Genomic DNA, 56,561 nt, shown 5'->3' with positions numbered 1-56,561 from the left:
CTGCACCTGCCAGGATACCACCGATCGATAAGCTTGCATCGAGTAATCCATATAATGTCGCTCCACCATGTAAGATGGATTTCGTATACACAGACAAGAAGCCAACGCTAGAATGGAATACAAGCTGCCCAATAAGCATCATGGCAAATAACCCGAGTAGTAACGGCTGCTGTCGTGCATAAGCAAATCCCGACAGAAGATCATGCCACGCAGAAGTGTGAGAAGGGTTATGAATTACCCTAGTTTCCGATGGCTTTGTAATTCCTACTGCTACAGCAGCAAGGTTAAATGAGAATAACACGACCAGCAATGCTAGCAAGGGAGAGCCTAATCCAGTTAATACACCGCCTAACAAAGCACCTGTCAGCCCGCCTGAAACCCCCGCGGCACCGTTAGCAGAGAAGATGTGAGGAAGCTGCTCCTTCGAAAACAGCTCTGCAATGAAGGCCTGTATTGCAGGTCGGAATAACGAGCCTGTAGCTTGAAGTACCATGTGAGTTACGAAAATAATCCACGGTAGAAACCCGTTACTTGCTGATAAGAGTATAGTACAGGACATAACTAGAGAAGCCGTTGCCATTGCAATAAAGGCCAGGCGCTTTCGGTTCCATCGATCAACGAGCACTCCGAATACAAAATTTAGGAACACTCCGGGTAGGAACCCTAACCCCACGAGCATACCAGTGTAGGTAGCATCCTCTGTTATATCGTACAAAATCCAAGAAATACTAATAAAATACATTGTCCTGGCTAATTCTGCGAAAAAATAAGCACTTATTACCTTCCGTTTAGCATTCATCCGTTATGCTTCCTTTAGTACAAAGGACCATCCATTCATCAATGGTAAAACTCTGGATTTGATGGTTTACTTCCCTTATAGAGAAGTAATCTTTGATGAAACTCTCTGCCGACATCATGTAGTGATGTACGTTATTTTGTTGCTCCTTATCATCTAATGTACGCCGTACCCAGCTTTGAAAATCCATTTCTTTCTTACGAATAGAATCCTTAATCATTTGAAGCCCGTGGTCTTTCAAGTAGGATTGCCATTCTGAGACTGGTAACGCACGGACATGGCTTGCGTCTCGCATGCTTTCGAATGTATTGTAATAATAATTCAACTGTTTCTCCTCTGGAGCAATATTATCAATCATCACAAATACCCCATTATACTTCAGTACTCTAGCTGCCTCTTTAATGAATTGAGCTGGATTAGGAAAATGGTGTGGAGCAATTCGGCAAGTAATCATATCGAAGCAATTGTCTAAGAAGGGTAACTGTTCCGCATCGGCTATTACGTATTCTAGATTGTTAATACCTGATAAATGTCGTGCACTATGTTCAAGCATTTCTTTCGTTAAATCCGTTACGTACACCTGCTGTACGTGAGGTGCGATCGTTTTTGCTACATGACCTCCACCAGTAGCAATATCGAGTGCTTTCCATGTCGGCTGAGGGGTAGTCCACCTTAGAATTAACGGTAAATCCTCCCCTTTAGAGTGTGTGTGACTCGTTACATAGGAGTCAGCATATTTCCCAAAAGTGTGCTGTACTCGTTTTTTCGCTTCATCGTTATTCATACAGATTGCCTCCTTCCTTCTATCTTTATCGTATTCGAATGTGAGCGATAAGTATAATATATATTTTGAATCAGAAGTGATAAGGAAATATGATTACCAAATAAAAAAACTGGTTCCATTCTGGAACCAGTGTAAGCTTAGTTTTGAAATTTATGATACCAAAGTACTCCTGTTTTAATAACACGAGGGAGGATTCCCTTTAATGGATAATAGAAGGTTAAGCCGAAACCATCTTGTTTTCCTAGGGAGCCAAGAGTTCCTTTTACACTTATTTTAGAAGGTTTTTTTGGATCTTTTCCTCGGAGAATATGCAGCAGGACATCTGCAATTTGCTTCCCTTGTTGCTCTGCAAGCTGGGCGCTTGGAGGAAGCGATAAGCTTGCGCAATCTCCGCTTACATATATGTTTGGGTACTCAGGAATTTGATGATAGTCATTTACAACGATACGTCCTGCCTGATCCTTTTCTACAGGAAGCTTGTCTACAACCTTACTTGGCTTAATACCGGCAGTCCAAATAGTTACATCACTAAGCAGGCACATCCCTGCATTACATACGATATCTGGCTCTACGTAATCCACCTTGGATTCGAAAACAAGCTCCACGTCATGTTCATTAAACCACTCTGCAGCATGACCTTGAATTGATTCAGGAAAGTTGCGTAATATACTTTCACCTCGGTCCAATAAGCGAATATTAATATCTGGTCGACTCTCCCGTAGCTCAGAAGCCATTTCCACACCACTTAATCCACCACCTACGATAGTAGCGGTGCCATAATTTTTCATGTTATTTACGGCTTCGTAAGTTTGACGAGTTTTCTTAATGGTAGAAATTTTGTAAGTGTAATCACTCGCTCCATCTATTCCATGGAAATTATCTTCGGATCCTAGGCCGACAATAAGATAGTCATAATAAACTTTTTCAGTATGTCTTAAAAAGATAGCTTGCTGTTCCAGATTAATTTGAAGGATTTCATCTGCTATCTGGTGTAAACGTTCATGAGTCGGAAAATCACTGCGTATATCTTTTTCCGCAATTGTTCCAGCAGCAAGTGCGTAGAATTCCGTTTTCATGGAATGGTATGGATTCCGGTCGATGAGGGTAATGGAAGTATCCTGATCAATATGTGGCAGCATTTGTTGTGCAATCTTTAATCCGCCGTATCCACCACCTAAAATGACGATGCGATTCAAAGTAATCACCCCTTATATATGTATAATCCCCATATTATTTTACCATCTAAATCGTTGTATGAAAGCGAAATCATAAAATTTCAAAAAAAGTCGGATAAAAAAGCTCTCAACATTAAATTCCCCTTTTCGAGAAACAATAAAACTCATGAGAGGAGGGAAGTGAAAATGAACAATAACAAAAAAGGTACTGGCTATGAAGCGGTAGATGAACAGAAATTCCAAAAGGAAGCACCTACCTATAACCACGCAAAAAAGTATGGAGAAGATGCGACGAAAGAAGAAGTAGAGCAGGGAGAAACGCCAGAAGTTACCCGTGCGGTCAACGTATATGACCCTTTATAGTAACATGATGTACTAGTATCAGATGGAAAAAGGGAGGAACGGCACGAAATCTCCTTTTGTACATCACATTTCAGTCTCATCCAAGTAAAGATGATAAAATGGGAGTACAGATGCAATCTGTGCTCTCTTTTATCTTTACAAGCAAGGGTTTAGGACATACTCAGCGTCAGATCCTTCTCCTCCTATCTTATATAGGTTTTTATGTATAGCTTTTCTTTTTATTCAAGACAATGATTCGGTATAATAAAAAAAGGAGTGGGAGGGAAGAAGATGAAATTAGACGATTATCGATTATTACATACATTGCAAAAAGAAGGTACCATTCGGGCAGCAGCGAGGGCACAGTACGTTTCCCAGCCAGCTGTTACACAACGCCTTCACTATATCGAAAGCTATTTTAATACGAAAATTTTCATTCGCACCTCCAAACAGCTATTACTCACGTCTACAGGAGAAAAAATATTGCAACATGCAGCGGATGTATTGCGTAAGGAAGAAGAGATTCACCAAACCATTGCTCAAGCAAATGGAGAGGTAGCGGGAACGTTAAGAATTGGTGCTTCTACTCTTGTTAGTCAGCGTTTCTTGCCGGAATCATTAGAGCGCTTTACCACGCTATATCCAAACGTTACTATTGATTTGGTTACGGGTATTAGTGCCGACATTAAACAATCAAATGAACCCTTTCATATTAGACTCGTCAGGGGGGACAAGATGGTGGACAAGGTCCATGACTATCTGTTCAGTGATGAGCTTTTACTTTTTGACACCAAGCCTTTTCAAGACCACCATGTGAAGGAGCGGCCGTTAATAGAATTTAAAAGTGATCCTGATTTCACTTCTCAGGTGGAAGAATGGTTTTATCATCACCCTGCCCTTATTCCTCAAAAAACGATAAAGGTAGACCAATTCGAAACATGTAAACAATTTATGAAGCGAGGACTTGGTATGGCTGTCCTTCCTAAAAGTGTTTCCCTTCCAGAGCTTCAGGATTTGCCTCATTTACCTTTAATAAGAAGCGGGAAGCCCGTCGTCAGAGATACGTGGGCATGTTATGTGGAAGAAGCTAAGCAACTACCACAGGTAGCAGCGTTTCTACAAATATTACATGAGATGACATTTGCTTAACCACTTATATTTGAATGGATAAATAGAAATCGATTCCAACTATTAGAGCAAGGGGAGTAGCGGCCTTTGAGGCTGATGAATCATCAACACGGTCATGAACCTGGTTCATCAGGCTGAATATAGCTCATTCAGTCCGCAAGACCTTGGAGATTAAATGGCCAGGGTCTGTTAACTGGCGGAGAGGAGACATCACTATGGTATATGGAATTTTTATTGCAGCAGCGTTCGTCGTAATCATGGGAGCTATCTATTTAAATCGTTTTGGAGATGTCATTAGCAGGAAATCAGCATTAAGTGGAGCTGCAGTTGGAACCTTCCTCATTGCGGGTGCCACTTCCCTTCCTGAGCTGACAACAAGTTTTACAGCTGTGTACATTGATAATACTGATATTGCTGTAGGTAACATGCTTGGGAGTAACGTATTCAATCTTTTGATCATTGCTTCTATGGACGTGGTATATAGAAGAAAGAAGCTATTTCAGCATGCTAGCGCTCGTGATAATGTCCCGACAGCGTTAATTGGTTTATTATTTACGCTTATTATCATTATAGCTCTTATCAATCCAGGTTCCATTGAATTATTCAATGTAGGGGTAGAAATGGTTCTTATTTTTGTCATGTATGCAGTCTATATAAAGCTTTCTAACTCTAGTGAGGAGGAGAAAGAAGAAGAGCAGGTAGACAAAGATTACAACCTTAAAACAGCCATTTACGGGTTTATTGGAGCGTCAGTCGTTGTGTTTGTCGCGGGTAGTGCACTCTCTATTTCAGGAGATCGCCTCGCAACGATAACAGGGATGAATTCAAGCTTTGTTGGTAGTTTTCTTATTGCTGCAGCAACATCTTTGCCAGAATTTGTAGCAGTGCTGGCAGCAATAAAGATGGCGAACTACAATATGGCAATTGGTTCGATTCTGGGTAGTAACCTTTTCAATTTGCAGATTCTGTTTTTAACAGATGTCATGTATCAAGACAGCGCCATTCTAAAGGCAGTTCATACAAGCAACATGTACATTGCCATTCTTTGTGTATTTATGATTGTCGTGGTTATGTTTAATTTATTAAGAACGAAGGGCACAGGTAATACGTGGATGTATGCAGCGCCGTCTTTACTTGTGACGCTGGTGTACTTTGTAGTGTCCTATACCATTTTTTAATTAGTAGTAACCTATTTATAAGTGCATCCATCCCATGAAAATACGCTCCAAGTCCTGGAAGCATTTGTTCCTGAAATAGACTGTACAGGAAAGGGTAATGGTGTGAACAGGTGACCTCGGTATTGTGCCGGGGTCTTTGTTGTAAGCTTTGATAAAGATAAATATTGATATTAGATTGTTCCATCTTCTATGTAACTTGAGAAAGATGGTATCAGGCATTTTTAAACAGTTCCCATTAAAAAGTATCATTTTATATAAGCATGTGAAATTACAATAGGAGAGGGACTCCGACCTAACCAATTAAGTATAGGGAAGGTCATAAGCTAGGTGGAGTATTCCCTCTCTATTCATCATAACAGAACGTATGTTCTTTTTCTATAACAATGTAAGCTTTTTCAATATTATATTCTATAACTACTTTTATACCTTCACAATAGCTGTATTTGTTATGCAGGTGTTAGTCGTTCGAATATGACATAGTTGCCTAAATAGGCAGATTGAATACGAAAACCAGCAGAAAGCCACGCTTTGGCTTGAGCATGTGAGCTGTCGTTAGACCACCAAGTGGATTGGCGGTATGCTGACAAGGGCAAGGTAGTACCCAGAATAGCTTGTATTTCTGTGAAGGAAAGGTACACCTTATCGTCTCCATGGCCTTCTAAGTAATCATATAGAGGACCATATTTTCCTCTTGTTTTTACGACCATGGAGGATGGCATATCGGGAATGACAAAGCGCTCCGAACTATATAAGGGTATATTCCACTCTGGTAGAAAACGCTTAGCGAGAAATGTAGTCCAGTTACGGTCCTCTGCTGTTTGAGCAAACAATAAGGTAATAGATCCTCCTTTGAAGAAAGCTTGAAGCATTTTGTAATTTATTCTGCAAAGTTCAAGGTTATTCATAATATAGGAACGTTCCAGAACAATACTGCCGAATCCATTATTAAACAAATGGCTAAGATGAGAACACTTTCCTACATAATTAATCCGTTCGTTCACCAGAAGAAGATATATACCATTCTCCTCATACGTGGGAATAGAAAAGGAACAAAAAGGACCTCCTGCAAATGGATAGTTTACTCGTTCTTCTTCCTCCTGAAAAGGGTTCTCTGGGATGTACTCCAGCACTCTTCCAGAAGCAGTTTTGTCTGGTTCTATCATCGATACGAATTCAAATGGCAATTTTTCAATAGTGTACACGATTTAATCCTCCTCTTTTCTCCATACATAAATTCGATTACATTACTAAAAATATAGTAAGGAGGCGATTACTTTGGCTGAAAGAATTGTAGCAGTCCGTAAAAATGGTCAAGGAAGTATTATTAAGATGAAGCTGTCAAATGGTGATATTGTCGATTATAAAGAAGCGCAACAAATGGCATTGGATGGCTTATTAGAACATGTGGACATCAATCGAGGAAAAGATGGGGATATGCACCTGAGAAGCACCCCGGATAGTGATGAATCCAACAACTTATCCAACATGCCATTGTTTTAACGTCTACCCTGGAGTTGTAACTCTAGGGTTTTTTTAAGCATAATTTTCTGACTATTTGTGTATAGTAAAAGTATAACTCATTTTCATCTGGAACGACATCATGAGAGGGGAGAACGTGATGCGCAAACTGTCCATTGCGTTGTTGCTCATATTTGGTCTTTTCTTATTTGGTACATTGGTTTATGGACTTATTGCAAAGAGCTCTGATTCAAAAAGTGAAGGTAATGGAAGTACTCCTGCTTCTGTTGGTAAGATTGTAGAAATGTCTGTATGCTAGCTAGCTGAAACCCACTCTAGTACCGCCAATGGGTTTTACTATATTCATCCTCCTACTTACTCTGTTCCTGCTATAGGGACAGAGATTTTTTTGTGTTTCTGACTATGATACCCTTTAAAAATAAATGATAAGTGGGTGAAGGTACATGGAAGGATGGAGTTCCGTGGTGGAGATTCAGGAAGAATAAAGAGGCGGATGAACACGCAGCAAGGGAAAGAGATAGGGAAGCTTATATTAGTGTATCTTTTTATAATAGGGATTTTCTTATTTGCTAGTTATATACTTTTTAATCAAAATCGTTTAAGAGGGGATTTAGTTACCATTTAATGGGGGGGGTAACTAAAAGTTATTCAATACGATTGGCTACTAAAGGTAGAGAACATATACTATATAAATGATTCGAGTTATACACCGTCTATTATAATGCTATCCATTATCCAATTAGAGTTTTCCATGATAACGCTCTTTTTTTCAGCTTTTATAGTAGTAATGGTTTTGTCACAATTGATAGTGCTAAGAAGAGTATGATAACGAAAAAGAATATATGGGCATTATTAATGATCATTTGTATATCAATGGCTGTTTGCATTTACTCATCCATATCATATATAGAGAAAATAAAACCAATAGAAGAAAGGCTCAAGAAGATAGAAGGGAACAATGTCGGATAAAACAATTTGGAAAGTATGCTATCATAATAAACGTATGAATGCATTCATAAAAATGAAGCCAGCCTTTCCATAATGCTGGCTTTTTGCATATACTAGTAGGGCAGACGATTTGTTAAACCTATTTTAAGATATGTATAAAAACATTTCACATCAGGGAAAATTATGCTTTAATCCCTATAAAGGGGTTTTTTGGTGAGGAGGAACGATAATGGTCTCTTTTATTCAGTATTTAGGAGAACAGTTTGATTTGGAACTATTAGAGCTTGCCCAATGGGGAGATCCTGATGAACTTCGCCATCCCAAAGAGCTAGATCCACTCCAGGCAGTTGCCTTGTATGAATTCATGAAGATGGACTGGAAAAAAGATGATGTTGAAATATGGATGTGGATTCAGGAGAAATGGCATGACTACAATTATACATTCGTACCATCAAGCCTATCCATTATATATGGTAGTACGTATTTTAATTGCTTGCAGACAGGCAGTGGGCTCTCGGTATGGATGGAGCTGTTTGAGGAACTGGTGCTTCGTGTTTTAAAGAAAAAATTAAAATATGATGTTCAATAAGAAAAGACCTGCATCCCTTCAGGAAACAGGCCCAACTACTAATATGTGACATCAGCCAACAAAATTCAATACATATAGTATAGCATGTTCTGGAAATAGAGAGTATAGGACGATGGTAGCCATTTTTTAAGGAATTGTAAAGATGTGCTTTCTTTTGTCCTATACTCTTTCCTGTTTTGCCCTAAACATCCCATTATCACGGGTTTGATTACTATCTCTTGTTCACTCGAATCCCCTTTACACTTTCTTCATATTCAATTTGTCTGTTCCATTTAAAGGAATGGGCATAGCTATCATCCTCAAAATATATCCCCTTCGTACACCATTTTCAATTATTTTCATTAGTCCTCTTCTCTAACACTCACTCTATCTAGGAATAAAGAATCATGAACATAATGTAATGAATAGATTTATGACTATTATAAATTGTCCAACGTAATGCGATTCTTCCCCTTCTTTTTAAAATTTACCATAAGTTAACATATCTTGTGCCTCCGCTATGATAATATAATGTTCGATAACTGTGACAATTGTCCTATTCTCTGTGAAAAAAGGAGGTTGTTTTTACTATTTCTGTGTGGGAGCACACTCACAATAGGGATGATTAACATTTATTACTAATAGTACCAATATAAACGGGGCTAGTGGAGGATAAGGGAGTGATGAGTATGCCAAAGTTAATTGCTTTGGACGATGGGCATGGAAAGAATACCCCCGGTAAGCGAACACCTTATATATCTGAACTGGGAAGGTCTATCCAAGAAAATGAATTTAATAGTGCTGTTGTAAATTACTTGAGAATAGAGCTAGAAAGATGTGGATTTAAGACTCTTCTTGTTGCACCAACAAGTGCCGACACCCCATTAAAAGAGAGAACAGATAAGGCAAACGCAGCAGGTGCTGACGCCTATATTTCCGTGCATTATAATGCATTTGATGGTTCCTTTGGAGGGGCCAATCCAACTGGGAATGAGATTTATGTATATATTGGTCATACAAATAAAGAGGCTGGTAAGCTGGCTGCAGCAATCGGTAAATATTTAAAGCAAGGGACTAATCAGAATTGGCGTGGTATTAATGAGGCCAATTTTCATGTGCTGCGAGAGACAAACATGATTGCGATTTTGAGTGAGAATGGGTTTATGGATGATAAAAGAGAAGCCTTGCTCATGATTGATCCTAAATTTCAAAAAGAAGTAGCAGTAGAGCATGCGAAGGGGATATGTGACTACTTTGGAATGAAGTATATTCCGGAGAAGAAAGAGGAAGAGGAGGAAGAAGAGATGCTGAAATATGCAGTAGTTATTAATTCCTATTTAGACTACCCTTCTGCTGAAACTCTTGCCAATCGTTTGCAGGCTCCTATTTATACAAGGTTTGTAGCTGAAAAAGGAAAAGTCGCAGAGCAATTGTTTATCGTAGGCGGAGATAAACAAGGTCTGAAAGCTGACATATTTACCGTTTTAGCAGGGGACGATCGTTTTTCCACAGCAGAAAAAGTAAAACAGTATTTAGATAATAGGTCATAAGATAAATAGAAAGAATCAAACGTGTGTTTGATTCTTTCCATCCTCTACATATTAAGGTATTTCAATCGCTATCTTACCAAGTTGATGACCTTGTGCTAAGTAGGTCATTCCTTCTTTCGCTGCAGATAATGGGAATACCCTATTGATTATCGGACGTATTTGGTGCTTGTCCACAAATGCCAGCATCTCCTGGAATTCTTCATGGGATCCCATGGTGGTACCGAGAAGGTTGAATTGTCCATAGAAGAACTTACGGATATCCATTGTTATTTCATCACCTGCAGATGCTCCAAATGTTACAATAGTGCCACCCTTCTTCAACTGGTCGAGAGATTTATTAAAGGTAGCTGCTCCCACTGTTTCAACTACTTTGTCCACTTTCTCTCCATTTAATTGTTCTTCCCAGTTACCACTGCTATCAATAGCTACATCTGCTCCTAAGTCTAATGCTTGGTTGCGTTTCTCCTCTGAACGAGAGGTTACAATAACTCTTGCACCGATAGCCTTCGCAAAGAGCATAAGATAGGTTACAGCACCACCACCCACTCCAGGGAGGAGAATAGTGTCATTTTCAGACGCTTCTGCACGTGTGAAAAGGGCACGATAAGCTGTTAAGGCAGCCAATGGTAAGACCCCAGCCTCAGCCCATGTGAGATGCTTTGGCTTCAGCTCCACACTTTCAGCAGGGACGTTGATATATTCAGCCATTGTTCCATGTCCAGGCAGACCTACAAGTTGAAAGGAGGGAGGGGGGGCAGCGCTTTTCTTCTGCCAGCCAAGTGCTGCATTAATAACTACTTCATCTCCTTTTGATAGATGATGAACATTTTTTCCTACTGCTTCCACTATGCCTGCACCATCTGAGCCGATAATGAGGGGAGGATCTTCTTCCTTATGTCGGTCTAACACAAATAGATCACGATGATTCAAACCAGCGTAACGAATGTGTACCTTTACCTCGTCATCCATTACTGCAATATCTTCCATGTCTGTATAGCTTGTTCCTTCTAGTCCTTTGATTGCTTCGTGTACAAATGCTTTCATAAAAGCACTCCTCTCCTTTTGGATGATGCTTTCATTGTAATGGTTAAAGGACAGTTTTGTCATGTGGAGAGGGAAGGAGCCAATGAAAATCATCTCGATTATTTAGTATTTCTACTGAGCTATTGGTACTATCATTCACTTACGATGGCTTTGTAGTTGCTATACTGTAAAGTGTCCTCATCTGAAAGACTTGCATTTGAGATAAGAAGGGACTGTTCCGGGTCTGGAAAAGGATCGCTCTTCTCTTTACTATGGATAAGCCTTCCTAGGAAAAAGTAGGGCTTAATCTGACATGGGGTTGATTCATCTCCTATTATACTAATGAAAATTATAACCCCACGTATCATATGTGGGGCATGGTTATAATACTTTCTCCAAGAAGGATTGAGCTCTTTCGGATTCAGGGTGATGAAAAAATGTGTAAGGTGTGGTTTCTTCCACTACTGCCCCTTTGTCCAGAAAGATTATGCGGTCTGCTACCTCCCTTGCAAACCCCATCTCATGCGTAACGATAACCATTGTCATCCCTGATTCAGCCAACTTCTTCATTACATCGAGCACCTCTTTAACCATTTCTGGATCTAACGCTGAAGTTGGTTCGTCAAACAGCATGATTTCTGGCTCCATAGCCAACGCCCTTGCAATTGCTACCCTTTGCTTTTGCCCTCCTGATAAGGAATTGGGAAAGGCTGCTGCTTTATCAGCGAGACCAACAGATTCAAGCAATGACATAGCATGATGGCTTGCATCTTTACTAGGCTTCTTCTTTGTCTCTATAGGAGCAAAGGTGATGTTATCCAGTACAGTTAAATGAGGGAATAGATGGAAATGTTGAAACACCATCCCTGTTTTCTCTCTTATGTCGCTAAGGGTGCTGTCAGTTAAGGTGAGCCCGTCTACTTGTATTATCCCTTTTGTGGCTTTTTCCAGACCATTGAGACAACGTAGAAAGGTAGATTTACCCGAACCGGAGGGTCCAATTACAGCAACGACATCTCCTTTACCAACCTCAGTTGTGATGTTTGCTAACACTTCTTGCTTTTCAAATGATTTCGATAATCCTTGAACGTTAATCACTGTATCTCAACCTTTTCTCTAGTCTCGAACCGAAAGTTTCTAGTATCCGTACCATCAGAAAGTAGATGATGAGAGCGATAGTCAATGCTCCAAAATAGTTAAAGGTATCAGAGGCGACAATTTGAGATCGTCTCATAATATCATGCGCTCCAATTACGGAAATGACAGCAGATTCCTTCAATAGCATTATATATTCGTTCATGAGAGCGGGGAGTATATGCTTGATAGCTTGAGGCAGAATGATTTTCCTCATGGACCTCCAATAGGAGACATTTAGTGCTTGAGCAGCTTCAAATTGCCCTTTATCAACGGATTGTATTCCAGCTCTAATAATTTCAGAAACATATGCCCCTGAGTTTAAGGAAAATGCGATAATTCCAGCCATTAGTTTTGGTATTTCCCACCCTGTTACTTCCGGGATGACAAAATAAATATATACTAGCTGTAAAATAAGTGGTGTACCTCTGAAAAACGCAGTATAAGCATCTGCGAACCGTTTTAACCATACGAACTTTCCTATTTTAGCAAGCGCCAGTAAGACGCCGATAAAAAAACCTAAAATGCCGGAAGCAACAACAAATTGTAAGGTTACGAGGATTCCCTCTAATATAAATGGGATGGATGGTAGTAGTTCAAGCATAGTTGTTCAGCTCCCTATTGTGTTGATTCTTCCCCGAACCATTTGTTGATGAGTTCGTCCATTTTTCCGCTTTCTTTCATCTTCTGAAGTTCCTTGTTAAATTGCTCAACGAGTTTATTGTCCTTAGGAAAGGCTGCGGCAGATCCTCGTTCTTCACTGCTATTAATAGTGAAACTTGTTAAATCCTCGTTTTTTTCCAAATATCCTTTCGCGACAGTGTTTTCGATTATAGCAGCATCAATTCGGCCTGATTTTAATTCCTGAAATAATTGAGGAATTTGATCTAGCTGGGAAATATCTAAACCTTTGAGGTTGCTTTGAAGCTCTTGAGCTCTTTCTTCCTGAATGGAGCCTAGCTGTACGCCCACCGATTTATTTTGTAAGTCTTCTAAGCTAGTAATGTTATCTTCCTCTTTAGTAATTAAAAAGTCCTTTGCAACATAATAGGTTTCAGAGAAATCTACCTTTTCCTTTCTTGCTTCTGTAGGTGTCATTCCTGACATAACAAAATCCACCTTGTTACTATTTAAGGCTGCGATTAAGCCGTTAAAGTCCATGTCTTCTATTTCTAACTCGTATCCTAAATTATCCGCTATGTGCTTAGCAATATCGATATCAAAGCCTACTATTTCTTGTCCTGATGTAGTATCGATGAATTCATACGGTTTATAGTCAGCGGATGTCCCCATAACAATTGTTTTGGATGAGGAACCTTCTTGAGTACCAGCTTGCGAACTTCCGCAAGCAGAGAGAATCATAAAGGTTAGAATGGTAAGAATGATGGATGCTTTTTTCATTGTGTGTTCCTCCTGATTTTTGTATTAATATTCAATATGTATGCATATTAACACACTTAACGCTTGTATTAAATGAATTTTTATAAAATAATATACGAAAATTTGTATAAAAATAAACTTGTAACGGCTTTCATTGTTGGTGTGAATGGGAATACAGAATATATATAATTTTTCTGCTAAATTGTCTGACAATTTAATGGTGGAGTAGAGGAATTGGTTAATTTTTGGCGAATATATAGGCAAGGAAACAGAGCAAATAGAAGATGTGTAATATTATATACAATACTTTCTATTCCGCTTGAATGAAATGAAGGTGATGGTAATACACATATTTATACAAGTAGTAAGATAAGAGGCGAAGAAATTTATTGATAAAGGAGACAGAGGGATGAAGAAATTCGTTGTGTTTTTGTCTAATAAGCGCAGGAATTTAATGACTAGAGAGTTAATGGCTGAGCATGCTTCTTATCTCGAAAGTCTTAAAGAAAAGGGAGTACTTCCATTTTGTGGTCCTTGTAAAGACGGGACAGCTTTAATGATTTTAGTAGCTGACAATTATGAGGAGGCCCGTAGTATAGTAGAAGAGGATCCATTTGCAAGAGTAGACTATTATCGTGAGCGAAAAATAGTAGAAGTGGAGGAAGCAACGTCAGAAAACCATTTTTTAGTCGAAAAGGTCTTCGCCACACTTAAATAATCATTGAAAATGCGCATCTTTTTTATAGAGGTGCGCATTTCCCATTTCTGGACCATTTAGTATAATGAGGAAGAATACGAAAGGAGCATGGTATTTATGGATGTTGTTGGAAGTATTTTGGTGTTGTTACCGCTTATCTTAATAGCGTTTGTAATTCGGTGGGTTAGAATCATTAAACAGAATACAGATAAGCAAGTGCAGCAAAATGAAATAATAATAGATTATTTAAGAAAGAATAAGTTACATGATGAATCATAGTAATGTTTCTCATTGGTATAAGTCACTTGGACGAAGGTTATAAATATGAAAAAATATGCCATTGGTTTCATTATTGGTGTTGTTTTATTTGAACTGCTATCCCCGCCAATTAATTGGGGAAAAGTTGTGGTGATGTCCCTAGGCGGATTAGTTGGAGTGGGAATACTACAATTAATAGTATCTAGTAGTAAAGAAAAAGCACGTTAGCTACATAGGAAGCTGCTTCTAATTTGTGGGGGATGGAATAATATTTCAAAAATATATATACATGGCGATAGTTCATAGAAGCTACATTCTTTACAATGGTATGTAAAGGCTTTCAATGAAGTGTTATTCACTTTTCATGGATAGTACGAAGGAAGAATACCAGATAGGGAGGAATGAACCATATGATGAATTATTTACAGCGACTAGGGAAATCATTGATGCTTCCGGTAGCTGTGCTGCCAGCAGCGGCCATTCTTATGGGGGTTGGTTATGGTATCGACTCTGAGGGATGGGGAGGAAACAATATTGTTGCTGCTTTCTTAGTGAAAGCGGGAGAATCTCTCATTTCAAATATGGCAATATTATTTGCTGTTGGAGTTGCACTTGGAATGGCCAAAGTCAAGGATGGATCTGCTGCACTAAGCGGACTCGTCGCTTATTTAGTGACTACCACTTTACTTTCGTCTGATAGTGTAGCCTTATTTCAAGGAATTGAGCCAGATCAAGTTAATCCTGCCTTTGCAGAAATTGAAAACCAATTCGTCGGGATTCTATCAGGGATTGTAGCTTCTATTATGTACAATAAATATAGTGAGGTTAAGCTTCCTGATGCGTTGGCATTTTTTAGTGGTAAGCGCCTGGTTCCGATAATGTCAGCTTTTACCATGCTGTTTGTATCTATTCTATTATTCTTTGTATGGCCGTTCATTTATACTTCGCTCGTCTCCTTCGGGAAACAAATAAGCGAGCTGGATTATATTGGTGCAGGTTTGTATGGGTTTTTCAATCGACTGCTGATTCCAACTGGCTTGCATCATGCTTTAAACTCTGTATTTTGGTTTGATGTAGCGGGGATTAATGATATTGGAAGGTTCTGGTCTGGTGAGGGAGAGAAAGGGGTAACCGGTATGTATATGGCTGGCTTCTTCCCTGTTATGATGTTTGGTTTACCAGCGGCAGCGCTTGCTATGTATCATGCGGCAAAGACGGAAAAGAAAAAGCAAGCTGCTTCCCTTATGCTCGCAGCCGGGTTCGCCTCGTTCTTTACTGGGGTAACAGAGCCTCTAGAGTTTGCCTTTATGTTTCTAGCGCCTGCTCTCTATGTAGTTCACGCCTTACTGACTGGTTTATCTCTTGCTGTTGCAGCGTTCTTTAACTGGACAGCAGGTTTTGGCTTTAGTGCCGGTCTTATAGACTTTATCTTAAGCTCTCAGTTAGAAATTGCTAATATGCCACTCATGCTGTTAGTTCAAGGACTCTTCTTTGCTGTTTTATATTATGTACTTTTCCGCTTCTTGATAGAGAAATTTGATATTAAGACACCAGGAAGGGAAGAAGGGGAAGAGATTGGGGCAGATTCCTTTGAAAAATCAAGCGATGATGCAACCACTTATATGGCATCAGAGATTTATGAGGGGCTAGGTGGAGATGAAAATGTCATTTCTATTGATAATTGTGTAACACGCTTGCGAGTAGAAGTGAAGGATATGGATATTGTGGATCAGGCAAAAATAAAAGCCACAGGGGTTCCAGGAATAAATGTCGTAAACTCTCATAACATCCAAGTAGTAGTAGGCACCTCAGTTCAATTTGTAGCAGACGCTATTGAACGGCAGAGGAAGCATAAAGAAGAGTAGATTGACTTAGACCAATAAAATGGAACAGTCAGAGTAAAGGGGCTCTGGCTGTTCTTTTTTATTGGAATATTGTTAAGGATTAAAGTGATATTTAGTTTATCCATATAATGGGGAGAAAGTGGAAGACTTGGATTCGAGATAATTTAGAAGGAGTATAGAAAGAGTAGTTGATTGGGCTGGAATCACTCCGCTTTCCTACGGACGAACGGCTGAGCCTCCTCAGTCGGCAAAGAACGCCGCCTTCCGGGGTCTCTGCTCATTCGTTTTTCCGTTGGAGTCTCCGTGATTCCAGCCCAATCAACGCTAAAAGGAGCTTTCTTTCTCTAGCTTTGAGAACCACTCAAATAGGCTCAGAATGAAAAGGGCAAGAAATGGAATAAAGAGTAAATGACATCTAAACATTAAGATAGAAGCATCTTATACGATATATGGTTGATATATGGACAAAAAATAATTATGGAATCAAGAAAGTAAGGAAGTCCGTTCCTCCCAATACGGCAAAGGTGTGGTCTGAAAAATGGATGAGCCTAGCCCCCACAGGAAAGCGTCCTTTGCTGTCCGAGGAGGCTCAGCCGTAAGTAAGGAAGTTCACCTTAAAGCGCTGCCTCCTGTAGCAACGGTGAACGACTCCACGTCGTGTGGGGCCACAGGAAAGCGGAGCTATGTCCGACCACTCAACTCGCCTTTCAGCAACAGACCAATAAAAATCTCAACTTCAAGTCTTCAGCATATGGGCGCTATACAGAGGAATCATCTAGGTATTAAAAGAGTCTTTATGGTAGGTAACAAGAATTAGCATTGTTATAGATGTATTTCTTGGGCTTGTTAATACAGTTTAATCACAGGGCTGGAAACGGAGTCGTTTCGGCTTCTGTACTGAAATCAACTAACATAATAAAAGAAACCATGTTAAAACGTTCCTTCAGCGTTATAATAAATAATAATATTGCACGAGCCTGACAAGGAGTATGCCATGAAACATAGTTCAAGATTTAAAACAATTTCTAACCTGACACCAGTTCAAATAATTGTTCTTTTTTATATAGCTGCTGTGGTAATTTCGACCATTTTACTGAGCTTACCCATGGTACATAAACCGAATGTCGAATGGAGCTTTATTGATGCTGTCTTTACAGCAGTGAGCGCCATAAGTGTAACAGGACTTACGGTAGTGTCCACCTCTGACACATTTAATGAACTGGGGTATGTGGTACTCCTATTCGTCCTTCAGTTTGGCGGTATAGGGATTATGACTCTAGGAACATTCATTTATTTAGTGATTGGTAAACGAATTGGGCTACGGGAAAGAAAATTAATAATGACGGATCAAAATCAGTCCAATTTGGCAGGTCTCGTTAAACTGATGAAGGAAATTCTTATCTTGGTGGTATCCATTGAAGCAATTGGAGCTGTTATATTATCCATATACTATATTAGTTATTTTCCCACCTGGCCAGAAGCAATCATGCAGGGTGTATTTGCATCTGTCAGTGCTACCACCAATGCTGGATTTGATATTACTGGTGATTCTCTTGTTCCCTTTGCTGACGATTATTTTGTTCAGCTAATCCAAATCGCCCTCCTTATCTTTGGTGCAATCGGTTTTCCAGTTCTTATTGAATTAAAAGAGTTTATTCGATATAAAAAAAAGTCGTCCCTTTCTTTTTCCTTATTTACGAAGATAACAACTATTACGTTTTTGTTGTTAATTATGGCAGGAATGCTGGTTATATTAGTGTTTGAGTGGGATAATTTTTTAGCGGATAAACGGTGGGATCAATCTTTATTTTACGCTCTTTTTCAATCCGTAACCACTCGGAATGGCGGGTTAGCGACGATGGATGTCAGCGAATTTTCTACTCCCACTCTGGTAAGCATCTGTTTCTTAATGTTTGTGGGCGCTTCTCCTAGTAGTGTTGGGGGTGGGATTAGAACAACGACCTTTGCTATTGCAGTTCTCTCTGTATTCTTTTACGCAAAGGGGAAGAGCTCTATTAAATTATTTCGTAGAGAAGTGGACCCCAATGATACTATAAGATCGTTTATCGTTATTTTTACAGCTACACTCTTAGTAGGGAGTGGAGTAGTTTTACTTACATTATTTGAACCTCAATTTACTTTATTGGAATTATTGTTTGAAGCATGTTCTGCATTTGGTACGACTGGGTTATCTCTTGGGATTACCTCGGAGCTTAGTGTAGCTGGCAAGATTGTTATTATTGCACTAATGTTTATTGGCAGAATTGGTATCTTCTCGTTCTTATTCCTAATAAGAGGGAGTACACGGGATGACGCCTATCATTTGCCAAAAGAGAACGTAATAATTGGCTAGGATCATATGGAAGAATGAGAAGGTATAAAAAACCAGCTAAGGGCAATCCCTTAAGCTGGTTTTTTTGGGTCTATTTATGCTGCACAAGCTTCGCCGAAACGACAAGTCGTTCTGCACGTTCGGTAGTGGCAGGGTTAAACTCTCCCGTACATGTAATCAGATTTAGCATACTGCGATAGGAATACCCAAATATTTTATCTATAGGTGCATCCTTTCTCGGATATACATTCGATTCTTGTACTGCAAACGTAACTTTTTCCCCTGATTTTCCCTTTATGATAATCTGATCTCCCTCTTTCAGTTGATCAAGCTTATAAAAGACAGCTGGGCTCGTAAGATCATCTACATGTCCAGCAATAACGGAATTACCTGGAGCACCTGGCTTTGGGCCTTCTTCATACCAGGCTGTGTTATCGGTATTTTTGGGGACGTCCATTTGACCATTTTCTAACGTACCTACGTGCTCAATGGATGTTTTTACACCAATTGCTGGTATTTCGATAGAAGTAGGAGTTATTCCTTTTCGATTATCCTTCTCAAACTCCACTTTACTTTTGGATGTTTGGACCGCTTGTTCTTCCGTGTTTGCTTCTTGATTGCTCGTTTGAGAGGCTTGAGTATCCTCCCTAGATGTTTCCGTTTGATTATCGGAAGAGGTGGATCCTTGATTGCCACATGCTGCAAGAGCTATTAATATAACCCCGAAAACAACAACGAACGAAAGCTTTCTCATAACATAATCACCTCTTCTTCGTATGCTTTACGCTTCACCCAATACTCCAAATATTTTTATGAAGGAAGCACAAATGGAAGGAAAGTAGGGAGAGAAGGGAGGCCCTCTCTCTTATTTAGATTCTCTACGAGTTCGGTTGATAGCAATTGTGCTGATGGCTAGTGTTAATGCAAAGCCGCCTAACAGGATATATTCAAGGGACATACCTTCTTCCGCAGTACCACCCATGCCTGTTTTTGGCATGTCAGAAGGCATTTCCATCATAAATTCATCTGGAAATTGGTTTACAAAAGCATCGGAAAGCCCTTTAGCAGGATTAAGCATATGTTTATATGCCCCTCTTAGCTCGTCGTATGCTTGGTCATAATCTTCTGCAACATAACTATCAAATGTACCAATTAGTTGATTTACGTGCATTTCTAATCCTTTTTCAAGGTTATCTGCTTTCAGACGCTCCTCGGTAGCAGTTTCCAGAAATTTAGAGAAATCAGCGCGGTAGTCAGCAAGTGCATCTAGTGCGGCCTGTTGCTTCTCCTCGTCCTCTGCACCAGTTGCTTTTACATAACTTACAAAGTCTTCAATGTGTCCAGACCACATTTCTTTAAATTTGCTTCCAGCTTCTTCTCCATAAACTGAAGCAATAGCATTGGAAAGGTCATCGGTGTTATTTGCTAATGCTTGAGCAGAAGCCTCGAAGTCCTCTGAGCCATCAATACCATTTTGCATAGCCATAGCTGCTAAACCAGCGTGTTCAGATAATAAATGGTTTAAATTGGAACGGAGGTCAGTGGCTGGAGTTACTGCTTTTGTGTTATTAAATTTATCTGGGAATTGTTGAACAATGGCACTTGATAATCCTTTACTTACTCCATACATATGATTAATGGCTTCACGCTCATATTCATATGCTTTCTCGTAATTGCCTGCAACATATTCGTCAAATGCCCCGATTAGTTGGTTAACGTGCATTTGAAGTCCTTCAGCAAGAGCATCTGCTTCCAGTCGTTCCTCGGTAGCTGATTCTAGAAATTTAGAGAATTCCTGACGATAGTCAGAAAGGTTATCGAGCGCTTTTTGTTTTTTCTCTTCATTGCCTGCTCCAGTTGCTTTTACGTAATCAACGAAAAATCCAATATGGTTTTTCCACATATCTTCAAATTGATTTCCTGCTTCTTTACCGTACACAGATCCAATTGCGTTACTTAAGTCAACTGCGTTTTCGTTTAATGCTTCTGCAGCTTGTTCGAAATCTGCACTGCCATCTGCTCCTTTTCTCATTGCCTCAACGGCAAGATACGCGTGCTCACTCAGCAGGTGGTCGAGATTTGTTCGTAATTCAGCTGCTTCTGTCATTACAGTTGGTTTCGGTTCCTTATGGTGGTCTGCTAGGGCAGTGTTAACAGTACCCCCAAAAAGAATAGTAGTACTAAGTGGAATAATCATCATGGTCTTTTTCATGTTCATGAATAAATCTCTCCTTTTTAATTAGTTACTAAGCTAACGGAAGAGATTAGTTATTGGATCATTCTTTTTTGAAATTCTTTTGAAGTTTATATAATTCAAAGCAGAAAATAAGGGTTAGAATAACGGATGCAACAGGTTTTTCACTTCTTAAACTGGTTCATGTAAATAGTGAAATTATGTATTGGAAAGGTTATGAGGGTAATAGAGTTGATATTTCTAAAAACGTCCTTATGCAGAAGGCTTGAATTCGAGATAAATGTGGGAGACAAAAATTAAACAAACCGTCCAGGGCTACTATGCTGGACGGTTTTCTGATGTTCTCTTCTTAACTATAATTTAGAAGCCATCACGATATTCCCTTTAGGCTGTTCACTATGGGGAGTAGGCTCTAACGTAACGGCTATGGTATCCCATTCGTGATCTCCATCTATGGTGACCGGATGGATTACGCCACCTTCTCCTTGTTGGTTAGGAGCAAAAGTGCCAGCTCTAAATTTCTCTCCTTGTTTATCAATTAACCAAACCTGATAAGCTTCTTCTCCAGAAAGGTCTTTAAGATTATTGGCCTGGAGCACAAGGGAGACATTACTTTCTTGTTGAATCATTGCTGCTTGGGCGTTGCTCTCATAGCCTTCAGATGCTGCAAGTTCAATATTTGCAAGTACTTCATTGACATTACCCTCTTCTGGCAAGGAAATCTCCGTATCACTACCTGATGTTGCTATAAAATATGCGTTTCCCGCAACAGATAATAAGAGGGCGGCAGCAAGTAAAGGCTGGAGCCATTTCTTTGATGATCTTTTTGCAGCTAGGTCTGTCAGTGTTGCTTGTGTTTCAGTGGTTTCTTTTTTCTCCATCTCCGCATGGGATGGCTGAGCTTCTTCTGTGTGTTTATCTTCTGTGTCTCTGATTGCTTCTACTGGCTGTTCAAGAACATGGTGAAGCACTCTTTGCTTCATGCCATCGTTTGGTTCGACAGGTTCCACACTATAAGGGAGGTCGGCAGTCAGCTCCTGAAACTCTTTCCATTCTTCCTGACAGCTTTCGCACGTTTGCAAATGTGCTTCAAATTGTTTTTTGTCTTCCTCTGTTAATGTTTGATTCATATAATCTAATAACAAATCGCACTGTCTATTACTACTCATCTGCTGGCCCTCCCTTGTTTTGTGACATCTACATGCTTTCTTAGGTGTTTTAATGCCATCCTTAATCTTCCTTTAACCGTTCCAAGAGGTATCTGAACCTTGTCGGCAATTTTAGCTTGTGAAAATCCTTTAAAGTAAAATAATTCAATAATCTCCTGTTGCTCTGTTCCAAGTGTGTGAATTGCTTCCTTGAGATTTTCTCCTTCTTCCTTCCAAATAACTTGATCATCAATAGAGGGTTGATCCTCATGTAAGGAATCTCTTTCATCCATTTCATACGTGTTTTCATTTTTCTTTCGCATTTCGTCTATGCTTTTATTTCTAGTAATAGTTAAAAGCCATGATGAGAATTTCCCTTTAGAGGAATCATATAATCCTGGCTTTGTCCAAAGCTTAAGGAACACATCCTGTACTATTTCCTCTGCCAAATCCCGTCGGTTTGTCATCCGGTAGGCAAAGGAGAATAACAGCTTCTCATACCGATCATACAGCTGTTCGAGAGCTTGCTTATCTTGCTTTGTTACTTTTTCATAAAGCTCAATATCTCGTTCACTCATGAGAATCTCCTTATACATGTATTTATTCCTAGGATATACTATTTTAACTTCCATTCAAAATAGGAGCTTCTATATAATGAGATACGGTAGAGTTGTCATGATGGATCATTCAGGAGCAAAAATTGAGTATATAGACTTAATGATGTACAATTGCTTATTAGAATTTACAGAAGCAGGTGTTATTCGTGAAATCATATATAGTTATAGGAGCAGGGATTCTAGGAGCATCTACAGCGTACCATTTAGCAAAAAATGGAGCAGCTGTTACGATTATAGATAGAAAGCATCCAGGTCAGGCAACAGAAGCTGCGGCGGGTATTGTGTGCCCTTGGTTAACAAAGCGGCGAAATAGTGAATGGTACCATCTTGTAACAGAGGGGGCTAGGTATTATCCTACTCTCGTTGGTTCCCTTCAAGAAGATGGAGAAGCAGAAACAGGTTATAAGAAGGTTGGAGCCATTAATATTTTTGGTGAAGGTAAGGAATCAATGCTTCAACGCAAATTTGAACTCGCATTGGAAAGAAGAGAGGACACGCCAGAAATGGGGAGCATTACAAAGCTTTCCAGGGAGGAGACGCATGCCTTATTTCCATTATTAGCCGATGAATATTCCGCTTTGCATATTGGTGGAGGAGCGAGAGTAAACGGTAGAGCTATGCGTGATGCTCTTATTCAAGCAGCTGAGAAGCATGGTGCTGTTCGTGTTCATGGCCAGGCACAGCTGACACATGAAGAGGACGAGCAAGTGGGTGTAATAGTTAATGGCAAAGAGGTAGTTGCGGATGATGTATTGGTGACCGGTGGAGCATGGGCGAAACAATTGTTAGAGCCACTAGGGCTGTCCTTTCAGGTTACCTATCAAAAGGCTCAAATCATTCACTTGCAAACCAACGAGTTCCAAACAGACGATTGGCCAGTAGTCATGCCCCCATTTGGTCAATATTTTCTCACCTTTGGTAACGGACAAATCGTAGTTGGGGCAACCGCAGAAGACGGAGTGAATGATACGAGAGTAACTGCTGGCGGGGTGTATGAAGTATTAAATAAAGCTTTTAAGGTAGCTCCTGGATTTTCTGACTGTGAATATGTGGAAACTAAAGTAGGATTCCGTCCTTTTACTCCCGATTCCTTACCCGTAATCGGAAAAGTGCCTGGTTATGCCAACTTATATACAGCAAATGGCTTAGGTGCTTCTGGATTAACGAGCGGCCCTTTTGTTGGGAAGGAACTAGCCGCCCTCGTAATGGATGATGTAACAACTTTGCACTTATCAAATTATGACGTCTGTAAAGCCTTGAGGTAAACCGTAGGGTTGTCTCTTAAAATCGTACAACCTCAAATCAATGCATGGTACAATAGGGTATGGATTGGAAAGGATAGACATAAATGAAGAATTTCACATTTCCGATTAGTCAAATAAGAGGTAGGTTTCCTATTGGGGAAAGGGTCTTACATAATCATATTGCTTCAGGATTGGCATATAAAGGCCTTGTTGATGATTTTAGCGTATATGAAAAAGATATAGCGGTAGATAGTATGTCTAGTACGATACGAGATTTTTATGAAAATACGAACAACTATGCCTTGTTTGCTAAAGTGAAATGGCATACTTGGTTTAAGCCGTTTGCGGCAGTGTATCGGGTAGTGAGTATGATACTAAAACAAATTAACCTTCCATTATCCAACGAAGAGATGGAAATGACAGGAGCAATTGTGCCTATTAAGGAAGAGGATGATGGTAGAATCTCTCCTCGAGCGTGGATTCGGAAAATCAACGGGAAGGTGTGCTTTGTAGCTATTTACTCCTATCATCGTACAGGCAACAGCACCTACATGAATATCGGGCTTCCTTTACCAGGGGCAACACTATTGGGCATTTTACAGCTGGAGCAATGTGGGAATAGCTTAAAGCTGTCTAGTAAAAAGTGCAGATCCCAAGCGAGTGATGCGGGGACCTATCTTAGTACGAAGCACTTCTTATGGAAGGTACCAATAGAGGAACAATTTTATGTAGAGGAAAGAAGTCCTGGACACTTGATTGCGATCGGATGTGGATATGCTCAATTCCGTTTCTATCAATACAGTATCGTATTTGTCATCAATAGCTCTTATAGAAAGGAAGAAATAGGTTGAAGCTATCTAAGAAAATGTTCTTTTTGCTTATATTTATTGCAGGTATTGTTTTATTAATTATTTTACCATCCTCTTACAAACCTTTTGTTGTATTTATGCCTCCTGTTGCATTGTTTGGATATGACATCGTTAAACGGAGAAGAGAGAGGAAAGGGTAACTAATGCCCTCTGCAAACATAGTGAAGTATGTAATAGCAGTATTTATCGGCTCCTGCTCATATGGCGTTCTCTCCACTATAGTCAAGTTAGCTTATGAGGAAGGGTTTAGCCCAGCAGTAGTTACAGTTGGACAATTTGGAATAGGGTGGTTCCTGTTATGGGTCCTTCTTCCTTTTACCCACCTTCATCGTCTCCGGTGGAAGGATAGACTTTTGCTCATGCTTGCGGGTGTCCCAACAGGATTAGTTGGCATTTTTTATTACCGATCACTACTAACTGTAGATGCCTCTTTGGCCATTATTTTACTATTTCAGTTTGTGTGGATTGGAGTCGTTATAGATTGTGCCGCACGTAAAATAATGCCAGAACGGAATACGGTAACCGCACTTATCTTATTGGCAGTTGGTACTGTTCTCGGTACTGGTATTGGAATGTCGGAAGTATCGGTTAGTTGGAATGTTTCTGGTATCATATTCGGATTACTTGCAGCTTTATCCTTCGCTTTGTTTATTAGGGCTAATGCTAAAGTATTGCCTAGTTTGCCGTTTCTGCAGCGGAGCTATCATATGGTAACAGGAAGTCTTGTAATAGTGACATTTATATTCCTGCCTTCATTACTGGACACACACCCAATATCATTTGTAGATTTCGGAACAAAAGGAGTACTGCTAGGTATCTTTGGCGTCTTTTTGCCCCCCTTGTTGTTCTCTTATGGAATGCCTAGGATTGGTTCAGCACTTGGCAGTATAATAGGCTCGGCAGAATTACCTGTTGCTGTGTTACTGTCAGCCTTTGTATTACAGGAGACAGTCCTGTGGGTGCAATGGCTAGGGGTAGTGGTCATATTATTTGCTATCCTTTTGCCAAACCTGCGTACATCCTATAATAAAACACCGTGAAGCCTCAGATGTAGTGACATCTGAGGTTCTTTTAATCCTATCAAGATAACCGTAGCAGAATGGTAGAAATGGAAACTAGTAAAATTATAACTTGTAATAAAATACCATTAACTATAATATATTATTAAAGTTGGATAAAGATTCTGTAAAGGAGCTTCCTATGCTATCTAAGGTAAAGCAGGTTTTTTTTCTTAGAAAAGTAGAAAAAATGCTGGCAAACTATCAAATAACCGTAAAACACTTTATTCCTGGTAGAGTGCGTTTAGCGTCTCCATATTGGGAAGGACAATCCAAAATAGTGCAGCGATTAATGCCTGAGCTTGAACGAGAAGCGAAAATACGATCGGTACGACACACTAAAGAAACTGGGACGATCCTAGTAGAATATGACCCTAGTTCAAATGTACAAGAAGAGCAGATTGAGCAATGGATACATACTGTTCATCGGATACACAATGAAGTCATAACAGAAGAAGTGGCTAGGCTATGATACAATCCATTCTTGGTATAGGCGCGTCTCTTGCAGCTCCGAGCATAATGAAAAGGCTGAAGGACCAGAAGGTACAGGTGCTTCATGCAATGCCTGGACGCGTAAGGTTGCAGTGTAATCATTGGAAGAACCATACAATTGCTGAAGAGCTAGAGGAGCAATTTTCATACTTTCCTATTGTGCAGTCCGTTAGAGCTTCTGGCATTACTGGTAGCTTACTGCTTGAGTTTACAACACCCTATTTAACATCTGAACAATTTGATGAGATTGTGCAAGCTGCTGTAAATATATCGACAGATGCCTATAGATATACTGAGGCTGCGATGAAGGCATCCATGAGAAACGGGCTTTCTTCCGTAGACCACCTTGTAAAAAAACAAACAGGCGGAAAAGCAGATATAGATTCGTTGCTCACTCTCTTTCTACTCATGAAGGGGACGACTGGATTTGCTGCTAACCCCGCATTTGCCAGTAGCTTATTGTTTTGGGCATACACGCTAATGACTAAAGAGAGCGGTGAAAGGTAGTGCTGCAGAATCAAGTGGTGCATCATGTAAGTGGAAGAACAAGATTGAAGCTTACTACAAAGGAACCTGTCCCTATAGTGGAAGCAAGGTTCAGAGCTTATCCAGGTGTATATTCTGCGATTGTTTCCCCCTATAGTCGGACTATCCTTTTACATCACGAGTCGTCCATTACTCCCAGTGAATTGCTATCTATATACCCCAAGCCAAAGCCGTCTCCAATACTCGCAATTACTCATCCTTATAAGAAGGATATGGCTATCAGTTTAGGGGCATTGGTCATTGATTTGTTGTTTCCTATGCGCTCGTGGCTTGGGATAAAAGTGCTGCTCCGACCAGGAGCAATTGCTAGTCTATATGCTTCCCGTCATATCCTTAAGCAGGGAACCATAAGCATGCTGAAGGAGCATAAGCCTAATGCGGACACACTGAGTGCGACTGCTATCTTTGCGTCTTTATGTAAAGGAAGTCCTAAATCCGCTTTGGTCATTATGTTCATGTCTACATTAAGTGAAATAATAACAGAAATGACTGCAAATAGAACCAGGAACTATGTGAGAGATATGTTACACATGGATGTAGCACATGTATGGAAAGTAATAGATGAAAAAGAAGAGAGAAAAGTGTCGATATATGACATTCGGGCAGGGGATCATATAGCGGTTTTTGAAGGGGAAAAAATATCAGCAGATGGCTCTATCGTTGGTGGATGGGCATGTGTGGATGAATCGTCCATTACAGGAGAATATGTACCAAAAGAGGTTGGTATGCATGATTCAGTATATGCCGGCACCATCGTCAAATCGGGAAATATTAGAGTACAAGTAGAAAGAGTAGGAGACGAAACCGCTGTGTCTCGTATTGTCCAGATGATAGAGGATGCACAACTAAAGAAGGCTCCTATTCAGAGTCATGCAGATCACCTATCTGAAAAACTTGTCCCGTTATCTTTTCTGTTAGCCGGTCTTCTTTATCTATGGACTAGAAGCTTCGATCGAGTGCTGAATATGCTCGTTATTGACTTTGTTTGTGGTCTCAAGCTTTCTACAGCTACAGCCATTTCTGCCTCCATTGGGAAAGCGGCTCGCAGTGGGGCTCTTATTAAGGGTGGTGAATATATTGAGAAGCTCTCCACCATCGACACAGCAATATTGGATAAGACTGGAACAATCACAATTGGTAAACCGAAAGTGACACAAGTCGTTCCGTTCAATGGATTTAGTGAAGCTGAAGTAATTCGTTATGCAGCGTCTGCTGAAGAGCATTCCTCTCACCCTATTGCGCAAGCCATTGTCCAGCATGCAAATCATCAAACGTTAGTACTTCCAGATCATGACCATAACCATATGGAGCAAGTAATAGGTCATGGTATCAAAGCTATAATTGGCGGGAAGGAAGTCTTGGTAGGGAACAAGCGACTCCTCCATACAGAAAAGATAGATATACATGGGTTAAAGTTTATGGATAAGCAAGTGAAATCTGCCAATACAGTTTACGTAGCCATTGACAGAATGATAGCCGGTGTACTTGTCATGGAAGACTCTATTCGTGAAGGAATGAAGAGAACCATAAATCAGCTAAGACGGGAAGGCGTAGATGAGCTGGTTATGATAACGGGGGATAAGCAGGAGGTTGCTCAGCAAGTACAAAGGGATTTACATTTGGATGCTTACTTTGCTGAGGTACTTCCCCATCAAAAGGCCGAGTTCGTAAAAAGATACAAGGAATCAGGAAATACTGTCATGATGGTAGGAGATGGTATAAATGATGCTCCAGCGTTGGCCTACGCTGATATAGGGGTAACTCTTGGAGAGAAAAGAACGGATATTGCAGTAGAAGCAAGTGATTTAGTCATTACCTCGGATAATCCTGCAGTACTGTCGGATGTAATTCAGCTTTCAAAAAAAACGATGAAGACTATCATGTATAACTTTTCCATCACAATTGCTGTCAATAGTGCTGCCATACTGCTTGGTGCGTTAGGGATAATTCCTCCTATAGTAGGAGCCGCCATTCATAACGCTGCCACGATAGGGGTGGTGCTGAATAGTACAACATTACTTTTTACGGAGGAGCGAAGAGAATGGACGCAACCTTTACCATCATCCATGACATACCTGGTCGACTCCGCTTAATTATACCTGCTTTATATGATAAAAAAGATTACGAACAAATCAATCAAATGTTTTCTTCCATTAAAGGTATTGAACAAGTCCGCATTGAACCAATTATTCAATCAATGGTTATTTCTTATAACCAAGAGATGATCAACAAGAAGAACATTTTACGTTTTATTAGTTTATTCTTTAAGCAGACTCGTTTCGATCCCTTGGATAATATTATGGTTAACTTTAAGCCTAACCAAAGAAAAGATTTTCTTCGGTCATTGGTAACAGGGATTCTGCTATTAGTTGCTTACCTTAACAAGTCTTCTGGGAGTGTACCCGGGATGTTAGATTATGCAGTTGTTATCTCCACAGCCTATACGGTACTTTCTCATGGGGAGAATCATAAGCTTAGACACCCTGATGTTATTACTGGGATTGTCAGCATGCTATCGCTAGGAGTTGGGAACATTCTCCATGTAGCTATGGTGACTTGGGCCGTAAATGCTCTGGAATTACTTAATGATGCTAATAAAAGCAAAGTGCTTTTATAATAAAGGAGATAACCATCTCTATGGAGGATTTGCTCCTTTCTTAACGGGAGTGGTGACTTCGTAAGCAACATATTTTTTATTTCAAGGAGGATGTTATATGGTTATGAATAAAGATTTTCTAATGGGATTTGTATCAGGGACAGTGGTCGGCGCAGTTGGGTATAGACTTTATGAGCAAAATCAAGGTCAATTATCCCAGCTTATTCAAAATCCAGGGATGTCAGGTATGCAGTCAGCACAAGGGCTGCAGACTGTACCTAAGCAAGACTTGACCATTGAGGATTTAGTAGCCCAAAAGGAACGTCTTGAAGACTTAATAGCAGAGAAAAAAGTCAATCAGTAATAATATTGAAGATTAAAAGGAAGGGAGCCTTGTTCATTAGGAGGGCTCCCTTCCTTCGCGTTATCTTAAATATTCTTCCAAGATACGATTAGTACGATCCATATATTGAGCTATGGAAATTCCTACATACCGGAGGTGCCATGGTTCATACGTATAGCCAGTGTCTTTCTCTCTGCCCTTTGGATAGCGAATGATAAACCCATAATCTGCCGCATGGTTTTGTACCCAGCGACCTTCTTCTGTAGAGGCAAATTCTTGGATGAGTCTGTAATTAACCTCTGGACTGGTCACATCCATCGCCAGACCGGTCTGGTGTTCGCTATGACCTGGTTCTGCACTTACCCTATCTGCGTATTCCGATCCCCTGTTTCGAGTAATCGCTTCATGTATTTCTTTTTGTCTTTCATAGGAACGGAAGCCAGATTGTGCGTAAAGCTCTACTCCGTCATTCCAGGCAGCATTGAACATTTTCTCCAGCTGACCAGCAGCCATATCACTCATATATCTTTTTTCCCGGTCATCGCTAAATGGGAAAGGGACATCCGGTTCAACTAACCTTGCTGGTTCATAGGAGGCAGGGATGCCACGCTGCTTGTTTACGAGTAGTAGTTGTATAGGCAATTTTAATTCTGTATCCACGTACTGATCTACCGCGTTGTATCCCCCTAACACGATAAATCGTTCAAACCCTCTTTCATCAATTACTAGTTTAATAGGATTTGGAACATAATTCTCTTCTACGAGCATTACGTTATCATTATTATTAGCAGCAAGAACCGCGCCAGCAATTCCATCTGCGAACTCTTCCCCTGTTACAACATAAGCTTCGTCAGCCCTTCCGAGTGGCAGGTGGCGGAGCACTTCGGCTGATGTTTCATATCTATTATCCCCGGAAATACGTGTAGGATTGGGCAGGTCTCGCTCTACTGATTGATCGACCACCCCTTCTCCGCCAATGATATAGGTTTCAGAGACTTTTCCTACCGCATAACGAGTTATACCAGGATTATATGTTTTTTTCGTAAGGAGGATAGGATACCCTCTTTTTGCAGCAAATGGAGCTGCAGCCATTGCATCTGGAAACCTGGAGCCATTCACAACTACTGCTTTATTACTACTAGGCATAGCATCTGCTATACGGGAAGCAGTGGTGTATCGATTGTCTCCTGCGATTCTTCGTATATTCACATGATACTCTTCCACGAGCTGATTACGTATCTTTTCTGAAATAGCATTTGGGCCACCTAACAGAATAACCTTATCAGGCTTTAATCTGTTTAGTTCATCCTGCACTGCTTCTGGTAGCTTGTTCGTTTTAGATAAAAGCAGCGGAGCATCGAGGTGTTTGGCTAAGGGAGCACCTGCTAGTGCATCGGCAAATTCATTGCCTCTCGCTATGACTACTGTACTAGCACCTGCTTGAAACCCCTGTCTTGAAATTTCCACTGCAGTTTCGTATCGATTGTCGCCTTGAATTCGGTCAATGGAAAAAGCTTGTGCGGATGAGTGGCTAGTAAAACCTATAGTAAGTATCGTAGCAAGCAGAACAATCCCATGGCGCACGAAACGAAGCATGAATACATTCCTCCTTATTAAATTTAACCAGTTAGATAACGATAATCTATCTAGCCATTTCTAATCCTTTTGACGTAGCTTCTTTCTCCTTGGTTTCAGTAAAAAGCAGAGTTACACTGAACTCTGCTTTTGAGACTTTCGTAATGTAAATTGTCCGCTAATAAAAACAATAGTGAGTAACAGGAAAAGAATAAAAAACCCATTAACAAATCCAATGGTATCTATCATGACCCCAAAGGCAGGGAAGAGAATCATAATAGCAAAGCTCTCGGCCACACTTATCATAGAGAAGAAAGTGGAGCGTATGTCACTACTAATGTGCTGTTGTATAAAATGGGAGAAGATGGGCTCAAACAGTGTTACCAACTGGGATAGAACAAGGAAGGACAAAACGATAGCCCATACGGGTGTAATAATAAATAATAGAAAGAATGATAGGTAGAGTGCATACCCGTAATGAACAATGGTGAAGAACGTCCATTTTCTTTCTATCCGATGAGCCACTTTAGCCATGATAACCCCAATAAGTCCCTCCAATGTAAAGATAGCTCCTATTATTGGAGCGCTAAGTCCAAGTCTTGTAAAATATTCCTGACCATAGAAGGTAAGGACTACAATGGAGCTAATAACCATGATAAAAAAGATGACAGGTATATGGATTATCTTAGCATCTTTCCAAATGGATAAACTCGTGGAAAATTGGGAGCGCCATTGTGCGGTTATGCGCTTATGTTCAGGAATAGATAATTCCCGTTTTGGTTCATGTAGCAGAAGAATAGGGATTAGGGCTAGTAAATGGGAAGCAATAATACCCCCGTAAACAAAATCCCAGTTAATTTCAGCCATCCATCCTCCTGTCAGCTTAGCCAAACTTAAGGATAATAGGGAGAGGGCAGTAAAGTTTCCGAATATTCTTGTGTACTGATGCTCCTGACCTTTTTCCTTTAACGTATCGTAGGCGAGAGCTTCTTCTGCACCAGATTGGAACGTCATCGCTACTCCTAGCGTGGCCAGGGCTAATCCAAATAAGGAAAGAGAATCGCTTATCAGCATAAAGCTCCCATACCCAACACTAAGCACGTTTCCGATAAAGAGACTAACCTTCCTGCCGTACATATCAGCAATCATGCCTGTTGGGATTTCAAATAAAACGACACTTAGATGCATGAGGGCTTCCGCTATCCCAACATCACTCATACTAAGTCCTTTGTCACTTAAATATATTACCCATAAAGCACGATCGAAGAATAACTGTGCAACAAATGTGTAGATATACAAAAAACGAATATTTCTAGTTAACATTGAATCCATGATGAGCCTCCGAGCCTCTGACGCAACAAAAACACAGGCATAAAACTCATCTATGTGGAGAGTCGAATACGCATTATGGTTAGGTAAGAATGGATTACGTCAGAGTTATAGTTTTAGTAATTTGCTGTAAAAAGACACACTTCTCCCTGTCTTTAGCAAAATTCCAAAAATGGACATCATGAACACGATAAAACGCTTCACTTCATCCACTAAACCAAACGTAATCAATTACATTACCTCCTTTCGCACGAATATAATTTTACATTATAAGAACATGGACACGAATGCAATAATTTCATGAAAAATTTTACTGTTTCGATTCTGATTGAAGTACAACCATGTTACCATAGAACTGGAAGTTGGGAGGGAGTTTAATGGGGAAGGATAAAAGAATGGAGAAATGGGAGTACACTCGTACGAAGGGTAAACGTCGTTTTATTATAAGCAATGGTGTCCTCGGCTGGGGGCTGCCAACAGCTTTATTATTTTTTGGGATAACCAATATGGTTGAACATGGCATGTCTCTACAGTCGTACATAACAGGAGAAGGAATTATGGAAATGTTAATAAGCCTCATTATATTCCCGCTTGGAGGAGTAATATTTGGGTATATGGTTTGGGGGTTGAATGAAAGTATGTATGCAGATGACCAATCTAATCATGAAGGAAGTAGTTAAAGCATATGAAAAAATGGAGTATAATGATAGGGCTAGTGATATTGGTTAGCTGTTCACCATCACAAGAAAAGCAACAGCTGACAGAAATAGATTGGAAAGGGAAGAGTGAGCATTGGCAAGTAAACCAAATGAAAAGCTCCTTCTCAGATGAAACATTTACAATAGGCCCTGTAACTATTCAGCATGTACAGGATGTTAATTTTCAAACTACCTATTATTTTGTTCAAACTCATGTACAAGTAAATGGAGTAGATCATGTAGTGTCCGCTAAATCTGTGTCGAGTCAAAATAATATTCAAGCCTCACCTATAGAATTAGAAGAAAAAACAGAGAACTATTCTCTTTATTCTGGAGAGGGGTTCTCCCATATAAAGGATATGGAAGCCGTTTACATAACGATTGATTGGTATGATACCAATAAGGGAAAGGATAGGGAGGAGAGAATTGATTTATATAGAGAGAGCCATCAGCTTGAGGAACTATAGCTTTTTGAATGCCGCTTTTTAATTTGGAGAAAGATACAGCTTGAATCTTGTACATAAGAAACACAAACCGTCTTTGGCGATGTATTGAATCCCTCTTATGTGCAAACCAAAGAGAAGAACTAGAAGTAAGGTTTGCCATCTTAACAACTAGATGAAATACCAATGTAGCTGAGAGTATTCATAAAAAAAGCTCCCTTTCCACTATTTGGAAAAGGAGCTTTTTCATGATTTCTAGACTCATGCATTTATTCCCATTCATACGGTGTTTCTTGGTACACGTAGTAATTTAACCAATTAGAGAACAACAAGTAGGCTTGAGAACGCCAGCGATTTAGTGGTTTTTGAGAATCGTCATCGTGAGGAAAATAATCACTAGGAATTTCAATATTCAATCCTTTAGCTTTATCCCTCTCATACTCTTCAGCAAGTGTTGTTGCCTCATACTCAATATGACCTGTTATCATGACATTTTTTTCATCCTTAGACATCATTAACAATGCCCCTGCCTCATCAGATGCAGACAATAACGTCACTTCAGGATGAGTCTTAACTTCTTCATAGGAAACATCTGTGTACCTGGAATGTGGGGCAAGAAATTCATCGTCCATGCCGCGAATAAGTTTTTCTGTAGATTCCATGACACGATGTTTAAATATGCCTGATAACTTGTTAGGTAACGGATATTTCTGAATGCCATAATGGTAGTAAAGCGCTGCTTGAGCTCCCCAGCAAATATGTAGAACAGAGGTCACATTCGTCTTCGTCCATTCCAGAATGTCAGTCAGTTCCTCCCAATAATTTACTTCTTCAAATGGGAGCTGCTCCACTGGAGCTCCCGTTATAATCATACCATCGTATCGATCTTCTTTAACGTCTTCAAATGTTTTATAAAATTGGCTCAAGTGCGACCTGCTAACGTTCTTTGATTCATACGTTGCCGTATGCATAAAGTCGACACTAACCTGTAGTGGGGAGTTACTTAAAAGACGAAGTAACTGCCGTTCGGTTTTTTCTTTCTCTGGCATTAAGTTAAGTATAAGAATATTTAGAGGACGGATATCCTGAGAAACAGCTCGCTCATCCTCCATTAAGAATATATTTTCCTTTTCCAGTATATCCCTAGCAGGAAGAGCCTTTGGAATATTAATTGGCAATCACAATTCCCCCTTAAACCCGTATCAAATATTATTCCCCATTATAACAGATATGAGTGAAATAGCATCCAGTAAATTTGTAATATTTTGCACATTACGTATTTTTATCCTTTTCGTTTGGTACTTATGGAATTGCTAGAATCGTTGTATTTTGCTATCTTTAATGAAGAAGCTTGTGTAGGATAGCTGGAGGTGAATATTTTGTCCCAACCAAAACCAAATTTTACATTACATATTATGATAAGTCTCTTTATGATTGTTTTGCTTTTAGGAAACATTTTCCTCTTATCGACTCCAACGTGGATGACGTATGTTCTCGGGGTTACAGTCATTATGAATCTTGTGGTTCTTGTATTGATTAAAAAGATAACTTCTCAACAGAAGTAGTAAAGCTTTGTCCATGCTATGTTTGTATAGTACACCTATCTTTACTATAGATAGTGAAGGTTCGATACTTATAGGAGAACAAGGTATGGTCTAGGGAACGCTCGCTTTCCTACTGCTCCACGTTCTGTCGGAGCTAGAGGAAAGCAGCTGCTTCCACTCCATCACCACGCCACTCTAAACTTCTAAAACTACTTCCATTTTATGTTCAATCCTTATAATCTCTTGATTATACGAATCAACCTAATGTCAAATTGGTTATGGAACAAAGCCAATAAAAAAAGCAGGTAGAGCTCGCTACCTGCTTTTTTTGCCTTGTGAAGTTGCTACAGCATATTCCCGTTCTGGATCTTTAGTCATATCGGACAACATCCGTTCTTCTATGCTTGTATCTAGATCATAGTCAATATCATATAATTCCCTGATGATGGCAGATACCTCTTTAAATTCAGGCATACTCCCATAAATGTTTTGAAATGGTTCCATCGCATTTAGAATAGCATGCTCGTATGGATTGAAGGTGCGAAGGGTTTCCTTAAATAAAGTATCTCCATCCTCTGTTAGAGATAAATAAGTATTTCGTTTATCATCATCATTTTTGGAAAAGGAGATGAGTTCTCTTTCTTCTAATTTTTTTGAGAAGTTGAATGCGGTAGATACATGCATAGCTCCATGATTTGATAAATCTGAGATGGTTGTTCCATTTTTTTCGTATAAGATCCAGAGAATATGGTGCTCATTGATATTCAGACCGTGTGGCTTTACCCAAGCACGCCAGTCTTTCTCAATGGCTTTCCATAAAGCTTTGCTGAGTTGGGTCATCCTATGACTAAATAGAATGGCTTCTTCCATAGAATAATTGCTCAATTCGTACCCTCCTACTTAATCAGCTGCTTCCCATATTCCCCCTAATGAAGAAAGCTAGAATGTCCTAATTCCTATCATACTCTTTTAAAAAGATATATTCAAAATATATATTTATTTTTTACTATTATACAGTAGAAAAGCACCGAATTACATCCGGTGCAGAACGATATTAATTAGTAATTTCTCTTGTTTTTTTGTTTTTTAAGTACATATAGAAGGATGCACTAAAAATAATAATATACCCGATAATGCTGTATAAATCAGGGAATTGGTTGAAGAGAACCATACTGAGTACAGATGTATAAATAATGGTGGAATAAAAGTAAATAGAAATCTCTTTCGCTGGAGCGTATTTATAAGCCACCGTAATACCAAATTGTCCTATAGTGGCAAAGCCTCCGGCAAGGAGCAGGTACACCATTTGCTGTAAGGACATTGGTTCGTAAAATATAATAACGAATGGGAGTAATACAACCGTAGAGAAAAAGGAGAAATAAAATACTATGGTATAGAATTGCTCCTTATCTCCAAGAAAACGTAAGACTGTGTATGCTCCAGCCGCAAATATAGCGGATAATAGACCTGCGCCATATGGAATTATTTCAAGAGAAAAGGCTGGTTTAATGACAAACAGCGTTCCTATAAATGCGATGATTACGGCTGCAATTTGATATTTTTTTGCTTTTTCCTTTAGGAAAATAGCAGAGAATATAATTAATAAAAATGGGCTCAGTTTATTTAGCATATCTGCATCTGATAACACAAGATGATCTATTGCGTAAAAGTACAAAACCATCCCTAGCGTTCCAAAGCTAGACCGCAGTAATAGATATTTCTGGTTTTTCTTTTCCCCAAAAATCCGCTCATTATTTTTTAATACGAAGCCTAAGGCGATAATGGCTGTGACTAGGTTTCGAAACATCGTCTTTTGTACCGTGGGTAAGTCTCCAGACAGCTTTACAAAGGCAGACATGATAGCAAAACCAAATGCAGAGGATAATAATAAGAGTATTCCTTTGGTAGTATTATTCATCGTAAACCTCCATGCTTATTCCGTTGTTCGTTAGTATGTTCTTCTTGTATTGCTTCATGTGATAGCAACCAAAGAAAAACATTATCGAATATTAGGGTAAGTGTCAATCTTTTCGTTTCCCGAATGGTTTGTACATAATAAGGGTGGTCCTGCCATACATTCCTAATAGTACAGTTTTCTAGATAGGTGGGCGCCACATTGAGAAGCATCTGGCCTTTTATACGCAGCTTATGGAAGAGAATGGGGGAAGATGACGTAGCAGGGTTATCTGCTCAGCTATCGTACTTCTTTTTATTATCATTGTTTCCGTTTTTATTTTTTCTCACCACTTTAATAGGGTATATAAATATATCAGAGGAACGAATAATGGAATTTGTTCACACGTATGCGCCTGATGGAGCGTACGAATTAATAGAGTCCAATGTTCAGGATATCTTATATCAGCAGCATGGCGGTCTATTGTCCCTTGGTATCATTGGGACATTATGGGCTGCAAGTAATGGGATGAACGCCATCATAAAAGCAATGGATCAAGCCTATCAAGTTCGGTCGAAGCGGCATTTTTTAGTACAAAGAGCGTTATCGGTTTGGTTGTTGTTTGCCTTTACCTTCATTATTCTCATTGCTCTCTTATTATCTGTTTTTGGTAAATTAATTGGGAGAGGGATATTTTTCTATTTTAGCTTCACGACCACGTTCTTGACCCTGTGGGAGGTTATAAGGTGGGGATTATCCTCTATTTTGTTTTTTATTGTGCTTCTCTTTCTATATAAATGGGTTCCACACGTCCCATTACGGCTAAAGGAAGTTTGGAGAGGTGCTTTATTCGCCGTAACAGGCTGGCAGCTTGTTTCGTTGGCATTTTCCATCTATGTCAACCGATGGGGAGACTTCTCTGCAACCTATGGCAGTCTAGGTGGGGTCATTGTGCTAATGATTTGGTTTTACTTATCCGGAATTATTCTAATTACAGGTGGGCAGATAAATGCTCTCGTCAAAGAAAGATATCTAGTACTTTCTAAGATAAGGAGGTAGTACAGCTTGGATTTGCCTAACATAGAAATCAAAGCGGAGGATCTTATTTCTAATCTTATACCTATACTAATAGGGCTAGTCGTTATTTTCATTCTTCGTTGGTGTTTATTAGGAGTGGAAGCAGTAATTAGACGAAAACAATCAGAGGGGTTAACCCCTAACCCAATGATAAAAAGCCTTGTTAACTGGGTGACATTTTACAGTGTTATCTTATTTTTATTGTTCTATTTTCAGTCCTCCCAATGGATGTTTGAAAGCTTGATTTCTATAGGTGATCAAACTATTTCAGTCTTTCTTATCATTTTAGTTATTTTGATTATTTCTTTAACCTTACGTATTTCTAAGATTTTACGATCTTATGTATTCCCCTCTATTTATAATCGATATGATTTAGATAGGGGAGTTCAATTTACTTTTGATAAAATCTTTCATTACGCCATCATTTTACTTGGTGTGTTCATAAGTCTTTCTACTATTGGAATTAAATTAAGTGCCCTGACTGTTTTTGCAGGCATTGTTGGGGTAGGGATAGGATTTGGATTGCAAAACATAGCCTCGAATTTCATCTCAGGAATCATTTTATTATTTGAACGACCTATTAAGGTGGGGGATCGTGTGTTAGTGGACGATATTATTGGGGATGTTGAAAGGATTAATATGAGGGCTACTGTAATACGAACGCTTGATAATGAAAGAATTATTGTGCCAAACTCCTATTTTTTAGAGGAGAAGGTAATTAACCGCTCTTATGGAGATAGAGTAATGCGCCTTGTATTGCCAGTCGGAGTAGCGTATGGCAGTGACGTCCATAAAGTTCGAGAGGTATTATTGCAAGTAGCAATTGATGAGCAGCAAAGGGCCCCGATAATACTCTCAGACCCTGAGCCTTATGTGAATTTTGTTGGATTTGGCAGTTCCTCTTTGGATTTCGAACTGTTTGTTTGGATTGCCGAGCCAGAAAAGGTCATCGTCACAAAAAGCCAATTAAATTTTCAAATATACGACAAGTTAAATGAACATCATATTGAGATTCCTTTCCCTCAAAGAGATTTGCATATTAAGAGTGTAGATGGAGATGTGTGGAAGAAGAGTGACGGGGAAGGATCCTAAAAAACTACAATACTACATTCATCATTAATTAAGGTATAGTCTGCTTTCCGGGCTTTATCTCCTCTTAATAACGGGAAGGACCGATCCATAACTAGTAAATGGACCGAATCAATGAATATAGGTCTTACTAAATATGAAGCCTAATCAGAAAAGGAATGCCATACCTCCATAAGGGCGTTGGCATTCCTTTTTTGATGTGGTGTATATATATTAATACGTCTGTTCCATAATGCGTTCTAAAACTTTTTTACGTAGTTCATCATCTAGGCTGCCCAGTCCAAATATTTCGGATAGCCATAACCCATCCACAGCTAATCGGAGTAAAGTAGCTTGCACTTCATCCAATCCGTCTGTTTCTATTTGCTGCTGCCAGCTAGCATACGTTTCCTGGAGTGGTTTTAATAAAGCAGGGTTAATACCTTGGGCTGCAAGCATTCCAGCGCTGATTTCTCTGTTTTGAATACTTTCCGTGTACATTGTAGTTGCCAGCGCCCTTGTCCATCTTCCAGTATCGTGATTGTCAGATTGTGCCGATGCTTCTACGTTTTCTCTGTAAATGGAGTCCATGTGCTCCACTAGACCTTCTACAAGTGCCTCTTTGCTAGCAAAATGGTATAACAAGCCACCTTTGCTCACTTCAGCTTGCTTGGCAACCGCATCCAGTGTCAGTGCATCACTTCCTCTAGTATGGACTATGAGAGCAGCTGCTTCCAATATTTTATCCTTTTTAGATTCTCTTGGCATATCCACGTTCCTCGCTACGAAAAGTCATGATATTTTCTATAATAACAATAGAGGTGTTGCATTTCAATTTTAGCTGGTTCCCTTCCTTTTTCTCTATATGCACTAGCTTGCCTTCTCTTCGTTGATTGTATCTTCTTGCTGCTGGTCTCCATTAACCATCTTGAGGAAAGACCATACTAACAGTGGCAAGATGATAAGTAGCGGAAAGCCTCCAATAATGCTTATGGTTTGCAGTGTTTTAAGGCCGCCAAGATACATAAAAATCATAGGTAACACAGAAAGCGCTAATGCCCAGAATAAACGATTCCATCTTAATGGTTCTCCTTCTACACGCTTTTGTACTACAGAGGCAATAACGTAAGATCCAGAATCATACGTAGTGGATAAAAAGATGGTAGCTAAAAGCACAAATATAATAATAGCAAACGTAGCAATGGGCAGCTCTGACAATGTTCCGATGATGGCTGCAGGTGCTCCTTGTTCATTTAAAATGTCGACAACAGGATATTGGCCGCTTAATTCTAAATACATAGAATAGTTACCGAGTATTCCAAAAAATAAGATCGTTCCTAAACTGCCGAAGAGGACTGTTCCAAACACCAACTGCCGGATGGTGCGCCCTTTAGAAATTCTAGCAATAAACAATCCAACAAATGGGGCATATACAATCCACCATGCCCAATAGAAAACCGTCCACCCTTCAGGAAAGCCAGTTCTTTCAAACAGACTTAAATTATTAAACGGCTCTGCCCACGTGCTCATAGAGAAAAAGTTATCCATCATTCTGCCGAGACTTGTAATGGTGGATTCCGTCATAAATGTCGTTGGTCCTACGATAAGGATGAACAAGAGCAGGGCAAAAGCAAGCCATAAATTGATATCACTTAATACCTTTATCCCTTTTTGAAGTCCTGAATAGGCACTAAGTCCAAATATGAGCGTACAAATAACCAGGATAATGGATTTGGATACTATATTATCTGGTACTCCTATTAAATGGTTTAGCCCAGCAGATATAATCGGAGCGGACAGTGCTAGCCCAGTACCGCCTCCCCCTAGTAAACCGAACATAAATAAAATATCGACCATTCTGCCTACAAACCCATCTGTGTGCTTTCCTAAAACAGGGCGGCACGCTTCACTTATTTTAAATACATTTGTCTTCCTTACAAAAAACATATATCCAATCGGGAGCGCTGGGATTGCGAACATAGCCCATGCAATAGGACCCCAATGAAAGAACCCATATGTAGATGCCCAGCGAACAGCTTCTTCTGTTCCAGCTTCGATACCAAATGGAGGACTTTGATAATAATAAGCCCATTCAATAACACCCCAGTAGAGTATTCCGGTACCAATGCCGCTTGTGAACAACATTGCCGCCCACGAGCCAGTCTTAAATTCCGGTGTTTCGCCTTTATCCCCTAGCTTGATGTCACCATACCGACTTACACCAATAAATAAAAGAAATAATAAGAGAAACAGTCCAACAGTAAGAAATAAAATCCCCAGTTTTTGTGTGACTACATCATTGATAGACAGCACTATTTCTTTCCCTTGCTCAGGAAATACAATCAATGGCACAGATACGAAGATTAGCAGCATAAGTGCACCTATGAACGTTTTCCAATCCATTATATGTTTGTACATATTTATCCTCCTCTGAATGTAAGTTCGTAAAGGGGTGATTACATGTTCAAACTGTACAATCTGGACGGTATTCTTTCAAAAATTAAATGGACTAGCATGTGTAAATATAATGAAGGAATTAGAAGTAAATACAGCAATAACGGTATATTTTGACTTATTTTCGAGAAATAAGGATTGATTATACTGAATTAGAAGTATATTCAGAACAAACATTTTTATCATGACACTATACCGAAACCAAGTTACTCACTATCTCCTCGTTTATAAGAACGGGCTTATCAGCATTGGCGAATAAAAACCAACATATATCTGCAGTTAATTCTAGGTAGAGTCTTAATAAATATAACCCCCTTTCCAATAGTACCTATAGAAGAATTGGAAAGAAATAATAGAAAAAATCATTTGAAAGTAAACAGTCCGGATGGTATAGTTTGGGTTAGTTAAAGGAAATTTAATTCAGTCTTAAAGCATGGGGAGGATTTATTTATGAAACATAAAGTGTTATTAACTTCGGCTGTAACAGGTGCAGGAGATACTATAGAAAAAAATGCTAATGTACCTGTTACACCTAAGGAAATCGCTGATTCAGCTATCTCTTCTGCCAAAGCAGGGGCTACTATTGCACATGTGCATGCAAGAAATCCTGAAACAGGCGGTATTAGTCATGATGTAAACCATTATCGAGAAATAGTAGAACGTATTCGGGAATCGGAAACAGATGTCATAATCAATATTACTTCTGGCGGTGGAGGAGATTTTATTCCAAGCTTACAAACACCTGCTGCTGGAGGGGAAGGCACAGACATTCAAACTCCTGCAGAAAGACACGAGCCTGTGGGAGCACTACTGCCAGAGATGTGTACGCTGGATTGCGGTAGTACTAATTTTGGAAATATGATTTATATGAGCCCAACAGACTGGTTAAGAGAGCAAGCTAAATTGATTCAGGATAGTGGGGTCAAGCCAGAGCTTGAATGCTTTGACACAGGTCATGTTCGATTTGCTAACCAACTAATACATGAAGGGCTGATAGACGGAGATCCAATGTTTCAATTTTGCCTTGGTATTCCATGGGGAGCAGCTGCGGATGCTGAAACGATGCTCTATATGAAGAATCGAATTCCAGAGAATGCCCATTGGTCTGCTTTTGGAATAGGGCGTATGCAAATGCCGATTGCAGCCCAATCAGCAATATTAGGTGGAAACATACGTGTTGGGTTAGAGGATAACCTTTATCTGTCCAAAGGGGTTATGGCTAATAATGAACAACTGGTAGATAAAGCTGTAACGATGCTTGCTGGTCATGATTTAGAACCTATGTCTCCACAAGAAGCTAGAGAATATCTACAATTACGAAATCCACATGGAGGAAAATCATAATGACCATTAATACAGTAGCAGTAGTAGGTACAGGAGTAATAGGAAATGGCTGGATTACTCGATTTTTGGCGCATGGATATGATGTGATTGCCACAGATCCAGCAGAGGGTGCAGAGGAGAGAATGAGAGAATCGGTCAGACGAGCTTGGCCATTTGCAGAAGAAATCGGAATAGCAAATGAGGCTTCTCTTGATAGATTGACCTTTGAACCGGATTTAGCAAAAGCTGTAGGGGATGCCGATTTTATTCAAGAAAATGTCCCGGAAGTGGAAGACATTAAACAGACAGTACTACAATCGATTGATCAACATGCTAAGCCTGATGCTATTATTGGTTCTAGTACATCTGGTATTATGCCATCCGTTTTACAGGAAGGGCTTCAATTCCCAGAGCGATTTGTTGTAGCTCATCCGTTTACACCAGTTTATATTCTTCCTTTAGTGGAGCTAGTTGCAGGAAGGAGCACTACGGACCAAACCGTGGAAAGAGCAAAGCAATTCTTTGAACAGATGAATATGAGTCCTCTGATTGTTCGCCATGAAATTGAAGGACACATAGCCGATCGCTTAATCGAAGCCATCTGGAGGGAATCGCTTCATATTGTTAACGATGGAATAGCCACGACAGAAGAAGTCGATAGAGCATTCACACATGGAGCTGGACTTCGTTATGCTCAGTATGGACCCTTTCTTACCTTCCATCTTGGTGGAGGTGAAGGCGGAATGAGACATATGCTGAAGCAATTTGGTCCTGCCTTGAAGAAGCCATGGACAAAGTTAGAGGCCCCAGAGTTAACAGACGAATTATATGAGAAAGTAGTTACTGGGTGTGAAAAGCAATCTGGGGGCATGACTATGTCTGAGTTAGATCAAAATCGTAATGAGTTTCTAATTAAATTAATGGATTTAGTAAAGGAATACTGGCCACAAGAGCAAGAAAGCTCAAGGGTTTAGGAGGTAAAGGAATGACATCACCCAATCATTATCAAGCCGTAGTTTCCTCGGAGTGGGTAGATTATAACGGTCATATGAATGATGCTGAATACGCCAGAGTGTTTAGCAATGCAACGGATGCTTTTATAGAGTGGATTGGATTAGATGAAAAAACGCGTGCAGCGAATTGTTACACTATTTATACGCTAGAAACACACCTTTGTTATAAGCAGGAAATGCACGAAGGAGATAAGCTAACTATTGGCAGTCAACTACTTGATTTGGATGACAAACGCATTCACTTGTTTTTAACAATGTATAATGAGCAAGGTGAAATAGCTGCCTCGCAGGAACAAATGCTGATGGGGATAGATCAACAGAAGGGGAAAGGAGCCGCTTTTCCGGAAGCTATTCATAACAGCCTGCTTTCTCTGTTTGAAAAAGACAGGCAGAGTAAGATACCAAAAAATGCCGGCAGAACGATTGGCATTCGCAGAAAATAAGGCTGGCGCTTATAATTTTTTGTATTCGCCCATATTTTTTAAAATTCGCTCATAAAGTAAAAAATCCGCCTATATTTTCAATAATTCGCTCATAAAATAAAAAATTCGCCCATAAAGTAAAAAGGCTAGTGACTACGAAAGCAGTCACTAGCCTTTTTTACTGATAATACTTAATTAAAGCCTGTGTTCCGCTATTTTCTTCTCCTTCTGCTGCAAGTTTATCATATAGCTGCTTAGCTAGTTGCAGTCCAGGCAGCTGTAACCCTAATTCTTCTGCAGATGTGATCGCGATGCCCATATCTTTAATAAAATGCTTCACATAAAACCCTGGAGAGAAATCCTCCTGTATCATTCTAGGAGCAAGATTCGATAAGGACCAGCTTCCAGCAGCACCGTCACTTATACTTTTCAGTACAGTGTCTGGATCCAATCCAGCTTGTTTAGCATATACTATTGCTTCTGAAACTCCCATCATGTTGGATGCAATTGCAATTTGGTTACACATTTTGGTGTATTGCCCTGCTCCAGCTTCTCCTTGCCATACAATGCTAGATCCTACCAAATGAAATAATGGTTCAATGTAATCATAGGCTTGTTTTGTCCCACCAACCATAATCGATAACGTGCCGTTTTGAGCCCCGATGTCCCCACCTGAAACAGGTGCATCTAAAGCATGAAGGTCGTTATTAGCCGCTTTTTTGAAAATTTCTTGAGCTAATGAAGGAGAAGACGTAGTCATGTCCACTACATAACTGCCTGGTTTAGCATTTTGCAATATACCGTTTGGACCAAAATACACCTCCTCCACATCGACAGGAAATCCAACCATTGTAAATAGGACGTCACACTTTTGAGATAAAGCTGCGACAGATGTTTCCCATATAGCTCCTTCTTTCAAGAGATCCTCCGCTTTTTCATAGGTACGAGTGAAAATACTGAGCGTATAGCCAGCCCGAAGGAGACGCTGCGCTATACTTTTTCCCATAACTCCTGTCCCAATAAAGCCAATATGTATGGAACTCAAGTTCAACCCTCCCCTTAGCTGTTTGGTAGAATATATCACCTTGCAGGCATGTGGGCAAGCAATACGTGTGATTGGTAATCTATCCCTTATCAAATAATTCTGTGTAATCAGGTAGATTGATGGGACCGGTTTCAGGGTATAGTAATCATAGACTATGTAATACAAGGATTATTTTGAAGGAGGTCGAAGCATGGCATACAATGTCACACAAAAACTAATTAAAGAACATCTAATATCAGGACAGATGACACCTGGTGAAGAAATTGGATTGAAAATTGATCAAACACTCACCCAAGACGCGACAGGTACAATGGTTATGCTTGAGCTGGAGGCAATGGGGCTTGATTATGCAAAAACGGAAGTCTCTGCTCAATATGTCGACCACAACTTAATTCAAGAGGATAGTAAAAATCCCGATGACCACCTCTTCCTAGAAAGCGCTGCTCAACGATTTGGGCTGTATTTCAGTAGACCAGGAAATGGGGTAAGCCATCCTGTACATATGCAGCGGTTGGCGAAGCCTGGTAAGACACTGCTCGGTTCTGATTCTCATACTTGTGCTAATGGTGCAATGGGCATGCTTGCAATGGGAGCAGGTGGAATTGATGTGGCTATGGCCATTGCTGGAGAGCCATTCTATGTGAAAATGCCTGAAGTATGGGGCATCAAGCTAGAAGGAAAGCTGCCTGATTGGGTTAGCGCAAAAGACGTTATTCTGGAATTATTACGTCGTTACGATGTTAAAGGCGGCGTAGGAAAAGTCATAGAGTATTATGGACCAGGCCTGGATAATTTAACAGCAGATGATCGACACGTTATTGCCAATATGGGGGCGGAGCTTGGCGCAACTGGTACAGTATTTCCGTCTGACAAGGAAATTAAAAGATATTTAAAAAGTCAGCAAAGGGAAGAAGATTGGGTAGAGATCCTTGCTGATGATGGAGCAGCCTATGATATAGAGGAAACAATAAACCTTTCAGAGCTAGAGCCACTTATTGCTAAACCATCCAGTCCAGGAAATGTTGTCCCTGTTAAAGAAATAGCTGGAGAGCCTATTTATCAGTCTTATATTGGGTCCTCTGCTAATCCATCCTATCGGGATTTTGCCATGGCAGCGGAGATTGTCAAAGGAAAACAGGTTGCTCACGGAGTTTCCTTTGATATTAATCCATCATCAAGACAAATGCTTACGGACTTAGTGACACATGGGCATATGGCAAGTCTGCTTCCTTCGGGGGCTAGGTTACACCAGGCTGGTTGTAATGGATGTATAGGAATGGGACAAGCACCAGCTACGGGACGTAATAGCTTGAGAACCACTCCACGTAACTTCCCTGGGCGTTCCGGTACTAAAGAAGATAGTGTGTTCCTTTGCAGTCCTGAAACCGCAGCAGCTTCAGCATTATATGGAAAGTTAACCGATCCTAGAACGTTAGAAATGGAATATCCTAATATTAAGGATTTAGACAACCCTACTGTCGATGTTACGTTATTGGAAAAACCAAAATTGCCAGAGGAAGCAAAAGAAATAGATCTTCAAAAAGGGCCAAATATTGCTTCTATACCGGAAATGGGTGAACTTCCAGACGAGATGGAATTGCCTATCCTCTTGAAGATGGGTGATAACATCTCTACTGATGAAATTTTGGCAGGCGGTGCGAGAGTATTGCCATACCGTAGTAATTTGCCGGAGATTAGTAAATTCACATTTGAAATTGTGGATGAATCATATTATGACAGGGCAATGGGTGTGAAAGATGATGGAGGACATGCCGTTGTAGGAGGATACAATTACGGTCAAGGGTCTAGTAGAGAGCATGCTGCCCTGGCACCTCGCTATTTAGGATTACGAGTAGCTATTGTTCAGGATTTTGCGCGTATTCATTGGCAAAACCTTGTAAACTTCGGTGTATTGCCATTGACCTTCTCCACAAGTGATGAAGCTGACAAGATTGAGCAAGGAGATGTCCTTCAGTTTAGTGGACTTCGTAACGAAATCCAACAAGGACAAGAAGTAACGGCCAAAATCAAAGGGAAAAATAAAGAAGTTAAGCTTCGTCATACATTATCTCCTCGTCAAGTGGACATGATGTTAAAAGGAGGCCTTATCAACTGGGTCAGAGACAGAGAAACAGCGTAAGGAGCGAGTGCAATGACGAGGCATCAAACACATTGTAAGGCTTGTTATGGAAGCGGCATGCTTTTAGACGATGAACAGTGGCACTACACATGTAGCATTTGTGATGGTACCGGAGAGTATAAACCCTTTAATGCACAGGCTGAAAGACAAGTGTTAGAAGTAGATGACAACAATCGTTATATGGAATAAGTAATACTGTAAACTTAACGGACTCAGAGATTTTTCTTCTGGGTCCGTTCTTTATGTTTGTTTGCATTTCGTTGGAAGCGAAGGTTTGATATTAACTTTGCTAATGAAGCGATAAGTACATTCTTCCATATCTCCTCATTAGTTGGATTAACCTAACATCAACATTGGTCATTATCTTTCGTTATTATTATGGGAATACCTGTGGCACATATCCTGAATTAAATTGACTTTGATAATCATTATCAATTATAATGACGATAAATAAGAAACAGAGGAGTGGAAGTAATGCAAATGGAACCATGGAAAGGGGAACATCAATCCTTTGTTGATCATGTCGTTCGTCACGTGTACCTTCTCCCGGTGGAAGATAGAACGATGCTGCAAATTCTGGAAGCAATTTCAACGGTTCGCCCCCAGTTACAGAGTCATCTCTTCCCATCAAATGGATGTTACTATATATCATTGGCTCAAATAATCGATCATCTCATGCAGCATATGCAAGGGAAAGGACGACATTTGGAAAAGGAATGGATTTGTACTTTTTGGGAAATGTACGACGAAGCAAGGGACACACATTTACAGCTGGACCATGTTATTATCCAGCAATCTTCCAATCAGTTTAGTGTGCAAAAATATTTTGTACATCAAATAGACGATCAAGTAGAGGAGTTTATCCAGTCTGTCATACAATGGTCACGGTACACCTTTCAGCAGATACCAGATGTCATTGAATCCATAGTCTTGTCCACGGGTAAAAGCGTAACGTATTGGCCAGAAAAATCAGAATTTAGTACATAATATTGGTAGTAATAAAGACTCTCCCTTCGAAGGGGGAGTCTTTTATGCCTTTTTTCTGAAAAATCGCAACTAATTGCCTAAGTGCAACTTTTTTTTTATAGTATAATGTTTTATGTATAGAACTAGAAAATAAAAATGGGGGCTGAGAAATTATCTGCGAGGGAGGAGAAATACTTGAACGATAAGAAGACCATGGAGTCGATTGCAACCAAGCTAGAAGGGATAGGTTCCTCCGTACCTGTTATTTGCTTTCAAGAATCTGAATGTCACTATATCAGTGAGGCTATGGTCTCGTTGTTAGGAGGGAAAAAGGAAGAGCTTATATCCCTTCAATCCTTCATTCATCAAGATGAAATGAACTCATTTCAGATGGAAATGAGTGAAATTACAAGGGACAAGCAAGGCAGTAAAGAAATACAAACTAGATTTACTCATCAGCTTACGAAAGAAGCAATTGATATTACACTATTGGCCATCTATATTCAGCAAGGTCACACCTCGATTGTATGTTGCTTTGTAACCGCCTTCAACTTAATTCCTCATCATCATGAGCAGTGTACAAGTCCGCATGAACAGGATATGGAAACGGCATATAGTAAACTGATCAGCAAAGTAACGGAGAATATAACAGATGATTTTATCGCTATTATCAAAAGAGGAGGAAAGATAGAATACGCCTCTCCTTCCCATGAGAAGCATTTAGATATCCCTCTAGAAACGTTTTACGAAGGAACTGCTTTTACATTTATTCATCCAGACGATTGTCCAGAGGTAATGGAGCGATTTAGTAAAATACTAGACCTTCACGTGGAGCAAGCGATGGAATTTCGTGTCATCCATCCTGATACAAAGGAGCTACGGTTAATACAAGGAAAAGGAATACCGTTTAAAGAACAAAATGGAGAGACAAAAGCCGTCATCGTTACTCGTGACATTACGAGGCAGAAAACCATTGAACAAGAAATGTTGTATAATTCCTTTCATGACTATTTAACAGGATTGCCTAACAGGCGCTTTATTGAAGGACAGGGCCTTGTTTATTTTCAGCGTATGAGTAAAGACTTTGGGATTCTCTCTGCTTTCATTGTGGACCCAGACCAATTTACGGATGTTAACAATAGAGTAGGCCGTGAGGGTGGAGATACCATTCTAAAGGAAATCTCCAGAAGGCTACAATATGTAAGTGATCAATATGAGGGAGCCATAGGCCGGTTTGATGAAGATGTGTTTGTCCTTCTTGTTTACCATACAAGCAGTCTGCCGTTGAAAGAGGTGGGGAAAGCAATTATCAAGCAATTCATGGAGCCCTTCTGGTATAGGGATAGCTCCTATACTATCACATGCAGTGTTGGAATTAGCTCTGCTACCTCAGATGTGGATTCCTTTGAAGAGTTAATTATGACTGCAGATACAGCTATGTTCGCAGCTAAAAAGCAAGGTAGAAATCAATATGTTATTCACAATCCATATCTTGATATTGGATCATTTAAACAATATGAACTACAGAACGATATCCCATTTGCACTTAAGAAAAATCAGCTTTTCCTAGAATTTCAGCCAGTCTTACATGTGAAAACAGGGGCGATTCATTCATTAGAATCATTGCTACGGTGGCGCCACCCCTATTGGGGGATTGTATCACCTCAGGAATTCTTACCTTTAGCAGAGTCTAGGGGCCTTTCATTAAAGCTGGATTATTGGGTAGTAACAGAAGTAATTAAACAATTATCGATATGGAATAATGAGCATCACATATTTCCAATAGTTTCTGTTAATTTATCACCTACATGTTTAATGCAGCAGGAATTTTTTCCATTTCTACTGAAAAAATTGAATCAATATCAAATTGATCCCTCCCACATTCAATTAGAGTTGACTGAGAATTTATCTTTAGAGATAGAATTACTCATTCGGGAGCCCCTGATGAAATTAAAGAATATTGGCGTGGGAGTAGTAATGGATGACTTTGGAACTGGAGCTTTCTCCATAGGTTATTTAAAATCACTCCCTATTCAAGTACTGAAAATGGAAAAAGAGCTAATAAAGGAATTAACCTCACACAATCATACGCAGGATATTGTTCACTTTATTATTCAATTATGTAATAAACTTAATATTCAGGTCGTTGGTGAAGGGATAGAGAATGAGGAGATGCTGCATGATTTCCTAAGTATAGGTGGGGAATACGTTCAAGGCTTTTTATTTAAGAAACCATTGTCTTTCCAACAAATCATTCATTTATATTCTTCTTCAGCAAGTATGCAAGAAATATCTGTCGCTAAAGATTACCTGATTGCAGATCTTCATCATCCTGTCCAGGCATTAATGAGTATTGAAGAGCTATATGGTAAAGGTGTAAGCATAGGCGCAAAGCATGTAACAATTGTCTCCTTGGGAGAGGAGGGGCTTTGGTTTCAATCGGATATCCATCTTCCAATCCATGGATCCTATTTGCTTCGTATGCAATATGAAATGGAGGAAACAACTAGAGAAGCAGTAGGGAAGGTTATAGCAAAAGAGGAAGTAGATCGAGGATTCCGATATGAATTACAATTTGAGGAGTTAATCCATAGTAAAAGGCAGTTATCTCGTAAATAATTGCCTGTTAGTAGATATAATGTAGGAGGCAGAGCTTATGATTCATCTAGAGCTTCTTCAAGATGAAACGTTATATATTGCCCAGGAAATGGTCAATTCTGTACCAGAGTATAACCGGATGGAAGTAGGCCGAGATGTCAGGTCCATGGAGGAAATTAGAGAAGAGTTTCTCCAGGATAAGACAGAAACCTATTTTATTAAGCTGGAAGATACCTATATAGGTGTACTGGATTACTTGTCACAGAACCCAAAAGACGGGTATCCCTGGCTGGGGCTTCTCCTTATTCATAGGGATTATCAAGGGTTTTCGTATGGATTACAAGCGTATCATACCTTTGAGGAAGAACTTACGAGAAGGGGAATAAGAGTATTAAGGCTCGGTGTTCTTCACGATAATAAACGGGCGTTCGGTTTTTGGAAGAAGACTGGGTTTGTTTATCAGCATGATGCTGTTACGAAAGAAAAACAGTCTGTTCATGTACTGGAAAAGTGTATAACCTAAACGCTTCCAATCATCGTATTGGTGAACCTCTCCATAAATTCTGTGGAATCCATGTGTAACAAAATCTTACAATAACTATTGTCTTTTTTATTAATCTTAGGCTTTCTTCTAAAGTCTGCAAGAGACATCCCTTTTGCATATAAGGAGTGTTCTTCGATATATACATTCCTTTGGAGGTATTGGAAGAGGGAAGGGTATGTAATGTACATCATGGCGACTAGATCATGGAGAGGAGCCCCTTTTGCTTGCATATTTTTTTGTTTATAAAATGAGTAATAAGGCTTGAATAAAGTTGGAAGTAATTTTCCGAGCTTTGTATCTGCGTTCTCTTGAATTGTATTAATCATTGCTTCGGTTACAATGGCTTTTTCTGTTACATTCAATGGGGACAGAGTCAAATATTCAGGAGCCGTATTTTGGATAACAACACTTACCGCTGTAGGATCGGCAAAGAAATTTGCTTCGGCGTAAGGAGTGACATTACCTGGGACAAGAAATGCACCACCCATTACTACTATGTGTTTTATTTGCTTCATAACTTCTGGAGCAATGATGTAGCTCATGGCAAGGGAGGTCAATCGACCAATATTAACAATAGTAATATCCCTATGCTCCTTCATTATATTAAATAACTGATCGAAATTTTTAACAGTAAACTCTTCAATTCCTGTGTCTATATCTCCGAGCCCACTATACCCATGTATCTCTTCATAAAAAGTAGGCTCTTCTCCTGTTAAAGAGGTAGAAGCTCCGCTGATAATCGGGATGTGTTCGTTATTTGTTTCCTTTAATAAGTAATATACATTACGAGTAGCTTTCTCAGCGGAAACATTCCCATAACTTGCTACAATGGCTAGAACATGCAAGGTAGGATGATGTAGGGCGTATAGGATAGCAAATGCGTCGTCTACACCTGTATCTGTGTAAATAATAATATTCTTCATTACATCATCCCCTTTTACAAGATATGTATGATGGAGAAGCGGTAAATAAAACAGTAAATACGGTTTATGCCTTCTTATCTTGCTAGAAAATGAATTACATATACAAAAAAGCACCTACATTAGGTGCTGGCTACGGGTGGAGAGAAAGTTCATTCCCTTTCAGATGAAGCGTGTAGGAGGAACTATCTGTTTGTTCTATTTTCTCTATATAGATTGTTTTATAGTGATTCCCCTCATTTGTAATAGATAAGCTTTTACTTGCATCCCCTATCACTCTGTCTTGGTTATCCTTAATTACCATGTGTTCATAATAACTAAAACCCTCTGTCTCCTCATGTACTATCAGAACCAACATTTCTTCAAGCATGGTGAATTCTGTAATGGTAATAGTCTGCATATCTACTGTCACTGTTTGATTAATTGAAATAGAAGGGGGAGGGCGTACACCTTCGGCAGGTGTAATGGACGAGGTGACTGTACCTTCCGATGAGTCTTTGTCTGGAATAGATGGAGATTGTGGTAAAAAGAAGGTGAAAAGGAAGAAGGCCGTAATGACTAATAGCATTAGCCAGCTTCTCTTCATACTCATTACTCCTTTCCCTGTTTATACATTAGACCGTTTAAGTGGAGAAAGGTTACAGACCATGCAGAAAAAGATGGAATGTATAGTAAAGATAACAGCATCTAACTGTTCATGGAACAACCACTAATAAAGTGTACTGACTAATAGCGTCTAAGATAAAAAACTTGAAGGTTAGGCTTTGTACTATGCTTAGGATGAACTGTTCAGCGGAGTGGTTCCCCATTCAATCAGGTCTTCTTCCAACCAAAAATGACCGTGCTCCATAGTTTTCCTCATCAATAAGGTTATGAGCTGAAATGAAAAACTGTAGGGCTGCGAAAGTCTTTATTTCGAAAGCCTGGTAGTAGGGCACTATTGGTTCTCCAAATCCTCAAAAAAAGCTTCAAAGGAATCTACTTCATCACTAGTAAAGGTAATAAGTCCGTTCCCTTCTTCACGCTTACTGTGCCCGAGACTTTTGGTATGTTTAATGATAAGCCCATACAATTCTGGTTCTGTTAACGTTCGCTCAAAAGCCTTCTCATTTTCTTCCAACAATAACGCAGCAGCCCCTGCCACGTGAGGGGTTGCCATGGAGGTACCAGAAAGAGTTGCATATTGTCCGTTCTTATAAGTAGACAAGATATTTACTCCTGGTGCTACAAGGTCTATTTCATCATTTGAATTGGAGAAAGGGGCCAAGCTTCCATTAAAATCAACGGCACCTACCTGTACTACTTCTTTGTAATAGCCAGGATACAAACGTTCCGTTGTCCTTGTATTGGCATCTCCTTCATTACCGGCTGCGCAAACGACTAGAATATTTTGGTTAACAGCATTCTTTATAGATCGGTGTAACATCGCATAATCCTCGCTTCCGCCAAAAGACATAGAAAGGATGCGCACTTTTTCTCCGCGCGGTCCTCTCCACTTTGTAGCATACTTTACAGCTTTAATGATTTGTTGATAGGAGGAATGACCTTTAGAATCAAATGCTTTTAGGATTAAAAGCTTAGAGGAAGGAGCGACCCCAGCAACCCCTTGTTGATTAAAAGATGCTGCTATTGTTCCTGCTACATGGGTGCCATGTCCATTTTCATCATGAAAATCAGTAGGATTACCTCCTGTGAAGTTTCGTCCGTCAACTATCCTATTTTGTAAGTCCCTATGATTCTTATCACACCCCGTGTCAATGACAGCTATTACGATATCGTTACCCTTGTATCCTTCGTTCCACATCCTTTCACTGTCAATCATACGAACACCTGGTGGAATTTCATTTGACCTTTCATAAACTTCTTCAACTTGGAAGGGAATGAGCTCAAATGGTTTCATTTTCTTCGCCCCTTTATCATCATTACTAATTAGTACATGAGAAAGAGACAAAAAATGTGTGTAAAATGGAAGGAATTTTCATTACGACCTTGTATTGTAAGGAAGAAGGCTCTAATAGGGAGGTGGAAGGATGAAATCTTGTCCATTTTGTAACATAGTAGAAGATGACGATCAGCAAATCGTTATGGAAACACACTTTCTTTATTTTCTGCAGAAACAGTCGGAGCAAGAGGTGCTAACAGGGAGTGGTGTTATCATCCCTAAAGAGCATCGTCAAACGCTTTTTGAGTTAACCGACGAGGAGTGGCAGGAAACCTTTAAGTTACTCCATCAAGTGAAGGGTTTACTAGGAGAAAAATGGAATCCAGATGGCTATAATGTTGGTTGGAATGTATTTAGTTCAGGAGGCCAGTCTATTGCTCATGCCCATTTGCACATTATTCCTCGTTTTAAGGATGAGCCATATGCGGGGAAGGGAATGAGGTATTGGATTAAGCAACCGAAAAATAGACGATATATACAGGAGGTTAGTAGATATGAAAAGTCCAATTAAACCAAAAATGCATACGGTGTTTGTCCATGTTTCAGATTTGTATCATTCTGTTGAATGGTATCATAGCCTTTTAGACTTACCCTATAATCAGGAGGACGTTTCACTGCCAGTATATAATATGCCGATGGATACATATACTGGTCTAGTGTTAGATGCAGGTCCTGAAGGGAACAAGAAAAATACGGGGTTATCTCCTCATCCTCTTTTTAATCTTCACACGGACGATATTGACGAAGCCTACCAATTCGTAGTGGATAAAGGGATGAATATCGCCTCTCCAATTTCTAGATTTGATGACATATCCTTTTTCGATATTAAGGATCCCGATGGAAATGTTGTAATGATCTGTACAGGCTAGTATGACTAATTTCGATAATAATTAGAGTTTTACTAATTCTTTTTGTTGATTTGCTGTGTAGCCCCTCATGTAGAAGACTTCAAATTGAGACGTTATGGTTTGTTAAATAAGAGTTGATACATTTTGAAAGACGAGATGTATAGGTGGGAATCACTCCGCTTTCCTATGGTCTTCTACTATCTTCCCATTGTATGAATCAACCTAGTGTGGATATTATTCCTTACTTGAGTAAATGTTTTACAGGGGGGTATCCATATGAGGATTCTAGCTACTGCTACTGTATAATTACATAATATGCTGCATATTTTTTGGAGTAAGACCTCACAAACAATAATAGGGGGACCTTATGGAACCGACGATTACCAATATACCTTCCAAATTATTAGTAGGAATGAAGAAGGATATGACTTTTCGAAATGACAAAACTTCAGAGCTTTGGAGAAGCTTTATGGCAAGAAGGCAGGAAATTGAGCATCGTGTGAATGAGTACTATTTCAATGTACAGGTGTACGAGCATAAACTGGATTGGAACCGAGTATCCTTGGATACACCAATACAAAAATGGGCAGCCGTTGAAGTAGAGGGTATCCGTTTGCCGGAGGGGATGGATGCTTTGGAATTGCAGGGAGGATGGTATGCTGTGTTTGTGCACCGTGGTCCTGCAAGTACTTTCATGAATACCCTTCGTTTTATTTTTGAGACGTGGCTCCCAGCATCCCGCTATGAGCTTGACCACCGTGAACACTTTGAAAAACTGCAAGAGAATTACCACCCTCAGGACGAGAAAGCCGTGGAAGAAGTGTGGATTCCTATTAAGAAGATTAGTATGTAGAAGTGAAGGGGCTTACTAGTGTAAGCACCCTTGGAATGGTTATGATTCAATTGTTATGGGTGGTCCGTAGTTCCTGTAATGCTTCATTCATTTTAAACAGCACAATGAGCAATTCACAATATATTCTAATAATAAAAGGACC

General features: G+C 39.8%; 60 protein-coding genes (2 of these 60 running past the window's edge). 35 read left to right on the top strand and 25 right to left on the bottom strand.

Translation table 11 applies throughout. The features are described 5' to 3' along the window. From ACFFGV_RS13035 to ACFFGV_RS13025, 3 genes are all read right to left on the bottom strand, one after another. Window positions 1-799 carry the 5' portion of an MFS transporter gene (locus ACFFGV_RS13035; protein ID WP_377348550.1) on the bottom strand. Its footprint begins 404 nt before the window's first position, so 799 of the gene's 1,203 nt are visible here — the first part of the coding sequence; its start codon is at window positions 797-799; its stop codon lies off the left edge, out of view. After that, window positions 789-1,580 (bottom strand): class I SAM-dependent methyltransferase, encoded by a 792-nt coding sequence (locus ACFFGV_RS13030; protein ID WP_377348548.1) that lies wholly within the window; start codon window positions 1,578-1,580, stop codon window positions 789-791. The genes ACFFGV_RS13035 and ACFFGV_RS13030 overlap by 11 nt, the downstream gene beginning before the upstream one ends. A gap of 137 nt (window positions 1,581-1,717) precedes the next feature. After that, a complete protein-coding gene (locus tag ACFFGV_RS13025; protein ID WP_377348546.1) occupies window positions 1,718-2,776 on the bottom strand; it encodes an NAD(P)/FAD-dependent oxidoreductase in 1,059 nt (352 codons plus the stop codon). Between the two features lie 165 nt (window positions 2,777-2,941). On the opposite strand from ACFFGV_RS13025, the gene ACFFGV_RS13020 reads away from it, so the two are divergent. The 3 genes from ACFFGV_RS13020 (at window position 2,942) to ACFFGV_RS13010 (ending at window position 5,403) form a co-directional block, all read left to right on the top strand. Next, entirely contained in the window at window positions 2,942-3,118 is a 177-nt protein-coding gene (locus ACFFGV_RS13020) for a hypothetical protein (protein ID WP_377348544.1), read from the top strand. A 270-nt stretch (window positions 3,119-3,388) separates the two neighbouring features. Beyond that, window positions 3,389-4,246, top strand: a complete 858-nt coding sequence (locus tag ACFFGV_RS13015) for a LysR family transcriptional regulator (RefSeq protein ID WP_377348542.1) — start codon at window positions 3,389-3,391, stop codon at window positions 4,244-4,246. A 194-nt stretch (window positions 4,247-4,440) separates the two neighbouring features. Continuing rightward, on the top strand, window positions 4,441-5,403 hold the full coding sequence (locus ACFFGV_RS13010; protein WP_377348540.1) for a sodium:calcium antiporter: 963 nt from the start codon (window positions 4,441-4,443) through the stop codon (window positions 5,401-5,403). 446 nt (window positions 5,404-5,849) lie between these two features. Here the strand turns inward: ACFFGV_RS13010 and ACFFGV_RS13005 are convergent, their stop codons facing one another. Further along, entirely contained in the window at window positions 5,850-6,605 is a 756-nt protein-coding gene (locus ACFFGV_RS13005) for a DUF7662 domain-containing protein (RefSeq protein ID WP_377348538.1), read from the bottom strand. Between the two features lie 73 nt (window positions 6,606-6,678). Here ACFFGV_RS13005 and ACFFGV_RS13000 point away from each other — a divergent pair, with 73 nt between their 5' ends. The 4 genes from ACFFGV_RS13000 to ACFFGV_RS12985 all read left to right on the top strand — a co-directional run bounded on the left by ACFFGV_RS13000 (window position 6,679) and on the right by ACFFGV_RS12985 (window position 9,948). Then, window positions 6,679-6,903, top strand: coding sequence for a DUF3892 domain-containing protein (locus ACFFGV_RS13000; protein WP_377348536.1), 225 nt, complete (start codon window positions 6,679-6,681; stop codon window positions 6,901-6,903). A gap of 118 nt (window positions 6,904-7,021) precedes the next feature. After that, window positions 7,022-7,180 (top strand): hypothetical protein, encoded by a 159-nt coding sequence (locus ACFFGV_RS12995; protein WP_377348534.1) that lies wholly within the window; start codon window positions 7,022-7,024, stop codon window positions 7,178-7,180. Between the two features lie 879 nt (window positions 7,181-8,059). Continuing rightward, window positions 8,060-8,419 (top strand): hypothetical protein, encoded by a 360-nt coding sequence (locus ACFFGV_RS12990; protein ID WP_377348532.1) that lies wholly within the window; start codon window positions 8,060-8,062, stop codon window positions 8,417-8,419. Window positions 8,420-9,087: 668 nt separating this feature from the next. Continuing rightward, entirely contained in the window at window positions 9,088-9,948 is an 861-nt protein-coding gene (locus ACFFGV_RS12985) for an N-acetylmuramoyl-L-alanine amidase family protein (RefSeq protein ID WP_377348530.1), read from the top strand. 51 nt (window positions 9,949-9,999) lie between these two features. On the opposite strand, the gene ACFFGV_RS12980 is transcribed toward ACFFGV_RS12985, so the two are convergent. The 4 genes from ACFFGV_RS12980 to ACFFGV_RS12965 form a co-directional block, all read right to left on the bottom strand. Further along, window positions 10,000-10,992 carry a zinc-binding dehydrogenase gene (locus tag ACFFGV_RS12980; protein ID WP_377348528.1) on the bottom strand — a complete coding sequence of 331 codons (993 nt, stop codon included), beginning with the start codon at window positions 10,990-10,992 and terminating at the stop codon, window positions 10,000-10,002. Window positions 10,993-11,352: 360 nt separating this feature from the next. After that, window positions 11,353-12,069, bottom strand: coding sequence for an amino acid ABC transporter ATP-binding protein (locus tag ACFFGV_RS12975; protein ID WP_377348526.1), 717 nt, complete (start codon window positions 12,067-12,069; stop codon window positions 11,353-11,355). Then, on the bottom strand, window positions 12,062-12,709 hold the full coding sequence (locus tag ACFFGV_RS12970; RefSeq protein WP_377348524.1) for an amino acid ABC transporter permease: 648 nt from the start codon (window positions 12,707-12,709) through the stop codon (window positions 12,062-12,064). The genes ACFFGV_RS12975 and ACFFGV_RS12970 overlap by 8 nt, the downstream gene beginning before the upstream one ends. 14 nt (window positions 12,710-12,723) lie before the next feature. Continuing rightward, a complete protein-coding gene (locus tag ACFFGV_RS12965) occupies window positions 12,724-13,506 on the bottom strand; it encodes a transporter substrate-binding domain-containing protein (RefSeq protein ID WP_377348522.1) in 783 nt (260 codons plus the stop codon). Window positions 13,507-13,894: 388 nt separating this feature from the next. Here ACFFGV_RS12965 and ACFFGV_RS12960 point away from each other — a divergent pair, with 388 nt between their 5' ends. The 4 genes from ACFFGV_RS12960 to ACFFGV_RS12945 all read left to right on the top strand — a co-directional run bounded on the left by ACFFGV_RS12960 (window position 13,895) and on the right by ACFFGV_RS12945 (window position 18,637). Beyond that, the gene (locus ACFFGV_RS12960) at window positions 13,895-14,203 is read left to right on the top strand and encodes a YciI family protein (RefSeq protein ID WP_377348520.1); all 309 of its coding nucleotides are present in this window, start codon (window positions 13,895-13,897) and stop codon (window positions 14,201-14,203) included. Window positions 14,204-14,506: 303 nt separating this feature from the next. Then, window positions 14,507-14,668, top strand: coding sequence for a hypothetical protein (locus ACFFGV_RS12955; RefSeq protein ID WP_377348518.1), 162 nt, complete (start codon window positions 14,507-14,509; stop codon window positions 14,666-14,668). Between the two features lie 182 nt (window positions 14,669-14,850). Next, complete coding sequence (nagE, locus tag ACFFGV_RS12950) at window positions 14,851-16,305, top strand: N-acetylglucosamine-specific PTS transporter subunit IIBC (RefSeq protein ID WP_377348516.1); 1,455 nt, start codon at window positions 14,851-14,853, stop codon at window positions 16,303-16,305. Window positions 16,306-17,278: 973 nt separating this feature from the next. Beyond that, a complete protein-coding gene (locus ACFFGV_RS12945) occupies window positions 17,279-18,637 on the top strand; it encodes a TrkH family potassium uptake protein (protein ID WP_377348514.1) in 1,359 nt (452 codons plus the stop codon). Between the two features lie 70 nt (window positions 18,638-18,707). On the opposite strand, the gene ACFFGV_RS12940 is transcribed toward ACFFGV_RS12945, so the two are convergent. The 4 genes from ACFFGV_RS12940 to ACFFGV_RS12925 all read right to left on the bottom strand — a co-directional run bounded on the left by ACFFGV_RS12940 (window position 18,708) and on the right by ACFFGV_RS12925 (window position 22,536). Continuing rightward, the gene (locus tag ACFFGV_RS12940) at window positions 18,708-19,370 is read right to left on the bottom strand and encodes a sortase domain-containing protein (protein WP_377348512.1); all 663 of its coding nucleotides are present in this window, start codon (window positions 19,368-19,370) and stop codon (window positions 18,708-18,710) included. A gap of 111 nt (window positions 19,371-19,481) precedes the next feature. After that, window positions 19,482-20,834 carry a copper amine oxidase gene (locus tag ACFFGV_RS12935; protein ID WP_377348510.1) on the bottom strand — a complete coding sequence of 451 codons (1,353 nt, stop codon included), beginning with the start codon at window positions 20,832-20,834 and terminating at the stop codon, window positions 19,482-19,484. Window positions 20,835-21,163: 329 nt separating this feature from the next. Further along, entirely contained in the window at window positions 21,164-21,979 is an 816-nt protein-coding gene (locus ACFFGV_RS12930; protein WP_377348508.1) for an anti-sigma factor, read from the bottom strand. After that, on the bottom strand, window positions 21,976-22,536 hold the full coding sequence (locus ACFFGV_RS12925; protein WP_377348506.1) for an RNA polymerase sigma factor: 561 nt from the start codon (window positions 22,534-22,536) through the stop codon (window positions 21,976-21,978). Before ACFFGV_RS12925 ends, ACFFGV_RS12930 begins: the two co-directional genes overlap by 4 nt. Before the next feature lie 185 nt (window positions 22,537-22,721). On the opposite strand from ACFFGV_RS12925, the gene ACFFGV_RS12920 reads away from it, so the two are divergent. From ACFFGV_RS12920 to ACFFGV_RS12880, 9 genes are all read left to right on the top strand, one after another. Beyond that, entirely contained in the window at window positions 22,722-23,840 is a 1,119-nt protein-coding gene (locus ACFFGV_RS12920) for an NAD(P)/FAD-dependent oxidoreductase (protein ID WP_377348504.1), read from the top strand. An 83-nt stretch (window positions 23,841-23,923) separates the two neighbouring features. Continuing rightward, entirely contained in the window at window positions 23,924-24,670 is a 747-nt protein-coding gene (locus tag ACFFGV_RS12915) for a hypothetical protein (protein WP_377348502.1), read from the top strand. After that, entirely contained in the window at window positions 24,667-24,828 is a 162-nt protein-coding gene (locus tag ACFFGV_RS12910) for a hypothetical protein (RefSeq protein WP_377348500.1), read from the top strand. The genes ACFFGV_RS12915 and ACFFGV_RS12910 overlap by 4 nt, the downstream gene beginning before the upstream one ends. A 3-nt stretch (window positions 24,829-24,831) precedes the next feature. Then, window positions 24,832-25,728 (top strand): EamA family transporter, encoded by an 897-nt coding sequence (locus ACFFGV_RS12905; protein WP_377348498.1) that lies wholly within the window; start codon window positions 24,832-24,834, stop codon window positions 25,726-25,728. A 160-nt stretch (window positions 25,729-25,888) separates the two neighbouring features. Further along, window positions 25,889-26,218 (top strand): HMA2 domain-containing protein, encoded by a 330-nt coding sequence (locus tag ACFFGV_RS12900; RefSeq protein ID WP_377348496.1) that lies wholly within the window; start codon window positions 25,889-25,891, stop codon window positions 26,216-26,218. Then, window positions 26,215-26,745: an HMA2 domain-containing protein gene (locus tag ACFFGV_RS12895; protein ID WP_377348495.1), complete on the top strand. Its 531-nt coding sequence runs from the start codon at window positions 26,215-26,217 to the stop codon at window positions 26,743-26,745. Before ACFFGV_RS12900 ends, ACFFGV_RS12895 begins: the two co-directional genes overlap by 4 nt. After that, window positions 26,745-28,877, top strand: a complete 2,133-nt coding sequence (locus ACFFGV_RS12890; protein ID WP_377348493.1) for a heavy metal translocating P-type ATPase — start codon at window positions 26,745-26,747, stop codon at window positions 28,875-28,877. Before ACFFGV_RS12895 ends, ACFFGV_RS12890 begins: the two co-directional genes overlap by 1 nt. Continuing rightward, window positions 28,826-29,401: an HMA2 domain-containing protein gene (locus ACFFGV_RS12885; protein WP_377348491.1), complete on the top strand. Its 576-nt coding sequence runs from the start codon at window positions 28,826-28,828 to the stop codon at window positions 29,399-29,401. The genes ACFFGV_RS12890 and ACFFGV_RS12885 overlap by 52 nt, the downstream gene beginning before the upstream one ends. Window positions 29,402-29,498: 97 nt before the next feature. Then, window positions 29,499-29,744 carry a hypothetical protein gene (locus tag ACFFGV_RS12880; protein WP_377348489.1) on the top strand — a complete coding sequence of 82 codons (246 nt, stop codon included), beginning with the start codon at window positions 29,499-29,501 and terminating at the stop codon, window positions 29,742-29,744. A gap of 60 nt (window positions 29,745-29,804) precedes the next feature. On the opposite strand, the gene ACFFGV_RS12875 is transcribed toward ACFFGV_RS12880, so the two are convergent. From ACFFGV_RS12875 to ACFFGV_RS12865, 3 genes are all read right to left on the bottom strand, one after another. Then, the gene (locus tag ACFFGV_RS12875) at window positions 29,805-31,319 is read right to left on the bottom strand and encodes a cell wall-binding repeat-containing protein (protein ID WP_377348487.1); all 1,515 of its coding nucleotides are present in this window, start codon (window positions 31,317-31,319) and stop codon (window positions 29,805-29,807) included. A gap of 111 nt (window positions 31,320-31,430) precedes the next feature. Next, on the bottom strand, window positions 31,431-32,630 hold the full coding sequence (locus ACFFGV_RS12870; protein WP_377348485.1) for an MFS transporter: 1,200 nt from the start codon (window positions 32,628-32,630) through the stop codon (window positions 31,431-31,433). A gap of 105 nt (window positions 32,631-32,735) precedes the next feature. Next, window positions 32,736-32,858, bottom strand: coding sequence for a hypothetical protein (locus tag ACFFGV_RS12865; RefSeq protein ID WP_377348483.1), 123 nt, complete (start codon window positions 32,856-32,858; stop codon window positions 32,736-32,738). A gap of 146 nt (window positions 32,859-33,004) precedes the next feature. On the opposite strand from ACFFGV_RS12865, the gene ACFFGV_RS12860 reads away from it, so the two are divergent. Further along, window positions 33,005-33,307 carry a hypothetical protein gene (locus ACFFGV_RS12860; RefSeq protein WP_377348481.1) on the top strand — a complete coding sequence of 101 codons (303 nt, stop codon included), beginning with the start codon at window positions 33,005-33,007 and terminating at the stop codon, window positions 33,305-33,307. A gap of 5 nt (window positions 33,308-33,312) precedes the next feature. Further along, on the top strand, window positions 33,313-33,792 hold the full coding sequence (locus ACFFGV_RS12855) for a hypothetical protein (protein WP_377348479.1): 480 nt from the start codon (window positions 33,313-33,315) through the stop codon (window positions 33,790-33,792). Window positions 33,793-34,037: 245 nt separating this feature from the next. Here ACFFGV_RS12855 and metA read toward each other — a convergent pair whose 3' ends face one another. The 3 genes from metA to ACFFGV_RS12840 form a co-directional block, all read right to left on the bottom strand. Then, window positions 34,038-34,946, bottom strand: coding sequence for a homoserine O-acetyltransferase MetA (metA, locus tag ACFFGV_RS12850; RefSeq protein WP_377348477.1), 909 nt, complete (start codon window positions 34,944-34,946; stop codon window positions 34,038-34,040). A 681-nt stretch (window positions 34,947-35,627) separates the two neighbouring features. Beyond that, complete coding sequence (locus tag ACFFGV_RS12845) at window positions 35,628-36,197, bottom strand: HTH-type transcriptional regulator Hpr (protein ID WP_377348475.1); 570 nt, start codon at window positions 36,195-36,197, stop codon at window positions 35,628-35,630. A 169-nt stretch (window positions 36,198-36,366) separates the two neighbouring features. Next, window positions 36,367-37,230 (bottom strand): DMT family transporter, encoded by an 864-nt coding sequence (locus ACFFGV_RS12840; RefSeq protein WP_377348473.1) that lies wholly within the window; start codon window positions 37,228-37,230, stop codon window positions 36,367-36,369. 198 nt (window positions 37,231-37,428) lie between these two features. Between ACFFGV_RS12840 and ACFFGV_RS12835 the strand changes: the two genes are divergently transcribed. Next, window positions 37,429-38,265: a YihY/virulence factor BrkB family protein gene (locus ACFFGV_RS12835; protein WP_377348471.1), complete on the top strand. Its 837-nt coding sequence runs from the start codon at window positions 37,429-37,431 to the stop codon at window positions 38,263-38,265. 6 nt (window positions 38,266-38,271) lie between these two features. After that, window positions 38,272-39,375: a mechanosensitive ion channel family protein gene (locus ACFFGV_RS12830; RefSeq protein ID WP_377348469.1), complete on the top strand. Its 1,104-nt coding sequence runs from the start codon at window positions 38,272-38,274 to the stop codon at window positions 39,373-39,375. 210 nt (window positions 39,376-39,585) lie between these two features. On the opposite strand, the gene ACFFGV_RS12825 is transcribed toward ACFFGV_RS12830, so the two are convergent. Together ACFFGV_RS12825 and ACFFGV_RS12820 are read right to left on the bottom strand one after the other, a co-directional pair. Next, a complete protein-coding gene (locus ACFFGV_RS12825; protein WP_377348467.1) occupies window positions 39,586-40,119 on the bottom strand; it encodes a TetR/AcrR family transcriptional regulator in 534 nt (177 codons plus the stop codon). A gap of 102 nt (window positions 40,120-40,221) precedes the next feature. Beyond that, window positions 40,222-41,769: a BCCT family transporter gene (locus ACFFGV_RS12820; protein WP_377348465.1), complete on the bottom strand. Its 1,548-nt coding sequence runs from the start codon at window positions 41,767-41,769 to the stop codon at window positions 40,222-40,224. A 486-nt stretch (window positions 41,770-42,255) separates the two neighbouring features. Here ACFFGV_RS12820 and ACFFGV_RS12815 point away from each other — a divergent pair, with 486 nt between their 5' ends. The 3 genes from ACFFGV_RS12815 to ACFFGV_RS12805 are packed head-to-tail and all read left to right on the top strand — an operon-like array spanning window position 42,256 to window position 44,584. After that, window positions 42,256-43,149: a beta-keto acid cleavage family enzyme gene (locus tag ACFFGV_RS12815; RefSeq protein ID WP_377348463.1), complete on the top strand. Its 894-nt coding sequence runs from the start codon at window positions 42,256-42,258 to the stop codon at window positions 43,147-43,149. Beyond that, the gene (locus tag ACFFGV_RS12810; RefSeq protein WP_377348461.1) at window positions 43,149-44,102 is read left to right on the top strand and encodes a 3-hydroxyacyl-CoA dehydrogenase NAD-binding domain-containing protein; all 954 of its coding nucleotides are present in this window, start codon (window positions 43,149-43,151) and stop codon (window positions 44,100-44,102) included. The genes ACFFGV_RS12815 and ACFFGV_RS12810 overlap by 1 nt, the downstream gene beginning before the upstream one ends. An 11-nt stretch (window positions 44,103-44,113) precedes the next feature. Further along, entirely contained in the window at window positions 44,114-44,584 is a 471-nt protein-coding gene (locus ACFFGV_RS12805) for a thioesterase family protein (protein WP_377348459.1), read from the top strand. 157 nt (window positions 44,585-44,741) lie between these two features. On the opposite strand, the gene ACFFGV_RS12800 is transcribed toward ACFFGV_RS12805, so the two are convergent. Continuing rightward, entirely contained in the window at window positions 44,742-45,608 is an 867-nt protein-coding gene (locus ACFFGV_RS12800; RefSeq protein ID WP_377348457.1) for an NAD(P)-dependent oxidoreductase, read from the bottom strand. Between the two features lie 190 nt (window positions 45,609-45,798). On the opposite strand from ACFFGV_RS12800, the gene ACFFGV_RS12795 reads away from it, so the two are divergent. The 5 genes from ACFFGV_RS12795 to ACFFGV_RS12775 all read left to right on the top strand — a co-directional run bounded on the left by ACFFGV_RS12795 (window position 45,799) and on the right by ACFFGV_RS12775 (window position 51,835). Further along, a complete protein-coding gene (locus ACFFGV_RS12795; protein ID WP_377348455.1) occupies window positions 45,799-47,748 on the top strand; it encodes an aconitate hydratase in 1,950 nt (649 codons plus the stop codon). Window positions 47,749-47,760: 12 nt separating this feature from the next. Then, window positions 47,761-47,937 (top strand): hypothetical protein, encoded by a 177-nt coding sequence (locus tag ACFFGV_RS12790; RefSeq protein ID WP_377348453.1) that lies wholly within the window; start codon window positions 47,761-47,763, stop codon window positions 47,935-47,937. Between the two features lie 285 nt (window positions 47,938-48,222). Continuing rightward, a complete protein-coding gene (locus ACFFGV_RS12785; protein WP_377348451.1) occupies window positions 48,223-48,735 on the top strand; it encodes a hypothetical protein in 513 nt (170 codons plus the stop codon). A gap of 174 nt (window positions 48,736-48,909) precedes the next feature. Next, window positions 48,910-51,333: an EAL domain-containing protein gene (locus ACFFGV_RS12780; protein ID WP_377348449.1), complete on the top strand. Its 2,424-nt coding sequence runs from the start codon at window positions 48,910-48,912 to the stop codon at window positions 51,331-51,333. A 37-nt stretch (window positions 51,334-51,370) separates the two neighbouring features. Then, a complete protein-coding gene (locus tag ACFFGV_RS12775; RefSeq protein ID WP_377348447.1) occupies window positions 51,371-51,835 on the top strand; it encodes a GNAT family N-acetyltransferase in 465 nt (154 codons plus the stop codon). On the opposite strand, the gene ACFFGV_RS12770 is transcribed toward ACFFGV_RS12775, so the two are convergent. The 3 genes from ACFFGV_RS12770 to ACFFGV_RS12760 form a co-directional block, all read right to left on the bottom strand. Next, window positions 51,832-52,779 (bottom strand): nucleoside hydrolase, encoded by a 948-nt coding sequence (locus ACFFGV_RS12770; protein WP_377348445.1) that lies wholly within the window; start codon window positions 52,777-52,779, stop codon window positions 51,832-51,834. The genes ACFFGV_RS12775 and ACFFGV_RS12770 overlap by 4 nt on opposite strands. A gap of 130 nt (window positions 52,780-52,909) precedes the next feature. Next, entirely contained in the window at window positions 52,910-53,362 is a 453-nt protein-coding gene (locus tag ACFFGV_RS12765; RefSeq protein ID WP_377348443.1) for a hypothetical protein, read from the bottom strand. Between the two features lie 351 nt (window positions 53,363-53,713). Beyond that, complete coding sequence (locus ACFFGV_RS12760; protein WP_377348441.1) at window positions 53,714-54,676, bottom strand: S8 family peptidase; 963 nt, start codon at window positions 54,674-54,676, stop codon at window positions 53,714-53,716. A gap of 130 nt (window positions 54,677-54,806) precedes the next feature. Here ACFFGV_RS12760 and ACFFGV_RS12755 point away from each other — a divergent pair, with 130 nt between their 5' ends. The 3 genes from ACFFGV_RS12755 (at window position 54,807) to ACFFGV_RS12745 (ending at window position 56,419) form a co-directional block, all read left to right on the top strand. Further along, a complete protein-coding gene (locus ACFFGV_RS12755; RefSeq protein ID WP_377348439.1) occupies window positions 54,807-55,229 on the top strand; it encodes an HIT family protein in 423 nt (140 codons plus the stop codon). Continuing rightward, window positions 55,213-55,587, top strand: coding sequence for a VOC family protein (locus ACFFGV_RS12750; RefSeq protein WP_377348437.1), 375 nt, complete (start codon window positions 55,213-55,215; stop codon window positions 55,585-55,587). The genes ACFFGV_RS12755 and ACFFGV_RS12750 overlap by 17 nt, the downstream gene beginning before the upstream one ends. 346 nt (window positions 55,588-55,933) lie before the next feature. Continuing rightward, entirely contained in the window at window positions 55,934-56,419 is a 486-nt protein-coding gene (locus tag ACFFGV_RS12745; RefSeq protein ID WP_377348435.1) for a GyrI-like domain-containing protein, read from the top strand. A 46-nt stretch (window positions 56,420-56,465) separates the two neighbouring features. Here the strand turns inward: ACFFGV_RS12745 and ACFFGV_RS12740 are convergent, their stop codons facing one another. After that, window positions 56,466-56,561: the 3' portion of a DUF4282 domain-containing protein gene (locus tag ACFFGV_RS12740; RefSeq protein ID WP_377348433.1), read on the bottom strand. Its footprint extends 174 nt past the window's final position; only the last 96 of its 270 coding nucleotides appear in the window; its start codon lies off the right edge, out of view; the stop codon is at window positions 56,466-56,468.

Source organism: Pontibacillus salicampi (genome assembly GCF_042434395.1).
Lineage (GTDB): Bacteria > Bacillota > Bacilli > Bacillales > BH030062 > Pontibacillus > Pontibacillus salicampi.
The sequence above is the reverse complement of the archived record's forward strand: the minus strand, read 5'-3'. Positions and strand labels throughout refer to the sequence as shown.

What these genes read in the sequence shown, in the direction of transcription:
- ACFFGV_RS13030 (WP_377348548.1), bottom strand. Translation starts at nt 1,580, where the DNA reads ATGAATAACGATGAAGCGAAAAAACGAGTACAGCACACTTTTGGGAAA.
- ACFFGV_RS13020 (WP_377348544.1), top strand. Translation starts at nt 2,942, where the DNA reads ATGAACAATAACAAAAAAGGTACTGGCTATGAAGCGGTAGATGAACAG.
- ACFFGV_RS13015 (WP_377348542.1), top strand. Translation starts at nt 3,389, where the DNA reads ATGAAATTAGACGATTATCGATTATTACATACATTGCAAAAAGAAGGT.
- ACFFGV_RS13010 (WP_377348540.1), top strand. Translation starts at nt 4,441, where the DNA reads ATGGTATATGGAATTTTTATTGCAGCAGCGTTCGTCGTAATCATGGGA.
- ACFFGV_RS12995 (WP_377348534.1), top strand. Translation starts at nt 7,022, where the DNA reads ATGCGCAAACTGTCCATTGCGTTGTTGCTCATATTTGGTCTTTTCTTA.
- ACFFGV_RS12990 (WP_377348532.1), top strand. Translation starts at nt 8,060, where the DNA reads ATGGTCTCTTTTATTCAGTATTTAGGAGAACAGTTTGATTTGGAACTA.
- ACFFGV_RS12985 (WP_377348530.1), top strand. Translation starts at nt 9,088, where the DNA reads ATGCCAAAGTTAATTGCTTTGGACGATGGGCATGGAAAGAATACCCCC.
- ACFFGV_RS12980 (WP_377348528.1), bottom strand. Translation starts at nt 10,992, where the DNA reads ATGAAAGCATTTGTACACGAAGCAATCAAAGGACTAGAAGGAACAAGC.
- ACFFGV_RS12970 (WP_377348524.1), bottom strand. Translation starts at nt 12,709, where the DNA reads ATGCTTGAACTACTACCATCCATCCCATTTATATTAGAGGGAATCCTC.
- ACFFGV_RS12965 (WP_377348522.1), bottom strand. Translation starts at nt 13,506, where the DNA reads ATGAAAAAAGCATCCATCATTCTTACCATTCTAACCTTTATGATTCTC.
- ACFFGV_RS12960 (WP_377348520.1), top strand. Translation starts at nt 13,895, where the DNA reads ATGAAGAAATTCGTTGTGTTTTTGTCTAATAAGCGCAGGAATTTAATG.
- ACFFGV_RS12955 (WP_377348518.1), top strand. Translation starts at nt 14,507, where the DNA reads ATGAAAAAATATGCCATTGGTTTCATTATTGGTGTTGTTTTATTTGAA.
- nagE (WP_377348516.1), top strand. Translation starts at nt 14,851, where the DNA reads ATGATGAATTATTTACAGCGACTAGGGAAATCATTGATGCTTCCGGTA.
- ACFFGV_RS12945 (WP_377348514.1), top strand. Translation starts at nt 17,279, where the DNA reads ATGAAACATAGTTCAAGATTTAAAACAATTTCTAACCTGACACCAGTT.
- ACFFGV_RS12940 (WP_377348512.1), bottom strand. Translation starts at nt 19,370, where the DNA reads ATGAGAAAGCTTTCGTTCGTTGTTGTTTTCGGGGTTATATTAATAGCT.
- ACFFGV_RS12935 (WP_377348510.1), bottom strand. Translation starts at nt 20,834, where the DNA reads ATGAACATGAAAAAGACCATGATGATTATTCCACTTAGTACTACTATT.
- ACFFGV_RS12930 (WP_377348508.1), bottom strand. Translation starts at nt 21,979, where the DNA reads ATGAGTAGTAATAGACAGTGCGATTTGTTATTAGATTATATGAATCAA.
- ACFFGV_RS12925 (WP_377348506.1), bottom strand. Translation starts at nt 22,536, where the DNA reads ATGAGTGAACGAGATATTGAGCTTTATGAAAAAGTAACAAAGCAAGAT.
- ACFFGV_RS12915 (WP_377348502.1), top strand. Translation starts at nt 23,924, where the DNA reads ATGAAGAATTTCACATTTCCGATTAGTCAAATAAGAGGTAGGTTTCCT.
- ACFFGV_RS12905 (WP_377348498.1), top strand. Translation starts at nt 24,832, where the DNA reads ATGCCCTCTGCAAACATAGTGAAGTATGTAATAGCAGTATTTATCGGC.
- ACFFGV_RS12900 (WP_377348496.1), top strand. Translation starts at nt 25,889, where the DNA reads ATGCTATCTAAGGTAAAGCAGGTTTTTTTTCTTAGAAAAGTAGAAAAA.
- ACFFGV_RS12895 (WP_377348495.1), top strand. Translation starts at nt 26,215, where the DNA reads ATGATACAATCCATTCTTGGTATAGGCGCGTCTCTTGCAGCTCCGAGC.
- ACFFGV_RS12885 (WP_377348491.1), top strand. Translation starts at nt 28,826, where the DNA reads ATGGACGCAACCTTTACCATCATCCATGACATACCTGGTCGACTCCGC.
- ACFFGV_RS12880 (WP_377348489.1), top strand. Translation starts at nt 29,499, where the DNA reads ATGGTTATGAATAAAGATTTTCTAATGGGATTTGTATCAGGGACAGTG.
- ACFFGV_RS12875 (WP_377348487.1), bottom strand. Translation starts at nt 31,319, where the DNA reads ATGCTTCGTTTCGTGCGCCATGGGATTGTTCTGCTTGCTACGATACTT.
- ACFFGV_RS12870 (WP_377348485.1), bottom strand. Translation starts at nt 32,630, where the DNA reads ATGGATTCAATGTTAACTAGAAATATTCGTTTTTTGTATATCTACACA.
- ACFFGV_RS12860 (WP_377348481.1), top strand. Translation starts at nt 33,005, where the DNA reads ATGGGGAAGGATAAAAGAATGGAGAAATGGGAGTACACTCGTACGAAG.
- ACFFGV_RS12855 (WP_377348479.1), top strand. Translation starts at nt 33,313, where the DNA reads ATGAAAAAATGGAGTATAATGATAGGGCTAGTGATATTGGTTAGCTGT.
- ACFFGV_RS12840 (WP_377348473.1), bottom strand. Translation starts at nt 37,230, where the DNA reads ATGAATAATACTACCAAAGGAATACTCTTATTATTATCCTCTGCATTT.
- ACFFGV_RS12825 (WP_377348467.1), bottom strand. Translation starts at nt 40,119, where the DNA reads ATGCCAAGAGAATCTAAAAAGGATAAAATATTGGAAGCAGCTGCTCTC.
- ACFFGV_RS12820 (WP_377348465.1), bottom strand. Translation starts at nt 41,769, where the DNA reads ATGTACAAACATATAATGGATTGGAAAACGTTCATAGGTGCACTTATG.
- ACFFGV_RS12815 (WP_377348463.1), top strand. Translation starts at nt 42,256, where the DNA reads ATGAAACATAAAGTGTTATTAACTTCGGCTGTAACAGGTGCAGGAGAT.
- ACFFGV_RS12810 (WP_377348461.1), top strand. Translation starts at nt 43,149, where the DNA reads ATGACCATTAATACAGTAGCAGTAGTAGGTACAGGAGTAATAGGAAAT.
- ACFFGV_RS12805 (WP_377348459.1), top strand. Translation starts at nt 44,114, where the DNA reads ATGACATCACCCAATCATTATCAAGCCGTAGTTTCCTCGGAGTGGGTA.
- ACFFGV_RS12795 (WP_377348455.1), top strand. Translation starts at nt 45,799, where the DNA reads ATGGCATACAATGTCACACAAAAACTAATTAAAGAACATCTAATATCA.
- ACFFGV_RS12790 (WP_377348453.1), top strand. Translation starts at nt 47,761, where the DNA reads ATGACGAGGCATCAAACACATTGTAAGGCTTGTTATGGAAGCGGCATG.
- ACFFGV_RS12785 (WP_377348451.1), top strand. Translation starts at nt 48,223, where the DNA reads ATGCAAATGGAACCATGGAAAGGGGAACATCAATCCTTTGTTGATCAT.
- ACFFGV_RS12775 (WP_377348447.1), top strand. Translation starts at nt 51,371, where the DNA reads ATGATTCATCTAGAGCTTCTTCAAGATGAAACGTTATATATTGCCCAG.
- ACFFGV_RS12770 (WP_377348445.1), bottom strand. Translation starts at nt 52,779, where the DNA reads ATGAAGAATATTATTATTTACACAGATACAGGTGTAGACGACGCATTT.
- ACFFGV_RS12765 (WP_377348443.1), bottom strand. Translation starts at nt 53,362, where the DNA reads ATGAAGAGAAGCTGGCTAATGCTATTAGTCATTACGGCCTTCTTCCTT.
- ACFFGV_RS12760 (WP_377348441.1), bottom strand. Translation starts at nt 54,676, where the DNA reads ATGAAACCATTTGAGCTCATTCCCTTCCAAGTTGAAGAAGTTTATGAA.
- ACFFGV_RS12755 (WP_377348439.1), top strand. Translation starts at nt 54,807, where the DNA reads ATGAAATCTTGTCCATTTTGTAACATAGTAGAAGATGACGATCAGCAA.
- ACFFGV_RS12750 (WP_377348437.1), top strand. Translation starts at nt 55,213, where the DNA reads ATGAAAAGTCCAATTAAACCAAAAATGCATACGGTGTTTGTCCATGTT.
- ACFFGV_RS12745 (WP_377348435.1), top strand. Translation starts at nt 55,934, where the DNA reads ATGGAACCGACGATTACCAATATACCTTCCAAATTATTAGTAGGAATG.